At 45.6% G+C, this 52007-nt stretch carries 38 protein-coding genes; 17 read left to right on the forward strand and 21 right to left on the reverse strand.

Translation table 11 applies throughout. The features are described 5' to 3' along the window. Window positions 1-116: 116 nt before the first annotated feature. The 4 genes from gltX to proB form a co-directional block, all read right to left on the reverse strand. Window positions 117-1607 (reverse strand): glutamate--tRNA ligase, encoded by a 1491-nt coding sequence (gene gltX, locus W04_RS15095; protein ID WP_022946499.1) that lies wholly within the window; start codon window positions 1605-1607, stop codon window positions 117-119. A 116-nt stretch (window positions 1608-1723) separates the two neighbouring features. Continuing rightward, on the reverse strand, window positions 1724-2083 hold the full coding sequence (locus W04_RS15100) for a glutaredoxin (RefSeq protein ID WP_053911442.1): 360 nt from the start codon (window positions 2081-2083) through the stop codon (window positions 1724-1726). Window positions 2084-2137: 54 nt separating this feature from the next. After that, window positions 2138-3127, reverse strand: a complete 990-nt coding sequence (locus tag W04_RS15105; protein WP_053911444.1) for a GGDEF domain-containing protein — start codon at window positions 3125-3127, stop codon at window positions 2138-2140. An 84-nt stretch (window positions 3128-3211) separates the two neighbouring features. Next, window positions 3212-4318: a glutamate 5-kinase gene (gene proB, locus W04_RS15110; RefSeq protein WP_053911446.1), complete on the reverse strand. Its 1107-nt coding sequence runs from the start codon at window positions 4316-4318 to the stop codon at window positions 3212-3214. 122 nt (window positions 4319-4440) lie between these two features. Here proB and W04_RS15115 point away from each other — a divergent pair, with 122 nt between their 5' ends. Next, on the forward strand, window positions 4441-5385 hold the full coding sequence (locus tag W04_RS15115) for a DMT family transporter (RefSeq protein WP_045979711.1): 945 nt from the start codon (window positions 4441-4443) through the stop codon (window positions 5383-5385). On the opposite strand, the gene W04_RS18745 is transcribed toward W04_RS15115, so the two are convergent. The 6 genes from W04_RS18745 to W04_RS15140 all read right to left on the reverse strand — a co-directional run bounded on the left by W04_RS18745 (window position 5289) and on the right by W04_RS15140 (window position 13025). Further along, window positions 5289-5882 (reverse strand): class GN sortase, encoded by a 594-nt coding sequence (locus tag W04_RS18745; protein ID WP_082079328.1) that lies wholly within the window; start codon window positions 5880-5882, stop codon window positions 5289-5291. The genes W04_RS15115 and W04_RS18745 overlap by 97 nt on opposite strands. Further along, the gene (locus W04_RS15120) at window positions 5875-7950 is read right to left on the reverse strand and encodes a marine proteobacterial sortase target protein (protein WP_053911448.1); all 2076 of its coding nucleotides are present in this window, start codon (window positions 7948-7950) and stop codon (window positions 5875-5877) included. Before W04_RS15120 ends, W04_RS18745 begins: the two co-directional genes overlap by 8 nt. 28 nt (window positions 7951-7978) lie before the next feature. Then, complete coding sequence (gene pdsO / locus W04_RS15125; protein ID WP_022946505.1) at window positions 7979-8695, reverse strand: sortase-associated OmpA-like protein PdsO; 717 nt, start codon at window positions 8693-8695, stop codon at window positions 7979-7981. 175 nt (window positions 8696-8870) lie between these two features. After that, window positions 8871-9728: a glutamate racemase gene (murI, locus tag W04_RS15130; RefSeq protein WP_157576469.1), complete on the reverse strand. Its 858-nt coding sequence runs from the start codon at window positions 9726-9728 to the stop codon at window positions 8871-8873. Window positions 9729-9762: 34 nt separating this feature from the next. Next, window positions 9763-9936, reverse strand: a complete 174-nt coding sequence (locus W04_RS15135; protein WP_157576472.1) for a hypothetical protein — start codon at window positions 9934-9936, stop codon at window positions 9763-9765. A gap of 212 nt (window positions 9937-10148) precedes the next feature. Continuing rightward, window positions 10149-13025: a M14 family metallopeptidase gene (locus tag W04_RS15140; RefSeq protein WP_053911451.1), complete on the reverse strand. Its 2877-nt coding sequence runs from the start codon at window positions 13023-13025 to the stop codon at window positions 10149-10151. 257 nt (window positions 13026-13282) lie between these two features. Here W04_RS15140 and W04_RS15145 point away from each other — a divergent pair, with 257 nt between their 5' ends. From W04_RS15145 to W04_RS15175, 7 genes are all read left to right on the forward strand, one after another. After that, a complete protein-coding gene (locus tag W04_RS15145) occupies window positions 13283-14836 on the forward strand; it encodes a BCCT family transporter (RefSeq protein WP_053911453.1) in 1554 nt (517 codons plus the stop codon). Window positions 14837-15059: 223 nt separating this feature from the next. Next, on the forward strand, window positions 15060-15212 hold the full coding sequence (locus tag W04_RS18990) for a hypothetical protein (protein WP_053911455.1): 153 nt from the start codon (window positions 15060-15062) through the stop codon (window positions 15210-15212). A gap of 32 nt (window positions 15213-15244) precedes the next feature. Continuing rightward, the gene (locus tag W04_RS15155) at window positions 15245-17713 is read left to right on the forward strand and encodes a type I restriction-modification system subunit M (RefSeq protein ID WP_053911457.1); all 2469 of its coding nucleotides are present in this window, start codon (window positions 15245-15247) and stop codon (window positions 17711-17713) included. After that, window positions 17710-19104 (forward strand): restriction endonuclease subunit S, encoded by a 1395-nt coding sequence (locus W04_RS15160; protein ID WP_053911459.1) that lies wholly within the window; start codon window positions 17710-17712, stop codon window positions 19102-19104. Before W04_RS15155 ends, W04_RS15160 begins: the two co-directional genes overlap by 4 nt. Continuing rightward, complete coding sequence (locus W04_RS15165; RefSeq protein WP_053911461.1) at window positions 19104-20570, forward strand: ATP-binding protein; 1467 nt, start codon at window positions 19104-19106, stop codon at window positions 20568-20570. The genes W04_RS15160 and W04_RS15165 overlap by 1 nt, the downstream gene beginning before the upstream one ends. A gap of 133 nt (window positions 20571-20703) precedes the next feature. Next, on the forward strand, window positions 20704-23853 hold the full coding sequence (locus W04_RS15170; RefSeq protein ID WP_053911463.1) for a type I restriction endonuclease subunit R: 3150 nt from the start codon (window positions 20704-20706) through the stop codon (window positions 23851-23853). Next, window positions 23853-24599: a M48 family metallopeptidase gene (locus W04_RS15175; RefSeq protein ID WP_053911465.1), complete on the forward strand. Its 747-nt coding sequence runs from the start codon at window positions 23853-23855 to the stop codon at window positions 24597-24599. The genes W04_RS15170 and W04_RS15175 overlap by 1 nt, the downstream gene beginning before the upstream one ends. Window positions 24600-24959: 360 nt before the next feature. Here W04_RS15175 and W04_RS15180 read toward each other — a convergent pair whose 3' ends face one another. Next, window positions 24960-26144, reverse strand: a complete 1185-nt coding sequence (locus W04_RS15180; protein ID WP_053911467.1) for an NAD(P)/FAD-dependent oxidoreductase — start codon at window positions 26142-26144, stop codon at window positions 24960-24962. Between the two features lie 206 nt (window positions 26145-26350). Between W04_RS15180 and W04_RS15185 the strand changes: the two genes are divergently transcribed. Beyond that, the gene (locus tag W04_RS15185) at window positions 26351-28492 is read left to right on the forward strand and encodes a S8 family peptidase (protein ID WP_053911468.1); all 2142 of its coding nucleotides are present in this window, start codon (window positions 26351-26353) and stop codon (window positions 28490-28492) included. 63 nt (window positions 28493-28555) lie between these two features. Here the strand turns inward: W04_RS15185 and W04_RS15190 are convergent, their stop codons facing one another. The 5 genes from W04_RS15190 to prlC form a co-directional block, all read right to left on the reverse strand. After that, entirely contained in the window at window positions 28556-29029 is a 474-nt protein-coding gene (locus tag W04_RS15190) for a peroxiredoxin (RefSeq protein WP_053911470.1), read from the reverse strand. A 25-nt stretch (window positions 29030-29054) separates the two neighbouring features. Then, window positions 29055-30998 (reverse strand): methyl-accepting chemotaxis protein, encoded by a 1944-nt coding sequence (locus tag W04_RS15195; RefSeq protein ID WP_053911472.1) that lies wholly within the window; start codon window positions 30996-30998, stop codon window positions 29055-29057. A 100-nt stretch (window positions 30999-31098) separates the two neighbouring features. Beyond that, window positions 31099-31857 (reverse strand): class I SAM-dependent methyltransferase, encoded by a 759-nt coding sequence (locus W04_RS15200; protein ID WP_053911475.1) that lies wholly within the window; start codon window positions 31855-31857, stop codon window positions 31099-31101. Between the two features lie 72 nt (window positions 31858-31929). Further along, window positions 31930-32976 carry a PleD family two-component system response regulator gene (locus W04_RS15205; protein WP_053911476.1) on the reverse strand — a complete coding sequence of 349 codons (1047 nt, stop codon included), beginning with the start codon at window positions 32974-32976 and terminating at the stop codon, window positions 31930-31932. Between the two features lie 127 nt (window positions 32977-33103). Then, on the reverse strand, window positions 33104-35143 hold the full coding sequence (gene prlC, locus W04_RS15210; protein WP_053911478.1) for an oligopeptidase A: 2040 nt from the start codon (window positions 35141-35143) through the stop codon (window positions 33104-33106). A gap of 138 nt (window positions 35144-35281) precedes the next feature. Here prlC and gorA point away from each other — a divergent pair, with 138 nt between their 5' ends. The 5 genes from gorA to W04_RS15235 all read left to right on the forward strand — a co-directional run bounded on the left by gorA (window position 35282) and on the right by W04_RS15235 (window position 42173). After that, a complete protein-coding gene (gorA, locus tag W04_RS15215; protein WP_053911479.1) occupies window positions 35282-36637 on the forward strand; it encodes a glutathione-disulfide reductase in 1356 nt (451 codons plus the stop codon). Window positions 36638-36730: 93 nt separating this feature from the next. Next, complete coding sequence (locus W04_RS15220; protein ID WP_053911480.1) at window positions 36731-37957, forward strand: site-specific integrase; 1227 nt, start codon at window positions 36731-36733, stop codon at window positions 37955-37957. Next, on the forward strand, window positions 37954-39657 hold the full coding sequence (locus W04_RS15225; RefSeq protein ID WP_053911481.1) for a hypothetical protein: 1704 nt from the start codon (window positions 37954-37956) through the stop codon (window positions 39655-39657). Before W04_RS15220 ends, W04_RS15225 begins: the two co-directional genes overlap by 4 nt. Before the next feature lie 9 nt (window positions 39658-39666). After that, on the forward strand, window positions 39667-41754 hold the full coding sequence (locus W04_RS15230; protein WP_082342259.1) for a hypothetical protein: 2088 nt from the start codon (window positions 39667-39669) through the stop codon (window positions 41752-41754). Further along, window positions 41751-42173, forward strand: coding sequence for a hypothetical protein (locus W04_RS15235; RefSeq protein ID WP_053911482.1), 423 nt, complete (start codon window positions 41751-41753; stop codon window positions 42171-42173). Before W04_RS15230 ends, W04_RS15235 begins: the two co-directional genes overlap by 4 nt. Window positions 42174-42429: 256 nt before the next feature. Here the strand turns inward: W04_RS15235 and W04_RS15240 are convergent, their stop codons facing one another. From W04_RS15240 to W04_RS15260, 5 genes are all read right to left on the reverse strand, one after another. Next, the gene (locus tag W04_RS15240) at window positions 42430-43029 is read right to left on the reverse strand and encodes an isoprenylcysteine carboxylmethyltransferase family protein (RefSeq protein WP_053911483.1); all 600 of its coding nucleotides are present in this window, start codon (window positions 43027-43029) and stop codon (window positions 42430-42432) included. A gap of 125 nt (window positions 43030-43154) precedes the next feature. Further along, window positions 43155-46265 (reverse strand): efflux RND transporter permease subunit, encoded by a 3111-nt coding sequence (locus W04_RS15245; protein WP_053911484.1) that lies wholly within the window; start codon window positions 46263-46265, stop codon window positions 43155-43157. Between the two features lie 60 nt (window positions 46266-46325). Continuing rightward, complete coding sequence (locus W04_RS15250; protein ID WP_053911485.1) at window positions 46326-47261, reverse strand: efflux RND transporter periplasmic adaptor subunit; 936 nt, start codon at window positions 47259-47261, stop codon at window positions 46326-46328. Between the two features lie 14 nt (window positions 47262-47275). Beyond that, window positions 47276-48595: a TolC family protein gene (locus tag W04_RS15255; RefSeq protein ID WP_053911486.1), complete on the reverse strand. Its 1320-nt coding sequence runs from the start codon at window positions 48593-48595 to the stop codon at window positions 47276-47278. Between the two features lie 454 nt (window positions 48596-49049). Beyond that, window positions 49050-49667 carry a cation transporter gene (locus W04_RS15260; RefSeq protein WP_053911487.1) on the reverse strand — a complete coding sequence of 206 codons (618 nt, stop codon included), beginning with the start codon at window positions 49665-49667 and terminating at the stop codon, window positions 49050-49052. Between the two features lie 79 nt (window positions 49668-49746). On the opposite strand from W04_RS15260, the gene cadR reads away from it, so the two are divergent. The 3 genes from cadR (at window position 49747) to W04_RS15275 (ending at window position 51957) form a co-directional block, all read left to right on the forward strand. Beyond that, window positions 49747-50136, forward strand: a complete 390-nt coding sequence (gene cadR / locus W04_RS15265; RefSeq protein ID WP_024606396.1) for a Cd(II)/Pb(II)-responsive transcriptional regulator — start codon at window positions 49747-49749, stop codon at window positions 50134-50136. Between the two features lie 128 nt (window positions 50137-50264). Continuing rightward, the gene (locus tag W04_RS15270) at window positions 50265-51029 is read left to right on the forward strand and encodes a helix-turn-helix transcriptional regulator (RefSeq protein ID WP_053911488.1); all 765 of its coding nucleotides are present in this window, start codon (window positions 50265-50267) and stop codon (window positions 51027-51029) included. Window positions 51030-51105: 76 nt separating this feature from the next. Beyond that, window positions 51106-51957, forward strand: a complete 852-nt coding sequence (locus tag W04_RS15275; protein WP_053911489.1) for a sterol desaturase family protein — start codon at window positions 51106-51108, stop codon at window positions 51955-51957. Window positions 51958-52007 lie beyond the last annotated feature (50 nt).

Consider the following 52007-nt stretch of genomic DNA (forward strand, 5'->3'; position numbering starts at 1 on the left):
AACTGCGGCAGTGTAACAAAATTTACGCATGGAGAGGTCGAATCTGTTGCAATTTATGGAAAAAAGGCACAAAAAAGCCGCAGCATAACAGGCTGCGGCTGTCTTCTCGCCAATGCTTAGTTAAAATCGCGGTAGGCTTTTTCTAGTTTCTTCGCTTGCTTCTTAGATACACCGATGTGCCCTAGCGCTACACGCAACCGTGCTCGCGACATATCAGAGCCAAGAATTTCCATCGCATCGATCACCGATGTAGATGACTTCTTGCCGGTAATAGCAACAAAAATAGGCTCTAAAAAGTCTTTGATCTTCAATTCATGGAAGGTCGCCACTTTTTTCGCAATGGCAAAGATCGCTGACTTTTCCCAGGTGCGCAGTGTTTCCAACTCCCAAATAAAGAACTGCAGTGCTTGGCGCACCACATCTTCTGGCGCTTTACCATCGGTTAATAGCGCAGGGTCATATTCAGGCATCCCGGCGACAAAATGCCCGGCCAAGTCGACTAAGTCAGAGAGTGTATCAATACGGGTTTTCGCCTCAGGTAATATGCGCTTTAGCGTATTAGCGTTATATTTCCAATCGACAAAACGCGTAATTAGTTGCTCATCGCTAAACTCCTCACGCAACCAAGTGCCATTCAGCCACTTTAGTTTTTCCACATCGAATACCGGACCACCGAGAGAAACACGCTTCATATCAAAGTGTTCAATCATCTCAGCGAGGGTAAACTTTTCTCGCTCATCAGGCATCGACCAACCCATACGACCCAAGTAATTTAGCACCGCCTCAGGAAGGAAGCCCATTTCCTTGTAGTAATTAATAGACGTTGGGTTTTTGCGCTTTGAAAGCTTTGATTTATCAGGGTTACGCAGCAAAGGTAAATGCCCTAATACCGGCGCTTGCCAACCAAAATCTTCATACAGTTTCAGTAATTTTGGCGCCGAGTTAATCCACTCTTCACCACGGAAAATATGGCTAATCTGCATGTGGTGGTCGTCCACCACGTTAGCTAAGAAGTAAGTAGGGAAACCATCTTGCTTCAATAACACCTGCATATCGACATTTTCCCATGGGATTTCAATCTCACCACGCAAATAGTCATTGAAAGTAAAGGTGCCTTGCTCCGGTATTTTCATGCGGATCACATAAGGCTTACCGGCATCCAGGTTGGCTTGAATTTCTTCTTCGCTCAAAAGTAACCCACGTCCATCGTATTTAGGACGCAAGCCTTCGGCCATTTGCTGCTCACGCATTTGCTCAAGCTCTTCGGCGCTGGCAAAACAATAAAAAGCTTTGCCCTGCTCCACGAGCTGGTGCGCATACTTTTTATAAAGCTCTGAGCGCTCTGACTGACGGTATGGGCCAAACTCACCACCGACATCCGGTCCATGATCCCATTGCAGACCTAGCCATTGTAGGCTGTCCATGATCGCCTGCTCTGACTCTGCAGTACTGCGCACTTGGTCAGTGTCTTCGATACGCAATACGAATTCACCGCCTTGCTGCTTGGCAAAACAGTAGTTAAACAGGGCAATATAGGCAGTGCCTAGGTGCGGGTCACCCGTAGGTGAAGGGGCAACACGGGTGCGAACACAGGTGTGGTCAGTCATGCTAGCTTCTCTTTCAATTAGCAACAAAAATTTGCTGCAAATGCTAGCACAAAGGGGCAAAACTTCGTAGTGGAAAACGCCGCAATTGCGGCGTTAACGATAAATAGACTGGTTGCTTAAGCAGCTAAATCGTCAAGGTAGGCAACAATGTCGGATGATTCATACAACCAGCGCACCTGCTGGTCTTGCTCAATACGTAAACATGGCACTTTTACTTTGCCCCCTTGCTCAGCAAGCTCTTGGCGGTATGTGTCATTGTTTTTAGCGTCCCGCGTTTGTATTTTTAGGCCGTTACGCTTAATCGCGCGGCGTACTTTTACACAAAACGGGCAGGCGTGAAACTGATACAACGCCATATTCGCGGTTTGCGCATCTAACTGCTGCTGCGCTTCAGCAGGACGTTTTTTACTGCGCGGAGTAAAGATAAAATTAAAGAACAAAATAATACGGCCTAGCAACCAACGTACAAACTTCATAAGCACTCTCAAACAGAAAAATTCGGCGCAGAGTTTAGCACGCTCTGAAAGTGGTTAAAATAGCTCCAACATATCGTCGTCTAGATCATCGTCGCCTGCACCCTTGGTGTTATCAGGAATATTTAAGCTATGGAAATCGACCACTTGGTTGCGGCCATTATTTTTCGCATTGTAAAGGGCTAAATCGGCTTTATGCACCAGCTCAGGGACCATTGAGATATCATCAAAAGCACAAAAACCAGTGCTAATAGTCAATCTTTTTACCTGCGGGAAGGTAAAATCCGCCACAGTTACGCGCAGTCGCTCTAACATTTGCATCGCTTGGTTTTTATTATCGCACAGCAATAGTACGGCGAACTCTTCGCCTCCATAGCGAAACACATAATCCTCACTGCGAAAGCTCTGTTTTAAAATTCGCGCTACGAGAATAATAACCTCATCACCAATCACATGGCCGTAGGTATCATTAACGCGTTTAAAGTGGTCGATATCGAACATGGCAAGATACCATTGGCGCTCAAGTTCATTGTCACGATGATCAGCAAAGCCGTCGCCATTGATGATGTCCATCACCTGTGAGTCAAAAGTTTGCCGGTTAAGCAGTTCAGTGAGTGGGTCTAATCGCGAGCGATACAGTAAATACAGCTGGTTGGCGTAAATATTAAGAATATTAGTGATCACGAAGGGTGAATCATGCGTCAGCGCGAAGTCACTGCTGCTTTGCACAAAACCTATCACTGCACCAAGATGGTAGATAGGAAAGTACACATGCTGTCCTTGGCTACCACTAATGCGCATGCGCTCAGCATCAATTTTTGCCACTAACTGCTGCGCTTGTTCATCATTGAGTATTGCTGCTGAGCACCCTGAATAGCTGCATCGTATGCGGCCCTGCGAAGTAAATTGTTTATTCATGTACAGAGCAAAATTGTTATCGGCAAACACCTGACTGAGTATATCAATAAGCGCTGCATCCAACGCACGTTCACTTTGTTGCTGCGTTAGACGAATGATCCATTGATGACCACAGGAGTTACTTTGCATAGGCGCTTGTTTTGCTGCTTGATTCTCCTAAGTGTAGACGAACAAAAAGGGTTATGTGCCCAGTGCAAAATGACTGTGTGCAGGCTAAACACTGTCAGTGAAATTGATAAAGTCATCACGATGCACCAGCATAGCGCCATTACTGTAGCCCAAGGTTTCGACGATAGTTTGCTCTTTATGAGCCAGCAATTGGGCCACAGCCACACTGTCATATCTCGCCACGCCTTTGCCTAAGTTAAGCCCTTGCTCGTCACACAAAGTGATGACATCACCACGACTAAACGGCCCCCTTAATTGCGTTATACCAACCAGAAGTACACTGGCTCCACCTTTTGCAATCGCTGCTGCCGCACCGCTATCGAGTACCACCTTGGCTTTGCTCACCGGCCCTGCTAGCAACCACAGCTTGCGACTGCGCCGAGGTGCTTTTAAGCTCAATACCCGGGTGCCTGTTTGCTGCTGCAAACAATTTATGATGACATTCTGGCCATGTCCTGCACTGATCACCACATCCACGCCACCGTGACGAGCGATACTCGCAGCCTCCAGTTTAGTAGCCATCCCCCCTGTGCCCACAGTGCTGCCTGAACCTCCTGCTAACGCCTTTATCTGATCATCAATATGGCGGATTTCCGCAATCAGCTCGGCATCGGGGTGGCTGCGCGGATCGGCGGTGAATAGTCCAGGCTGATCAGTTAGCAATAACAAGGTATCAGCGCGAGCTAATATGGCTACCTTAGCGGAGAGGTTGTCATTGTCACCCACTTTTATTTGTGTGGTTGCGACGGCATCGTTCTCATTGATGATGGGCACCGCTCCCTCTTGCAATATAGCTAGCAACGCATCACGAGCATTGAGGTAGCGCTCGCGATTTTCTAAATCTGCTTGTGTCAGTAACATTTGCCCCACGGCAATTGAATAGAGCGCAAATATGCTTTGCCAGGTATGTAGCAGCTGGCTTTGCCCTATCGCAGCTAACATCTGCTTTTGTGCCAAGGTCTCAGTACCAGGCTGGCGGCCCAATAACTCTCGCCCCGCTGCAATCGCCCCACTGGTGACGATAATTATACGATGGCCTTGTTGCTTCAATTGCGCGCACTGGCGCACTAAATCAACCATGTGCGCTTTATCTAGGCCTCGGCCATGATTGGTCAGCACGCTGGTGCCCAACTTAACGACAATAGTTTGCACTTAATTACTTCACTTTGTGGAAATGATGACTAATTATTACCCTAGGACTAGGCGCACAAACAAGTTAAATTAATTCAAGTGTGCTAGCATCGCCGCAATTTTGCTTAACCCCACGTTTGTTTATGCCTGCAAGCTTATGTTTAATTATTGCCACCTTCTTATGGGGCAGTTCTTTTATCTCGCTAAAGTATGCCATTGGCGTGTACGACCCAGCTGTGGTTATTTTCTTGCGTATGCTCACCACGCTAGCCGTAAGCCTATGCCTGTGGCGTTTTATTACGCGTTTTGATTATCGCCAGGGTGACTGGAAGTACCTAGTGTCGATGAGTTTAGCCGAGCCTTGCCTGTACTTTCTATTCGAAGGCCACGCAATGGAGCACACTTCGGCATCACAAGCAGGGGTGATTGTGTCGTGTTTACCGCTGATTGTCGCTGTACTGGCGTTCTTTATGCTCAAGGAGCGTATCAGTCGCGCCATTATTGTCGGCTTTACGCTGTGTATCGGTGGCAGTATTTTGCTCACTATGCTCTCTCCTGCCTCTGAGCATGCGCCCAACCCCATTGTTGGCAACACCCTGGAGCTACTGGCGATGCTCTGCGCCGCTTATTACACTGTGAGCGTAAAACACCTCGCGGCGCGCTACTCACCGCTGAGCTTGATTGCCTTGCAAGGGTTAGCAGGCTCGCTGTTCTTTGCGCCATTTTTGCTTTTTGTAGAAGTGCCGCAGAACCATGATCCCATTGCCTTTGCTCATATCCTCTATTTAGGCACCTTTGTAACCCTTGGCGGCTATGGCATGTATAACTATGCCATCAGTAAAGTATCGGTACTCACTGCCGCCGCCTACTCAAACTTGATCCCTATTTTTACCCTGTTGCTCTCTGCCATTGTGCTCAGCGAGGTACTGACCCTAGGACAATGGTTAAGCATTGCCGTGGTGTTCGCTGGGGTGATGATAAGCCAACGACATCAGGCGATTGTCGTTGACTTGGAAGAGGAAGAAATCAATGAGGCAGAAACTAACAAGCGCAAATCCGTGCCTGAAGCAGGCGAATTAAAAGGGTAACACGTCACCAGATGCAAACCGGGAGCACTGGCCGCTGCGGTCTGCTCCTGATGCACCACTTGTTTTTGCTCAATGCGATAACTTAATTGACGACCATCGGCAAGCGACAACACCAGAGTGTCGCCCACCTGCACATGGCGTAAAAAAGCAAAGTGGGTATCATTATGCGCAGCAATCACGCTGCTACCATCACTGCCCAATGGGCTCGAGGCCAAAGCATGAGCGGGGCCGAACGCCAAATTTCGGCCGCTGGCTCCGGCCAGCACATAGCGCTCAAGCGCTAAGTCCGGCACACTGAGCTTTGCCACCACATGGGTATCAGCGTAATACCAAGGCGCGACTGCGGCGCCTTGGCGTATCAAGCTTTGCTGCCAAGCTCGCTCAATAAGGTGCTGAGCCAACCATGCTTTGGCTTGTACATAGCCCCCTTGAGTAAAGAGCAACAACCCCAGTGCAAACACCCCATATAGGGCGTAACGCCCCCTCCGTTTACCCATGCTGACCTCGCACTTTAAGCCAAGCGGATGCAATCACCATCAGCATCATGCCCACTAGTACATGCCACAATGATTGACCATCTGTTTGCGCAAAGCGCATAAGACGCTGCCCCTGGGCCATAGGGTTAGGTACTTGCTCATCATGCATTGCCGGGCTTTTAGCTGGCGTTTCATCAACCGCGATAAAGGCGGTGAATGGGCTTAACAGCTGATGCTTTAGCGCTAATTCCAAGACTTGCTCACGCACCGTTTGCTGTTCATTGTAAAGTAACAGTGAAGCTATTTGTTGACGCGCCCAGACTCTCGCAATGGCTTCGCTACGCTCATAATTACGCGCACTCTCATGCATTGGCATACTCAGACGTAATGGACCATGTTGCGACGTGGCGTTAATGTGGATATCTTGCTGCTGACTGTCGAGCTTAATTGCAACCATTAACGGCTCGCCAAAATAAAGATCCGGTAACGGTTTGGGCCAGTAGTCTAATTCACCACTGCGCGCCCCAGCGAGGTGCAAGTCTCTCAGTGCAGGGTTGGCAAGGCGTGCTATCAACGCTTGCATTTGCGCTTGCACCTCAGAGCCATCACTAATAAAGGTGTAGCTACCACGACCCACTTGCGCGGCGCGGCGCATAAAGTAGCTATTGGGCGCGCTGCCGATGCCCACCGTAAATAAACGGCTATCGCCTAATCGAGCTTTGATCAAATCAAACAGCGCTTGCTCATTACTCACACTCCCATCGGTCAAAAACACCACCTGACGAACAAACCCCGGGTGTTGCTTGGCGTCTAGCGCGTGATGCAACGCACCGGCTATTTCGGTGCCGCCATCGGCGTCAAGGTTATAAACAAATCGCTCTGCCTCATTGCGGTTAAACTCATTAGCCGCCACGGCACTGGGTCGGAATAAACGCGCCGTAGAGTCAAAGTCGATGATATTGAAGCTGTCATTTTCATTCATGTTGTCCAGCGCATAAAACAGCGCCTGCTTTGCCGCCTGCATGGAGCTGCCATGCATTGAGCCAGAACTGTCAATCACGAAAATGAGCTCTCGCGCTAAACGCTGCTGGGCGCTGAATTCATCACTTGGTGGGAGCAGCATTAGTAGCCCATAATCACCACTTTGCGCTGTCTGCCTAAAGAAAGCGGCACGTGCTTTATCGCTTTGCTCCACTTTGGCGCGCAGTACAAAATCGCGGTTCATACTTTCATCACTCACTAAAAGCTGGTAACGACCAAAGCTAGGGTTGCGAATATCCGCCTTATAATGAGGGGTGCGAATGCTGTGTAGTGCGAGGCCAAAATCGATATCTACTTGCAGCTGCAATTTCGGCTGTGTATTGGTCAGTCGCTGCTGAGCGGTGGCTTGTTGAACAAAACGCGGGCTCATCCAGCCTGACATTAACCCTGCTGTCTTACTTGCAGTCGCCCCTGCAGTCTTTTCTAGTTCAGGGCTGCTAGCCGGTGCGACCTCATCAGCACCATCAAGACGATACTGCCTTGGGTGATAACGAGGTGTGAAGGTCATCGGCAAACGCACGCTGAGCTGAGCATCGCGCAAAGACACCATTTCTTGATATTGCAAGGTAATGCGCACCTGCTCACCGGGGCCAAGATTAGCCAGTCGCGAGGTAAACATATTGGCACGTTGCTGATTAACTAGAGCCGCACGCTTACCGGCACGTTTAGCCGCTTGATACTGACGCTGTGCCGCTTGTTTCTCAGCAATTTTACCGACAATTTTGCGCTCTCCCACAGTCATAACCATGGCGTGTACCGCACTTTCACTGGGCAACGGAAACACATACTGAGCATTGACAGCAAACGGGTGACGATTGATAAAGGTTTGCGTTACCTCAACATGGTTAATTAAGCCAGTAATACGCATTTTTGCTTGGGTATTCAGTAACACTCCGGGCGCTACATTGGCGCCATGGGCATCACTTAAGCGCAGCTGCGCTTTGTTGTTTGCATGACTATCATTACTGGCTAAAGTCGGCGAACATAGAAGTAGAGAAAAAAGGCCCACAGCGAGAGCTGTGAGCACTTTGCTAGGACTACTCAACATAATCGGGTCCTCGTGATGATTGGCAAACTTAGTTTTTAGCCATTTGGCTTTGCGTCGCACCACGGGCCGTTAATGTTACGCGACGATCGAAGAAGTTAGTTTCATATTCATTGCCGTTATCGACCAGTTTTTGCTCACCATAGCCTTGAGCATAGAGTTGTTCGCCACTCACGCCTTGGTCAACAAGGTAAGCCTGCACTGCATCAGCACGACGCTGCGATAAACTCAGGTTTGCGCTTTCATCGCCCTGGACATCGGCATAACCGTTCAAGTTCAGACTCAATTCTGGCTTACGCTTAAGGATTAAAGCGAGCTGGTCGAGCTGCTCGGCGAAATGTGGCTCGATACGCGACGAACCCGAACGAAACTGCACCGTCATTGCCAGTAAGTTATCAATGCGCGCTTGTTCTAAGCGATTTTGTTCATTTTCTAATGCGTCGATTTGCGCCGTCAGTGAACGGTTTCGGTCTAAGGTGCTACGCAATTGTTGGTCAGTGTCTTTATATTGGCTGAGCATCACTTGTTGTGATTCAACGGTGTTCTCTGCAGCTTCTTTCTCGCCGATGATGCCGCCGATAAATGCGCCTGCGAAAGCGCCAATCGGGCCACCGACTACGGCACCAATGGTTGCGCCCGTGCCAAGTCCCCATGCTGTTTCTGAGGCCATTTCTTTTTTCTCTTTAGCCATCGCGGGTGCAGCCATTAGGGTCGAAATAAGTGCAGTTGCAAGTAGTTGTTTTTTCATCGTCTTCATCCTTCAATACTTAATTTGGTTGGTGTATTGCAAGCAACAAAGTGGTTGGTGACTGTGCTGTCTTGCTTAGGAGTTATTAAAACAAGACACAGTGGCAACAAAGGGGAGCAAAAAAGGAAAAATGAAGGGCAATTATGGCAATAAAATGGCAAGCCTGAGCGCCAGCTTAAAATGGCAGTGCAACCACCTCTGTAGAGACGTTTTGCGGCCATAAACACCGCAGCTGATGATGAAAATAGCCGGGGCAAGCGGAAGTTGCGAAGCGTGTTTTCCCCACTTCAGAGGCCGGATTGATTGCTTGGCTAGGTAAGCACCGTTGCAGTTGCAGAGCCACCGCTTGCTCGGTGGTCAGCACATCGATGTGTGGGCCATATAGCTTTCGCAAGACAGGAGCAATAAAGGCATAGTGTGTGCAACCCATCACCAAAACATCGGCTCCTTGGTCAATCAAGGGCTGCGCGTAGCTGTGCAGCAGTTGCTCCACCTTTTTGCCACTCAGTTGCAGTTGCTCTATGGAACCTGCCAGCTCAGGGCAAGGTTGGAAAACAATACGCCCCGAGGCCGCGCCTTGGCGTTGACACAATTGAATGAATCGTGGCGAAGCCACGGTATTGGGCGTTGCCAACACCCCAACCACCTTGGTTTTGCTCAATGATAATGCCGGTTTCACGCCGGGCTCAACACCCACAATAGGCAGCGTGAATTGTGCTCTCAAGGTATCAATGGCTGCCATCGTCGCAGTATTGCAAGCCAAAACAATCGCACTGGCCCCATGCTCGCATAAGTAAGAAGTAATACGCGAGCACCTTGATATCACTTGCTCGGGGCTTTTGTCGCCATAGGGCATAAAGCCACTGTCCGCAACATAGTGAATATCATACTGGGGCAGCAATTGTCGCACTTGTTGGGCAATGGCAAGACCACCCACGCCAGAGTCGAAAATACCGATAGAAGAGTGGAACAAAATAGCGCGCTCAGGGTTACTAAGGCGGCCAAGTGTAGAGCCTTTATGACACAAAGCCAAGCAACAAAAACCGGCTTAATCAGGTATTTAAAGGTTACAGTTGCTTGTCTATAAAGTACTCTTCGACATCATCTTTAATATCGAGGTAATCGTCATTTTCGAGGTCGAGCACGGCTAAGGCCGACGCCTCAAAGTACTGCCAATCCTGAGACGGTGAAAACCGCTGCTGTAAATGCACGAAGTTTTCCGCCATTTTCAACGTTGCCATAGTCATACGCAAAGTTTCATCTTGGCAGCTACTAAAAAAGTGGTGATCATGGTGGCGTAAAATAAGCAGGCAGGTGTCTTTTGGTAAGTTTCAGGCACTGGCCAAGTAATAAGAATATACAATAATGGTTACCCAGCACTCACCATCTGGTCCTAGTTGCAGGGCACAAAAAAGCCGAACATAGAACTCGGCTTCGTTAAAAACATCCCAGTTTAAAGTTGAATTACCGCGTCAGTGCCTAGCCCAGGGCCGTAGACAATGGCATTGAGCAGTAACCGTGCGGTGCCTTTAGTGGCGCCACGGAAGTTAGGCATATTGGCAAACATGATCACTTGGCCATTGCCCTTTTTCTCACGCGTAAGATAGGCAGCATTACTCATTCGCTGCGCCGCTTCAGGCCACAACAAGCCACTCATACGCACGTACAGGTCTTGCCCTTGCGGTATGGTCGCCCAGCCAATCATGCGCTGCTCGGCCTTACTATTTTCTTGCAGCACACCGTAGCGTACTACCGCATCAACACCTTGCTTGGCCATAAACAAAGGCACATCACCAGCCAATACCGGCAGCTGCTGATTAACCCCATAGCTGAGCCAATGTTTTTGATCTGTGCGCCCAGCGACTATCGCCCCTGAAGGCATAAATGCAGCACTCCAATCATGCCAGCGCTCAAGCTGCTCCTTGTTCAAAGGCTTCACATCGTCGCTTTTATCCCAAGGAAAACTTAATTGTGCAGAAACCTTGTGAGCATTAATCAAATCAGCATTGGCGATACGCTGTTGCTTGGCTTGCCACTCGCGCATCAGCGCCAGGTCATACTCATCGGCCTTATCAAAACTCTGCTTCAACAGCGCCACTTTCGAGAAGTCTTCTGCTGTGGCTAATTGCGCAGCCGAGTTGCCATTAACGATTAAGGTGCCGCCCTGCGCGACCCATTTGTCCAACGCGCTAATGTGGCTTTTCGATAACTCACCATACCAACGACTAGGGACAATGATGACATTGTAGCCACGAAGATCGCTGTAAGAGAGCATCTCTTGGCTTAAATGGCTATGACGAATACCAAGCTCGGTATCAAGCATATGCCACATCGAGCCAATATCACCCGGAGCAATGCCATTTTGGCTAATAAAGGCTATTTTGGGTGCTTTCAATAACTTAAAGTTTTCGCCGCCAATATCGGGTAAGTCTCCTTTACCCAAACCTTGGTCTATAGCGATGGCAGATACGCCGACGTCCTTTGCCACCTTATCCAATAAGGCGCTCAGCTCGCCGCTCTCTAGGGTGTTATCATAATTATTGACCACCACTGAGCCTCGGTTGAAGTGGGTGTCATTAAACACGCCTGGCTTAGCCAATACGCGCACTTTTACGCCCTGCTCAAGTAAGCGCGCGGCAAACGCCACAGAAGCATCGCTGGCACCATCAACAACATAAGCAATGGCATTATCACGAGGTTGCACACCGGCTTCGCTGGGGCGCTGATAGGTGGTGAGACCATCATCAAGGTGCTCAGGTACTTCCAATGCCGGCAGACCAAACATCATCGATACATTCCACGCGGTGGTGTCATACATAATTGAGCTGCCATCACGCAGGGTCTTTTGTCGCTCCTCCAATAGCACCGCATCATTTAACTCTGCGTCAAACTCCATGATGGTTGCCAGTAACGGCGCATCATACTGGCGATTGGGGATGACAATAGCGCCCTTAGGGATGGTCGCATCACGCACCTGCCCGAGGTGGTTTTTGGCCTTGCGTACCTTCAGCTCTTCAGTGGTTGCATAATAATCGATGCCTTGCAAATCAAGGATATCCAACAGCTTGTGCAAGCGTGCGGTGTTATCGGTCGGAAGAATAACAAAGCTGCGCTCACCATATTTTCCGTCGGGGTCAATATGCGCTAAGCGATTACTGACAAAATCACGATACATGGCTTTGCTGTGCTGTTGCAGGGTCTTAAGGTTAGCCAAAGAGCTAATATATTGATGGTCAACAGACTCTTTGTAACTGCGCACATTGCCATTTTTTAAGCGCACGCCATCTTCTGCGGTACGTGCTTGCTCATAAAGAATATGTACCGACCCTTTGTATTCGGCATAGTTAGAATAACCCGGGTAGAGGTTTTCAAACCACTCGCCGGTGTAATAAGGCCAGTTTTTATCGTCAAAAGCGCTGGCGTGGTCGCCGGCGAATACCTTGCTCCATTTACGCGTACTGGTGGGAATATTCACGTTCAGCGGCTCACGCGGCGGGCCCATTAAAAAGGTGTCTAAGGCACCCATTTCATGGCCATCGATCATCAGTTGCGGAAACCATTCATTGATGGCTTGTATACGGCCCTTTGATTCTGGATTTACGGCAAAGTAAAAGTCGCGATTGAGGTCGAAGTAATAATGGTTAGTCCGCCCAAATGGCCATGAACCGCTGTGCAGCAGTGATTGCGTGTCAAAGTTAGGCGCGGCACTGCGGCTTTCTTGCAGGCGTTTAGTAAATCGGGCGCGACCATCGGGGTTCATTAATGGGTCGACCAGTATCACCAAATCGTCTAGGAGCGATTCTATCTCTGAGTCTTGTGAGGCAAGTAATTGGTAAATAAGTGCTAAAGATGCATCGGCACCGGAAGATTCATTGCCATGGATACTGTAGGCCATCCATGCCGTTCCTGGGGTCGAATCAATGAGCTTATCTATTTGTGATGATGAAAGCGCGTCCGGTTCGCTAAGTTTACTAATATTCGCTTTAATTTCATCAATATTAGCCAGATTCTTTGCTGAGCTAATCATTAAATAATGCAACGGACGCCCTTCATAACTGCGGGCGTACTCAACGACTTTTGCTTTATCACTTTGCTCAGCCCACTTATTTACCAGCTCAGTAATTTGCGCTGGGGTGGCGGTGCGCTGACCCACGTCAAAGCCAAGCACTTCGTTGGCTGGGGTGATATTTGCCGCATATTGCCCTTGGTGTAACGCGGGATAGTCGCCACCGGGCACCAACGTGGGTTGCATTAGCACAGTGGCATGGGCACTGACCGCAAACACTGCACAGCCCCATGCAACACTTGCTAATATCCTGTTTAGCTTCATAAATTTACCTTTTTATTATGGTTTTACGTCGCTTTCACTATAGCAGCTGCAATCTAAGCCGAGCATTATTTGAGCTAAATAGCATTATGCTGCGATAACCATAACGCGAGATAGCGCAACAGCAATTGCAGCAAACATTGGCATGATGTTTCTGTGCCACGTTATAATAAGGACTATAACACCATTGGTTTTTGTTACCCACCTAAGCGTGACAAAGGGCAATGAACCTTTGCTAAACGCGTAATTGGGGAAGCACAATCAATTTAACCAGCACTAAACTCAACCGCCTCGGTGTCGACACACCCCTGTTTTTACTCAGCGCCGGATTCATCATCTGCTTTTGCCTTTTTGCCCTGTTCGACCTCAAGACCCTATCGCAGTGGGTTGATGCCAGCTTTGCTTGGTCGGCTAAGTATTTTGGCTTGTACTGGCAGTTGTTGTTATTAGCCACCTTTATCATTGCCATCGCCACTGCCCTGTTGCCCGCAGCCAAACAGCGTATTGGCAACTTAGCGGCCCCGGAATTTTCGTTATTCCAATGGGGAGCCATGATTATGTGTACCCTGCTCGCGGGCGGTGGTGTATTTTGGGCTGCTGGAGAGCCCATGGCTCACTTCTTATCCATGCCGCCCCAATTTAACCACGTCGCGGCAGCAACCCCAGAGGCGGTGCCCTACGCTTTGGCCCAGTCATACTTGCATTGGGGCTTTCTTGCTTGGGCCATACTCGGCAGTTTAACCACCATTATGTTAATGCATTATCACTATGATAAAGGCTTGCCTTTAGCACCACGTACTTTGCTCTACCCGGTATTTAAAGAAAAAGCCCTGAGTGGGCCCATTGCCGTTATCGCCGATGCCGTGTGCATTGTGGCTGTGGTGGCCGGTACCGTGGGGCCAATCGGCTTTTTAGGCTTACAGGTAAGCTATGGCTTGAATGCGTTATTTGCCATTCCCGATACCACACTCACCCAAGTAAGCGTGATTGGCGTGCTCACTTTTATTTTCGTGATGTCGGCAGTCTCAGGGGTTACCAAAGGCATTCAGATACTCAGTCGTTTGAACATGTTACTTGCGCTGGTGTTACTGGCATTTATATTGGTTGCGGGAGCCACCTCGTTTATTTTTACCAGCTTTTTTAGCGGCCTTATCACCCATTTAAGCCACTTTTTTGATATGGCCTTATACCGGGGCGAGGCAGGATTATTTAATGATGCTGGCTGGCTTGGTTGGTGGACAGTGTTCTTTTGGGGCTGGTTTTTAGGATACGGCCCGATGATGGCCATTTTTATCGCCCGCATTAGTCGTGGCCGCTCTATTCGCGCCATTATTATCATGCTGTGTATCGTGGCTCCGCTTATTACCATGTTCTGGTTTACCATCGTCGGTGGCACCGGGTTAAGCCTCGAACTAGAACAAGCCGATACTATTTCCAAAGCGTTTGCTGGTTTTAACCTTCCCGCAGCATTAATTGCCATCACTCAGGCCTTGCCGCTAGGCGGGTTAGTGTCTTTACTGTTTTTAATTCTAACCCTGACCTTTGTCGCCACCACGGGGGATTCGATGACCTATGTATTATCGGTTTCGACCTCACGTTCTGAGCACCCCGCCGTGCCCATTCGGGTATTTTGGGGGATAGCCATGGGCTTGATGGGCAGTATTTTAATCATCATAGGCTCTGGCGGTATCGACAAACTGCAAGCGTTTATAGTGGTCACCGCCGTGCCAGTCTCTATTATCTTACTGCCCTCGCTATGGGATGCGCCGCGCATTGTATTTGCTCGGGCAAAAAATCCGCCACTCCATACGTGAGCTGCTCGCAAAAGCTTCAGTTTAGCGACAGAATTACAACTAATCTCGTTAACTTAGCTCAGGTTACTTACCGAGATTAGTTGAAGTTGCTAAGTTATTTAATTTATATAAATTATCACCCAAAAGAATAATCGTGTTATGAACGAGCAAGTTACCTTCGACCACAAAACAAGCATTAGATGATGCGCCACGCAATCAGTACACCACTGAGTTGCATCTGCAAATGATCAAATACGCAGATAGCTTAAAAAGCATCACTGCTAAAGAGTTTTGTGAAGGCGTTGGCCTAGAGCCCGGCTTTGATAATGAATTTTCTAAAATGCGTAACCTCACTCACCGTTTAAAAGCCGCAGGCTTAAACACTGACTTGCTCTAACCGCTCAGGCACAAGGAATTAAAGGAACACACATGGCAATTAAAAAGACAGAGCTTTATTCATCACTATGGGCAAGCTGTGACGAACTACGTGGCGGGATGGATGCCAGCCAATATAAAGATTACGTGCTAACAATGCTATTCATGAAGTACGTCAGCGATAAATACAAAGGCGACCCATACGGCATGATAGTTGTGCCAGAAGGCGCAAGCTACGACGATATGATAGCCGCCAAAAACGACAAAGAAATTGGCGATAGAATCAATAAAATCATCGCAGCTCTAGCCGAAGAAAACGACCTTAAAGGCATAATAGACGTTGCCGACTTCAACGATGAAGACAAGCTCGGTAAAGGCAAAGACATGGTAGATCGCCTAACCAAGCTAATCGGCATTTTCCAAGGCTTAGACTTATCAGCAAATCGTGCTGGCGGTGATGACTTATTAGGTGACGCATACGAATATCTAATGCGCCACTTTGCTACTGAATCAGGTAAATCTAAAGGCCAGTTCTATACACCATCGGAAGTGTCTCAAATCCTCGCCAAAGTGGTCGGCATTAAAGAAGACACACCGCAGGATGCGACTGTGTATGACCCTACTTGCGGCTCAGGTTCATTGTTATTAAAAGCCAGCGATCAAGCGGAGCGTGGTTTAACCCTATACGGACAAGAGATGGATAACGCCACAAGCGCACTTGCCCGTATGAACATGATCTTACATAACAACACCACCGCTAAGATCTGGAAAGGTAATACACTTTCAGATCCGCAATGGAAAGATGCTCCTAACCAATTAAAAACCTTTGATTTTGCGGTTGCCAACCCGCCATTTTCGAATAAGAACTGGACAAGTGGCTTAACGCCAGAAAACGATTTATATAACCGTTTTACTTGGGGCATTCCGCCAGAAAAAAACGGTGACTACACCTTCTTACTACACATTATCAAAAGCTTAAAAAGCACAGGTAAAGGCGCAGTGATCTTACCGCACGGTGTATTATTTCGTGGTCATGCTGAAGCCACCATTCGTGAAAATCTCATCAAACAAGGTTACATCAAAGGCATTATTGGTTTACCTGCTAACTTGTTTTACGGTACGGGTATTCCTGCCTGTATTATCGTGATAGATAAAGAACACGCGCAACAGGCGGTTACTAATTTTAATGAAGGCGATACTGAGTTACCAACCGTATCAGGTCGCCCAATTTTTATGATTGATGCCAGCAAAGGCTTTATTAAAGATGGCAATAAAAACCGCCTGCGCAGCCAAGACATTCATAAAATTGTTGATGTGTTTAACAAAGGTTTAGAACTTGAGCGTTACAGCCGCTTAGTTCAAATTGATGAAATTGCCGCTAACGACTACAACCTAAACATCCCGCGTTATATCGACTCATCAGAGCCAGAAGATTTACACGATTTAAGCGCTCACCTGCAAGGTGGCATTCCAAACCGTGACATTGATGCGCTTGAGCATTACTGGCAGGTGTTCCCTAGCATCCGTGCCACCCTTTTTAAGCCAGAACGCGATGGTTACAGCCACGCACTGGTTGAAGCAAGCCTAGTTAAAAGCACCATTTTGGCTCACCAAGAATTTAAAGATTTTGCCGCTCGTAGCCTATTACCATTTAAACAATGGATACCAGAAGCAAAACTTAAAGAGATTAAAGTAGGCGATAACCCGAAAAACTTTATCTTTAACATTTCAGAAAATTTATTAAACAGCTATGCCAATAGTGACTTATTAAGCAAATACGATATTTACCAAATCCTAATGGATTACTGGGCCGAAACCATGCAGGACGATGTGTATGTATTGGTACAGGACGATTGGCAAGCAGGTAATACCCTTCGTGAACTTATTGCTAAAAAAGGTGAAAAGCTTAAAGAAACACCAGATTTAATCATCAATAAGAAAAAATACAAAGCCGAGATTATCCCACCTAGCTTAATCGTTGCCCGGTACTTTGCTGACGAACAAGCGCAAGTTGATGCCCTGCAAGCCAAGCAAGATGAAGCCACTCAAGCACTGGAAAGCTACCTTGAAGAACATGGCGGTGAGGATGGCTTATTGGTTGAAGCCATCAACGATAAAGACAAAATAACCAAAGCCAGTGTTGCTGCCAGAACTAAGCTAGCAACAGATGCTGATGAACTTAAAGCGCTGAAACAAACAACCAAACTGTTTAATGCTGAAGCGGCTGCGAAAAAAGCAGTGAAAGAAGCGATCGATGCCCTCGATTTATCGGTATTCAACCAATATCCAAAACTTGATGTTAGTGAAATAAAAACGCTGATTGTCGATGACAAATGGCTAGCCACTTTACAAGCCAATATCGTTGCTGAAATTGAACGTGTTACCCAACAAATGGCAAACCGTGTTAAACAACTGGAAGAGCGTTACAGCACGCCATTGCCAACTCTTACTAAATCAGTTGATGACCTTAGCGATAAAGTGGCAGGTCACTTAAAAGCGATGGACTTGGAGTGGTCACTATGAGTGCAATAAATTCTGTACCTGATGGGTTTAAACAATCCGATGTTGGAATAATCCCTAAAACATGGGATGTAAAACAATTTGGTGAATGCTTTAACATCATTGCTGGCTTAGGGTTTGCTAAATCTGAATATACTCAGAGTGGCTTAAACTTGTTAAGAATTGATAATGTTTCTTACGGAAAGGTTATATGGGATTCTATTGCTTATTTACCTGATAATTATGTAAATAAGTATCCTCACTTAATTCTTGAAGCTGGTGATCTTTTATTAGCGTTAAATAGACCAATTACTAATGGGAAACTAAAATTAGCAAAATCAACTCCGCACGATCTTCCTAGTATTTTGTATCAACGTGTAGGCAAAATTTCGACATCAGATAAAAACATAGATCTTAACTTTGCATTTTATTTGCTAACTAAATTTATAAAATTATTTGTAGAAGAAAGTGCTGTTGGAACAGATCAACCATTTATAAGCACAACAAAACTAAAAAAATGTGATTTACCAATTCCACCAAAGAATGAACAAACCACCATTGCCAATGCCTTATCCGATGTTGATGCGCTATTAACGGAATTGGAAAAGCTGATCGCGAAAAAACAAGCGATTAAAACCGCCACTATGCAGCAACTGCTGACAGGCAAGACCCGTTTACCCCAGTTCTCCACTTACACCGAAGGCGAAAAGCAAGGCCAGCCAAAAGGCACAAAACCCAGTGAACTAGGTGAAATCCCTGAGGATTGGAAGGTCCAAACTGTTGATGAGCAATTGAAACTCCTTACAGATTTTGAAGCAAACGGGAGCTTCGAATCTGTAGCTCAAAATGTTTCGATTAAAGACAATGACGGTTACGCTTGGTATGTTCGAGCAACAGATCTCGAAAACTCTTCTAGTTTAAGCAAAGTAAAATATGTTGATGCTAAGTCATACTCATTTCTCAAGAAAACATCGCTATATGGAGATGAGCTTCTAATTACAAAAAGAGGCGAAATTGGGAAAGTTTACTTTTTTGAAATGAAAACTGAGCACGCTACACTTGCTCCAAATATGTATTTACTTAAGCTTAATGAGAACGTATGCGGTAAATTCCTATATTATTTCTTTAAATCAGACATTGGACAAAAGCTATTAAAGAAGAATAACGCAAGTACCTCACTTGGCGCTTTATATAAAGATGACGTAAAGAGTATGCTTATCGCCTTGCCATCTGAGCTAGAAGAACAAACCGCTATATCTACCATCCTTTCGGATATGGATAACGAAATCCAAACCCTTGAACAGCGCTTGGCGAAAACCCGCCAAATCAAACAAGGTATGATGCAAGAGCTACTTACAGGCCGCACAAGGTTACCATTTAAAAAGCTTGAGACTGAACAGGATGGAGGTAGCTGATGCCGACAGAACAAAGCCTTGCCCAGCTACGCGCTCTGTTAAAAGAGTTGTGCCATCTGCCCGATGAAACCGAGTGGGTGGAGTTCAAACACAATGTCGATGTGGTAAAAATTGGCGAATATATCTCAGCGCTCGCCAACTCTGCGGCCCTGCTGGGTAAGCAAAGCGCTTATCTGGTTTATGGCGTTGACGATAAAACCCACGAGGTGATTGGCACAAGTTTTAAGCCCTCAAGCCAAAAATACAAAGGGCAGGAACTGGAAAGCTGGTTGCTGCAAAAAACAGCGCCCAAGATTCATTTTCAATTTTATGAATTTACCCACTCAAATGATCAGTGCGTAGTCATTTTAGAAATTCAGGCTGCCGCACACACGCCTGTGCAGTTCGATGGGACAGAGTTTATCCGCGTCGGTTCTTACAAGAAAAAGCTCCGGGACTTCCCCGAAAAGGAGCGAGCGCTGTGGCGTGTATTCGACCATACGCCCTTTGAACAGCAGCTGGCGGCCGAAAACTGCAGCAGCGAAAAGGTGCTGAAACTCATCGACTATCCCGCCTATTTTGATTTGGTGGGATTGCCCCTGCCGGAGGGGCGTCAGGGCATTTTAAGTGCGCTCGAAGCCGATCAACTGATCACCGCCACGCAGTCGGGCAACTGGCATATTACTAACCTGGGCGCGATACTGTTCGCCAAAAAACTGCAGGATTTTCAGCATCTGGCCCGCAAAGCGGTTCGCCTTGTGCAATACAAGGACAACAGTCGGGTCGAAACCGTGCGCGAGATAATTGGCAACAAGGGCTATGCCGTAGGTTTTGAGGGGCTGATTGATTACCTGAAAACCTTGTTGCCTTCAAATGAAGAAATAGGTAAGGCCTTTCGCAAGGAGGTGCCCATGTATCCAGAGCTTGCCATACGTGAGTTGATTGCTAATGCCATTATTCACCAGGACTTTGCGTTAACTGGCACTGGGCCTATGGTTGAGTTGTTTGAGTCTCGCATGGAAATCACCAACCCGGGCGTTCCGTTGGTAGATACAGATCGCTTTTTAGACTCCCCGCCTCGCAGTAGAAACGAAGCCTTGGCTTCTTTTATGCGGCGCATCAATATTTGTGAAGAGCGGGGAACGGGAATTGACAAGGTTATTTTTCAAACCGAGCTTTATCAGCTGCCCGCTCCTCTTTTTGAAGTAACGGATCAACACACTCGCTCGGTATTGTTCGGTCACAAAGAATTTGCCGATATGGATAAGGAAGATCGTATTCGTGCCTGCTACCAACACTGCTGCTTAAAGCATGTTAATCGCGAGCACATGAATAATAAGTCGCTGCGCGAACGCTTTGCTATCGAAGAAAAGAACAGCGCTATGGTCAGCAGAATTATTAAAGACACAATAAAAGCCAAACTGATTAAACCTTATGATCCGGATGCTGGAACCAAGGCAATGAGGTATGTCCCTCATTGGTACTAATTTGCTTGACCGTTGCTTGACTGAGTCAAAAAAAACATGAGTGCGACATGGGTGATATATTGGTAACACATTGTAAAAACGGTATATTTTATCTTTGCTGTTTGCTTGATTCGTAATGAAATAAGGATATTAAATGAGTAATGTCGGTCAATTAGAACGAAAAACCCAAAACCGAGTGGTTAAGTTTTTTAAAGAACAACTTGATTACGACTACTTAGGTAATTGGGAATACCGAGAAGGTAACAGCAATATTGAAAAAGACTTGCTGACTAAATGGCTTAAAGGTCGCGGAATTTCTGATGCTCTGATTACCCGTACATTACGCCAACTCGATACTGCCGCAGCCCTTGGCGAAGGTAAAAAGCTCTTTGATGCGAACAAAGATGTTTATCGCCTACTCCGTTATGGCGTAAAAGAAAAAGAAGGTGCTGGTGAACAAAACCAAACCGTGTGGCTGATTGACTGGAAAAACCCAGAAGCTAACGACTTTGCCATTGCTGAAGAAGTCACTGTAAAAGGTGAATTGAAAAAACGCCCTGATATTGTGATTTACGTTAATGGCATTGCACTTGGTGTAATTGAATTAAAACGCTCTTCAGTATCAGTTAGCGAAGGCATTCGCCAAAACTTAGACAATCAAAAGAAAGCCTTTATTCGTAACTTCTTCACCACTATGCAGCTCGTAATGGCGGGTAACGATACTCAAGGTGTCCGCTACGGCACCATTGAAACGTCTGAAAAATACTACCTTGAATGGAAAGAATGCGCAGGTAAAGAAAACCCCAACCCACTACCAGCAGGGGATATAAAAACAGAAAACTTACTCGACACTCATATCGCACAATTGTGCGATAAAAAGCGGTTCCTGCAACTCATTCATGACTTTATTGTGTTTGACGCTGGGGTAAAGAAAACATGCCGACACAACCAATACTTCGGCATCCAAGCAGCACAGAAACACGTTAAAACACACGATGATGGCATTATCTGGCACACACAAGGCTCAGGTAAAAGCTTAACGATGGTTTGGCTTGCTAAGTGGATACGTGAGAATGTAACAGATTCGCGAGTGCTTATTGTTACTGACCGAACCGAATTAGACGAACAAATCGAAAAAGTATTCTCAGGTGTTGATGAAGAGATCTATCGCACAAAAAGCGGACGGGATTTGGTTGCCACGCTTAATCAACCTAACCCTTGGTTATTTTGCTCACTAGTACATAAGTTTGGTCGAAATGGTGAAGCAGCCACCGAAGAAGACGAGACGCAAGCAACAAAAGACTACCTTGAAGCGTTAACCAAAAACTTACCCAGTGACTTTGCGGCAAAAGGTAACTTGTTTGTGTTTGTTGATGAGTGTCATCGAACTCAATCGGGCAAGTTGCACGAAGCGATGAAAGCTATCTTACCTGAAGCCATGTTTATTGGTTTTACGGGTACACCACTGATGAAAAAGGACAAGAAGAAATCCTTAGAAGTCTTTGGCCCTTATATTCACACTTACAAATTTGATGAAGCCGTAAGTGACGGTGTGGTCTTAGATCTTCGATATGAAGCAAGAGATATTGATCAACACTTAACATCTGAGAAAGGCGTTGATACTTGGTTTAATGCTAATACCGAAGGCTTATCTAACCTTGCCAAGATGCAGCTCAAACAAAAATGGGGCACCATGCAAAAAGTGCTCTCTAGTAAGTCTCGACTAGAACGTATTGTGATGGATATATGGCTTGATATGAAAAGAAAGCCTGCACTGATGTCTGGTAGAGGCAACGCCATGTTGGTGTGTGCCAGTGTCCATCAAGCCTGCATGGTTTATGAGATGTTTTCTAAAACAGATCTTGCTGGTAAATGTGCAGTAGTAACCAGTTATCAGCCTGCGGCTAGCACAATAAAAGGCGAAGAATCTGGTGAAGGGTTAACCGAAAAGCTGTTTAAGTATGACACTTATCGCAAGATGTTAGCTGATTACTTTGAGCAAAGTGAAGATGAAGCCGCTAAGCGTGTTGAAGAGTTCGAAAAAGCGGTTAAAAAGCGCTTTATTGAAGAACCGGGGCAAATGCGCCTGCTGATTGTTGTAGATAAGCTGCTCACTGGCTTTGATGCGCCTTCTGCCACTTACCTTTATATCGACAAAAAGATGGCTGATCACAACCTATTTCAGGCCATATGCCGAGTTAACCGATTAGATGGTGAAGATAAAGACTACGGTTACATTATCGACTATAAAGACTTGTTCCGATCACTTGATAAAGCTATTAAAGATTACACAGCAGAAGCGTTTGATGGCTACGATGCTGACGATGTTAAAGGACTTTTAAAAGACCGCTTACAAGAATCTCGTGCTGATTTAGATAATGCGCTGGAAGCAGTAAGAGCGTTATGTGAGCCAGTAAAAGCACCAAGAGACATCAAAGACTTCCAACATTATTTTTGTGGTGAGTCTGGTGTTGAACCTAAAGATGAAAATGAGCGCACAGAAAAAGAAGCACTGCGTTTAACTCTATATCAATCGGTAGCTAAGCTCATCCGCGCTTACACTAACCTTGCCAATGAAATGGAGCAAGCTGGTTACACTTTTGAAGAAGCTGAAAATATTAAAAAGGAAGTCGCGTACTTTGAGAAAGTACGAGATGAGGTAAAGCTTTCCAGTGGCGATCTACTCGAAATGAAGCGGTTTGAGCCTGCGATGCGTCAGTTACTTGATATGTATATTCGAGCTGATGACAGTGAACAGCTTATGGATTTTGAAGAGTTGGGGTTGATTGATCTAGTTGTAAACAATAAGGGCAAAGGCTTAGAAGGTTTACCAGAAGGCTTACGGGACAACGAAGACGCAATGGCAGAAGCTATTGAGAATAACGTAAGAAAAACTATTGTGGATGAAAATCCTGTAAACCCTAAATACTTTGACAGCATGGCAACGTTGCTCGATGAAATTATTAAGCAACGCAGAGAGGAAGCGATTAGTTATCAAGAATATCTTGAACAAATTAAAGCTCTCGCTAAGAAAGTGGTAAGCCCAAGAGAAAACACGACTCAAAACTACCCTGCTTCTGTAGATACGCCAGCCAAACAGGCAATTTACGACAACTTCGGTAACGATGAGGTACTTACAACCAAAATTGATACTGCTGTTCGCTACACTAAAAAAGCCGATTGGCTTGGTGATCGATTTAAAGAACGTGAGATAGCTAACGCAGTGCGAGAAGAAGCGGTAGGTTACGATGTGAACATTGTAGATGTGATGGAGTTGATTAAAGCTCAGAAGGAATACCATTAGTGCGCCATACAAAAAATAATGCTCAAAGCATTGAAGTGGTTCGTATTGGCGATATTGATGTAGAACTAAATCGCAGAGCCATTAAAAACATTCACTTAAGCGTACTGCCGCCAAACGGCAAAGTGCGTTTGTCTATCCCCAAGGATACGAGTGACCAAAAAGTCAGGCTGGCTATCGTTAACAAACTTGCATGGATTAAGAAGCAGCAAGCTGACTTTGCAGGGCAAGAACGCCAATCAATTCGTGAAATGGTGAATGGAGAATGCCATTACCTTTGGGGGAAGAAATACCGTTTAAAGCTTGTTGAGGCAAAAGGTAGATATAGTGTTTCTGCAAAGGGAAATGGCAATTTAGTGTTAGCGGTTGCAGAAAATACGTCAACCGACAATAAACTAAAACTGCTAAACCGTTTCTATCGTGATGAAATGCAACGCGCACTTGAAAAACTCTTGCCCAAATGGGAAAACAAGCTTGGAGTAAACGCAAATTCATTTAACATCAAAAAAATGAAAACCAAATGGGGAAGCTGCAATATTCAAGCTAAGCGCATATGGCTTAACCTCGAACTTGCTAAGAAGCCACCAGAATGTATGGAGTTCATCCTTGCACACGAATTAGTTCATTTACTAGAGCGCCACCATAATGACAGATTCCGCTCTCTCATGGACAAACATATGCCTAACTGGCGTGAACGCAGGGATTTACTTAATAGCTTGCCTCTGGCTTATGAAGACTGGAGTTACTAGGGTCTGTTGATCTTTGCTGTTCTATTTTTGTTCTCTTTGAGCGTGCTTTTATCGCGGCGCTCGATGTGTGGCCTAGTAATCTAAGCGAATATTGAGCAACAATGAGAAAAGTGCGCTCAAAAGAACCGTTCGGCAGCACTTGATTGGCTTTTCTACTGTGTTATCGGCTGGCTCACATAGAATAACTATGCCACGCAGCCTCTGCCTTGTATAAAACCCAATCAAACTGCTGCAAAAACGAACTTGAAAGGTCAACAGACCCTAATAAGAGCCTCAATGAGACAAACTAACCTATAATCTCATTTCTATTAAATTGTCTCTTTACTATTAGACTATCCTCTTTTGAATAGCAGAATACAATCAACACGCCTGGCCGCAGGCCCAGCCGCAGCTCCACGCATATTGGAAATTATAGCCGCCGAGCCAGCCGGTGACGTCGGTCACTTCGCCGATAAAGTAAAGCCCTGGGCTTTGCTTTGCTTCGAAGGTTTTCGAGCTGAGCTCATCGGTGTCCACTCCGCCTAGGGTCACTTCGGCGGTGCGATAACCTTCGGTGCCATTGGGCTTAATCTGCCAGCGGTGAAGGTAGTTGCCTAACTCATTTATCTGGCTGTGGCTTAACTGGTTTACATTACAATCAGCAATGGCATTCGTCTCGTGTAACATCTCCACAAATCGCTTCGGTAAGATGGTGGCCAAGGCATTTTTTAGCGACTTCTGCGGGTTATCTTGACGCTGCTGAGCTAACCATTGCTCAACACACAGATCGGGTAAGAGGTTAATAGTCACCGCTTGGCCGGCACGCCAAAACGAGCTTATTTGTAAAATAGCGGGGCCCGACAAACCGCGATGGGTAAAGAGTATATTTTCTCGAAACTGCGTGTTGCCCTCACTGCTGACTTCACACTCTACACTAATCCCAGAGAGGCCATCAAAGCGGTCTTTATCGTGCTGGTGCAACGTAAAAGGCACTAAGGCCGCCATAGTCGGTAACACCTTTAAGCCGAATTGCTCAGCAATTTTATAGCCTATTGGCGTTGCGCCTAGTTTCGGCATGGTTAGGCCGCCAGATGCCACGACCAGAGATTCACACGCATAGGTTTGCGTACTGGTGGTGACCACATAGCCCTGCTGCGCTTTTTCAACACTGATGACTTCACTGCGCAGCTGCACATGGACGCCCGCCCACTGACATTCAGTCATAAGGATATCGACAATATCTTGCGCACTGTTATCGCAAAATAACTGCCCCAAGGTTTTATGGTGATATGCCAGGCCATGGCGTTCGACTAGATCGACAAAATCATGCTGAGTGTAGCGACTGAGACAGGATTTAACGAAGTGGGGATTATTGCATAAATAGTTATGAGCACTGGCATGCTCGTTGGTAAAGTTGCAACGCCCGCCGCCGCTGATAAGAATCTTACGTCCGGGCTTTTTACCCATGTCGACGACCACCACATTGCGTCCACGATACCCTGCTTGTGCAGCGCACATAAGCCCCGCAGCGCCAGCGCCTATAACCAGTACATCGACTTGTTGCATCACTTAAACTCATACCAACATAAAGCTGCATTATAACAGCTGAATACAACTCAGCGACAGCAACTTTACCCACTTATACGGCTTGATATAACTTTTTGTACCAGTTTTATTTCAAAATATTATTTTAACAATGTTCACAGTATCTTTACGATTGTTCCCTCATTTGATCCAGATCAAATGTAAAAATTCAACAAAAGGGATACCTTATGACAACCACAAAAACCCCTCGCTCATTGAGCGTCAAGAAAACCGTTTTAGCCTTGGCAATTCCAATGGCGCTAAGCACCACTTCAGCCTTAGCAAATGATCTTCAAGAAGTTTCCGTACCAGCCCAAGCAACCATGGCGCAAACACAAGCCAAACTGCAAGGCCAATCGTCCCTAGGTACTCAATTCATCATAAAATACAAAAATGTACCTGAATTCGGTGTTAACAGCCCTGCTACAGCGGCAAATGCCAATCTTCGTGCGCAAAAGTTTGTAAACAACTTTAAGAATAAAGGCTTAGCTCGCGCTCAATACGTGCGTGAAATGGCCATGCAAGACCACCACGTTATTCGTACAGACAAAAAGTTAAGCGCCCAAGAAGCTCAGCAGTTTATGCAAAGCATGGCGTCGAGCGGTGAAATCGAATACATTGAAATTGACCAAATGCTACAACCGTTTGCTACGCCGAGCGATCCGCGCTACAGCGATCAGTGGCATTACTTCGAGCAAACAGCTGGCATTAACTTGCCTAGTGCATGGGATAGCGCAACAGGCGCGGGGGTCACTGTGGCCGTGCTTGATACTGGTTATCGCCCGCATGCCGATTTAGCTGCTAACCTTCTTGCTGGTTATGACATGATCTCCGACACCTTTGTTGCTAACGATGGCGGCGGTCGTGACAATGATGCACGCGATCCAGGTGATGCAATCACCGCCAACGAGTGTGGCTACACTCATGGCGCGCAAGGTTCTAGTTGGCACGGTACACACGTTGCAGGAACAGTTGCAGCCGTTGCCAATAATGGTGAAGGTGTAACGGGTGTTGCTTATGACGCCAACATCGTTCCGGTTCGTGTTCTTGGTAAATGTGGTGGTTTAACGTCTGATATTGCTGATGCAATCGTATGGGCTTCCGGCGGCAGTGTATCGGGTGTGCCTGCAAACGCGAACCCCGCTGATGTTATCAACATGAGCTTAGGTGGTTCAGGCTCTTGTAGCTCAACTACGCAAAATGCGATTAACCAAGCACGCGCAAACGGCACGGCTATTGTAGTGGCTGCAGGTAACGATAACGACAACTCTGCCAACTACAACCCAGGTAACTGTAACGGCGTTATCAACGTCGCTGCGGTAGGTCGTGACGGTGGTCGTGCATACTATTCAAACTACGGCAGCAACATCGACGTAGCAGCCCCTGGTGGTGCACAAAGCTTTGCCAACGACCCTGAAGGGATTCTTTCAACCCTAAACAGCGGTTCAACTTCACCGGGTAGCGACAACTACGCCTACTCTCAAGGTACTTCAATGGCTGCGCCGCATGTTGCTGGTGTTGCTGCCTTGATCAAAGAAGCAAAACCTGCTGCTACGCCAGACGAAATTGAAAATATTCTTAAAGCAACCACCAAGTCTTTTGGTGCAACGTGTAATAACTGCGGTACAGGTATCATCGATGCAGCAGCAGCGGTTGCCGAAGCAGGTGGCACCACGACACCACCACCAAGTGGCGATAATGAGCTTACTCCTGGCCAAGCAGAAACAGGCCTAAGTGGTGCGCAAGGTTCTGAAACCACCTTCACAATGACCGTGCCTTCAGGTGCGTCGAACGTGACCTTCACCACCAGCGGTGGCAGCGGTGACCTCGACATGTATGTGAAAGCAGGTAGCGCCCCAACAACTTCAAGCTATGACTGTCGTCCATACGAAAGTGGTAACAACGAAGTATGTAGCATTGATAACCCAGCAGCAGGCACTTACTACGTGATGCTACGTGGTTATAGCAGCTACAACAATGCCAGCCTACTAGGTGAGCTAACTACCTCAGGTGGCAGCACTGGCGAAGGTGGCGGCGGCAGCGTTACAGATATCTCTGCAAGCTCTGGCCAATGGAAACATTACACCCTAGAAGTCCCTGCAGGTATGAGCACGCTAGACATTGATATGTCGGGTGGCACAGGTGATGGTGACCTTTTCGTGCGCTTTGGCTCACAACCAACAAGCAGCAGCTACGATTGCCGTCCTTATAAATCAGGAAACAATGAAAGCTGTAGTTTCAGTAACCCACAAGCAGGTACTTGGCACATTAGCATTAATGCGTACCAGACCTTCTCTGGCGTTACGCTAAACGCACAGTACAACCCGTAAACAAACACTACGAAAACACCAAGGGCCGCAATTGCGGCCCTTTTTTATGCAATCTCACGTGTTTTACAGATTCGCCAGAACCTGCTCTGCACTTGAAACGCCAAATTGTTTATCTTGCTCAACAAATAACTGCGTCACCACCCCATCGTCAACCACCATGGCATAACGTTTCGAGCGTATGCCACCAAAACCAGCGGTGTCTTTGTCCAAGCCAATGGCCTTGGTGAAACTGGCATCACCATCAGCTAGCATGGTGATCCCCTGCGCACCTTGGTGCTCACCCCAGGCTTTCATGACAAAGGCATCATTCACCGATAAACAAATGATGTTGTCTACACCTTTGCTGCTAAACTGCGCTTGATGAGCAATAAAGCCAGGAAGGTGCTTTGCCGAGCAAGTGGGGGTAAACGCGCCCGGCACAGCAAACAGTACAACCTTTTTGCCAGCAAAAAGCTGCTCTGTGCTGGGGTGGGTCATTCCTTGCTCATCAAGGAGGGAAAAAGTGGCAGAAGGGAGCGCTTGGCCTTGGGCTATCATTATTTATTTCCTCTTTTAAACGGGGTTAAGCCGATTGATTATCAAGCCCTAGGCTAGCACGAATACTTTGCATTTGTTGCTGCAAGCTCAGATGGATATCTTTAACCCGGGTATCCGAGGCGCTAATTTGCGTTTGCATATCGTGCATGGAGCGCTCGAATTCAATCAGCATATCACGCTGGCGATGCGCATAGTCGGTTGCTTGCGCCGCCACTTGGTTAGCATGCTCTGCGCTTTGAGAGATATCTTCGGCGTTACGCTTAAGCTCTTCGGCGTTGTCTGTTTGTGCTTGCGCTTGCGTTGCCAACTCGCCAATGTGTTGTGACACGCGCTGCGAATTAGCACTTAAGCTATTGAGTTGGGCGTGAATATCGCCCAAAGAAGCTTGTGTTTGCTGCGCCAGTTTACGCACCTCATCGGCCACGACAGCAAACCCTCGGCCATGCTCACCAGCACGAGCTGACTCGATAGCAGCATTAAGCGCTAGCAAATTGGTTTGCTCGGCAATGGTATTGATCACATCCAACACCTTAGAGACATCCTCAACACCAGCGAGTAACTGATTAAGACTTTGCATGCCTTGCTCAATACGTTGCTCGGTGGTCGACGAAGCCGCTAGCATAGCATCGGCGAACCCTAAGCTTTGCGCCATGGTGGTCAGCGTATGCTGGGCGTTATCAGCCACTTGGCTGTTCACCTCATTGACATCATCACCAATACGTTGCACTTCACCGAGTAAAGTTTGACTGTGCGACGCATGTGCAGAGGTTTGCTCAGCGCCACTGCGAATATGCTGCAAGTTATCGCTCATGTCGCTCATAAACTCATTGATCACGCGCAGCATCTCTTGGCGCTCACGCACTTCATTGCGTTGGCGCTCAATAAGCTGGTTAAAGTAATCCGCAATTTCGCCTACTTCCGTTTCGCTATTTTTGCTTACTATGGGGTTAAGTTCGTTGCTTTCTATGAGTGTGGCGAAGCCGTCGCGCAATTGGCGCAGTGGGTTCAGCACTTGCGAGCGCTGCAACCAATATACCGCTGCAGCCAAAATAAATAACAAACCAATGGCAATGCCAAATACCACTAAAAGGCGTTGCTTCAGAACATTCTGAGCCGCGCGCAGCTGCTGTTCAGCATCAATAACCACATCAACGACACTGCTTACTTCTGTACGCAATTGCATTATGCCCTGCTGGTGAATTTGGCCTTGTTCAATGGTACTTTGCAAATCGCGCGGATAACGTTTTGGCCAGCTGCGGATCTCCGCTTTGATATCGCCGGCGAGGTCTTCAGGCTCAGCACCAAAGAACAGCTCGTCTTCATCTACTTCACTCATCACCCCGAGGTTTTCGGTATTTTCAATCTCAGCCGCTAACGCATTCAGCTGCTTTACTGCTTGTTCAACCGCTACCTGCTTGTCGGCGCTATAACCTTGGTACAACGCTTGAGTTGCGAGGCTTAAATCAAGGACGCCTTGGTAATAATCCCCCGCCAACTCAATGTACCTTGAGGCACTGCTGCGCTTGTCTTGCGGTGCTTGTTGGGCATAATTAATTAACGAGGTTGCCGAGCCGGCCATTTGCCGAAGTGCGTTATCTAATAACGCGGTTTCATTGCCAGAAAGCTTACCCAGAGCGCGATAATCGCCGTCAATGCCATCGAGCAGTACTTGCAAACGGGTATTGAGCTGGCGCTGCAATTGCGCCGACAACGAGGGCAAGTATTGATTTTGAATAGTTTCGATGCGCTGTTTGGCGTCTACCAGATTTTGCGCATCTCCAGTACTTAAGTAGTCTTCGATGTCACCTGATAAGCCGATGATAATGTCATTTTTAAGAGCGCCATAGTGGGTGTTTTGTTGCTCCAAAGAGACTAAGGTTTTAGATGCCCACCAAAGTACAGCAACAAGCACCAAACTGGCTGTTGAGAGCAACAGTGCTACCAAACGAGTAAAAGTAGAAACACGCATAAAAAACCCCACCAATGCTAGTGGGGATAGCGTATTACTTATTTATGACAGTTGTATTAAAAAACACATATAGGGGCATTGAAGGCGCCACCGACTTGGTTTATTTCATGGCTGCATTCACATACACATCAAAGCGGTTTTTCTTGGTTTTTATTTGTGTGCTAGGCGTTTTACCTTCTAAAAACGGGGCGTAGTCAGGGCGCTTTACCACAACCCGTTTTGTTGCTAATGAAAGAGCCGGTGCTAATAACGCATCCGCGTCTTGATCATCCCCCACTAAGGTTTGAAATACGCGCATCTCCTTTTTTACCAACGCCGACTTTTCTCGGTGCGGGAACATAGGATCAAGGTACACGACATCAACAGGCTGCTCACTACTGACAATGGGTAGTAACTGCTGCGACGCGCCATGCTCTAAGCGCATACGCTCACGCATCCAAGGGCCAATTTCGCTATCCATGTAAGCCCGCTCTAGGCCATCGGCAAGTAATGCAGCAACCACAGGGTGGCGTTCAAATAGAGTCACCGTGCATCCAAGCGATGCCAGCACAAAAGCGTCTCTTCCTAGCCCTGCGGTGGCATCAAGAACATGGGGAATTGCGCCTTTGTTTAGCCCCACCGCTTTGGCAATCGCTTGGCCTTTGCCGCCACCGAATTTACGACGATGCGCAGCGCCGCCGCTGACGAAATCAACACGAATAGGCGCGAGTTTTGGCTCATCCCGTTTCACCAAAGATAAGCCCTGTTCATCGTACTGAAGATAAAAAGTGTCGTTGTCGTTATACTCTGCTAGTTGAAAACGTGTTGCTAGGGTATCAACATAGCCTTGCGCCTGCGGAATTCGGCAATAGATTTGCACAGCTCGCTCCAAGAAATCACCAAGGCACCCATAATAACAAAAGTTCGTTATTCGCAGGGACTAAATTCCCGCCTAAAACAGCTCAACATCCGTTTGACTGCTGCACTGTTGTTCTGAAGGGGGTTGGGCGAACTGCTCAATATAATGAATTAGCTCATTGCGAATACTTTGTAACTGCGCGCCTTGAGTGGCAACCAGGCGCAATAACTCTTGTTCACCATGAGCTTCAAGCTTGTTCATTAACTGGCTTTCAAACGCCATAAACGCTTCACCAAATAATGCTGCGCAGCGCAGCGCTTGGTCACTGTTTTGCATATCCTGTAATTTAGCGTTCGTAGCCTCTAATAAGTGTGGGAATAAATCTTTATAGCGTCCATACAATGCACTGTCATCAATGGGCATATTCTTTATTAATAATGACACTTTGGGGTAATTGATAATGGTGTTGTCGTCAAAATCAACGAAGCGTTCGCCGTGGCGCTGTTGCAACAGTAGCTCCTGCTCTAGCGGACACTCTGTGCCATGGTTAGCAAAGAACTGATGCTCATCCTCGTGCCAAAACGCCACCACGACGTCGAGCCGCATTGGCTCAAAAAAGGCCAAAAAGTTGCGCGATAAGCTCGCTAAGTCATGAGTAGCGAACGACTGGCTAACAAAGCGCATAACACGTCCCATATCTCCCGAGTCGGTCATAGCCATTTCAGCGGTACTTTGGGCGCGATTTACCTCGTGTTCTAACTCCTTAGAGCGCTGTTTGTATTGGTACAAGACATCAATACGCGCTGCCAGCTCGTCACTGGCAAAAGGTTTAATGATGTAGTCATCAGCACCGGCATTATAACCGCGAATGCGTTCTTCTAAATCTGCACGACCGGATAAAAATAGTATGGGAATGCCTCGGGTAAGCTCATTATTTTTAAGTTCTTTACATACCGCATAACCATCCATTTTGGGCATTTCAACATCAAGCAAAATGATATCAGGCTGGTGCTTTTGCGCTTGACGTATGCCTTGTTCGCCGTTTTTTGCGTGGATCACCTGAGCAACCCCAGATAACGCTTCTTCCACTAGATGGTGAATCACTTTGTCATCATCGATGGTCAGCACTATTTTCGCCATTGGCCACTCGCATACTTAGAAAAGTTACTATTAGCATAGTATGAGTGACTGATTTTGCGAGAGAAAGTGAGAGTTTTATAGGGAAGGAAAAGCAAACAGCGCCCGCAGGCGCTGTCAGTTGTATGGCTTAAGCCGCGATGCCACTGTGCCTAAGCAATGCGTCAACGGTTGGCGCACGGCCACGAAAACGCTCAAATAGCACCGCTGGCTCTTCAGAGCCGCCTTTTTCCAAAATATTGGTTAAAAAGGCATGGCCGGTATCGCTATTAAAAATGCCCTCTTCTTCAAATTTAGAAAATGCATCGGCCGAGAGCACTTCTGCCCACTTATAAGAATAGTAACCCGCGCTGTAACCGCCGGCAAAAATATGCGCAAAACCATGCTGGAAACGGTTGAAACTCGGCGGCTGAATAACTGCCACCTGCTGGCGCACTTTATCGAGTATGATTTGAATTTCACTGCCCGCAGTGGGGTTGTAATCGGCATGAATATGAAAATCAAATAACGAAAACTCGAGCTGGCGAACCATCTGCATAGCGGATTGGTAGTTCTTTGCCGCGAGCAGTTTTGATAGCAGCTCTTGCGGCAAGGGCTCGCCACTTTCATAGTGGCCAGAGATAAAAGCAAGTGCTTCTTTCTCATAGCACCAGTTCTCTAAGAATTGGCTTGGTAATTCCACCGCATCCCAAGCCACGCCGTTTATACCGGCAACGGCAGCGGCATCAACTTGAGTCAGCATATGGTGCAAACCATGACCAAATTCATGGAACAAGGTGACCACTTCATCGTGGGTAAACAGTGCCGGCTTATCCCCTATTGGGCGATTAAAGTTACACACTAAATAAGCGACTGGGGTTTGCAACTGCCCGCCTAAGCGTACTTTTCGGCCCATGCAGTCGTCCATCCAAGCGCCACCGCGCTTGTGCTCACGGGCATACAAATCAAGGTAAAAACGCCCACGCAGCGTGTTATTGCCATCATAAATGGCGAAGAAACGCACATCGTCATGATATGTATCGATATCTTGCTGCTCTTCAACACGCACACCAAACAGTTGCTCAACTGTTTTAAATAAACCACTGAGGACTTTATCTTCAGGGAAGTACGGGCGTAATTGTTCGTCGCTGATGGCGTACTTTTCTTGCTTTAGCTTTTCACTGTAGTAGGCATAGTCCCACGCTTCGAGCTGATCAATATCGTGCTTTTCTTTGGCATAGGCACACAGTTCCTCTAGCTCTTTTTGCGCTTGTGGTCTCGACTTTTCCGCCAAGTCATTTAAGAAGCCAAACACTTGCTCAGTGGAGTCTGCCATTTTAGTGGCCAACGACATTTGCGCATAGTTTTCAAACCCCAACAATTGCGCCAATTCATGACGCAGTGCCAATTCCTCATCCATGATAGCGCTGTTGTCGTACTCACCGGCATTAGGCCCCTGATCGGACGCCCGAGTAACGAACGCGGTGTAGGCTTCTTGGCGAAGTTCACGGTTATCGGCGTGGGTCATAATTGGCAGGTAAGAAGGAATATCTAATGTAAACAACCACCCTTCTAACTCTTTGCTCTGCGCTGTTTGCGCCGCCAAAGCCTTTGCTGATTCGGGTAAGCCTGCGAGTTGCTGCTCATCGGTAATATGCTTTTGCCATGCCAGTGTCGCATCCATGACATTATTTCCAAACTTAGCGGCAAGCTCACTTAAGCGGCTGGATATTTCGCCATAACGCTTTTTATCACTGGCATTCAACGCGATGCCAGAGAGCTTAAAATCTCGTAAGGCATTATCAATAACTTTTTGTTGCGGCTTTGATAGCTGCGCGTATTCATCGCTTTGCGCTAAAGCAGTGTAAGCATCAAACAACCCTTGATGCTGACCCACATAGGTGCTGTATTCACTTAATTTAGGTAATACTTGGTCATACACCTCACGCAGAGCTTGAGAGTTTACCACCGAGTGCATATGCGACACGGGCGAGAACAGTCGGCTTAGCTTGTCGTCCGCTTCCTCCAGCGGCATCACTAACCCTTGCCAAGTAAAGTCTTTGCCAGCAAGCACTTGCTCAATGGTTTCCTTGCACTGCTCAATACCGTGCTCCACGGCTGGCACCACATGCTCGGGTTTGATCTTTGAAAATGGCGGTAAGCCCTCGAGGCCAATCAACGGGTTGGTCATAGTAATCTCTCATTATTCGTTTAATACCTACATTCTTGGGGCGATGATGGAAAATGCAAGTGCAGATCCACCGCCTTATTTCTGCTAAGGTATGGCAATATAGTGATGACAACATCAGTTCATAGGAATAAAGAAATTATGGCTCAACATTTTGATTATATTTGTATTGGCGGTGGTAGTGGCGGCATTGGCTCGGCAAATAGAGCGGCCATGCGTGGTGCGAACGTCGCGTTAATTGAGGCGACTCACTTAGGTGGCACTTGTGTGAATGTAGGGTGCGTGCCTAAAAAAGCGATGTGGCATGGTGCCCAAGTTGCAGAAGCAATTAAGCTATACGCCCCAGATTATGGTTTTGATGTTGAACTAAAGAGTTTCAGTTGGAGTAAGCTAGTAGAAAGCCGAGAGGCCTATATTGGCCGTATTCACCAAGGCTACAACAAGTACTTAGCCAGCAACGGTGTAACTGTGATTAATGGTTTTGCCAAGTTTATTGATAGCAATACCGTAGAGGTGAATGGCGAGCACTACAGTGCCGATCATATCCTTATTGCCGTAGGCGGACGCCCTATTATTCCAAATATTCCTGGTGCCGAGTATGGTATTGATTCGAACGGCTTTTTTAAACTCACCGAGCAGCCTAAACGCGTTGCGGTTGTGGGTGCTGGTTACATTGCCGTAGAAATTGCCGGTGTACTGCATGCCCTCGGCACAGAAACGCACCTATTTGTGCGCCGTCATGCGCCGCTGCGCAATTTCGACAACATGCTGGTAGAGACGTTAGTGGAGGTCATGAAAAAAGAAGGGCCAACCCTACATACCGAATGCTCGCCTAAAGAGGTGGTGAAAGAAAGTGATGGCAGCCTCACCATCCACTTTGAAAATGGCCACAGCCAAAATGTCGATGAAGTAATTTGGGCTATTGGCCGTACGCCTACCACCGATGCTATTAACGTTGCTGCTGCGGGTGTAGAGGTGAACGAAAGTGGTTATGTGAAGGTCGATGAGTACCAAAATACCACCGCCAAAAACGTTTATGCCGTTGGCGACATTATCGAAAATGGCATTGAACTCACACCGGTTGCAGTTAAAGCGGGCCGCTTACTCTCTGAGCGCCTTTTCAACCCAGAAATGCCTAATGCGAAAATGGATTATGGCCTAGTTCCGACCGTGGTATTTAGCCACCCGCCTATCGGTACTATTGGTCTCACCGAGCAAGAGGCCATCAACCAATATGGCGAAGAAAATATCAAAGTGTACAGCTCTACATTTGCAGCAATGTACACCGCCGTCACCCAACACCGCCAACCATGCGCAATGAAATTAGTATGCGCTGGCAATGACGAAAAAGTGGTCGGCTTACATGGCATTGGCTTCACCGTTGATGAGATGATCCAAGGTTTTGCGGTAGCAATGAAAATGGGCGCGACCAAAGCCGACTTTGATGCCGTGGTTGCCATTCACCCCACCGGCTCAGAAGAGTTTGTTACTATGTAAATTTTTCTCTGGAAAAGTGAAACTTTACATTTGCTAACTCTGGAAAACCATCTAAGCTGACCAATTAACGTACAGTTATTGGTTAGCTTTTTTATGCTCACAATTGTTCAATCTGATGATTTTGAAACTGAGATCCAAACACCGTTTTGCGAGACAAAATCAAGCATTCAGCTAAAAGGCTTTCCAACCTTTTATGAAAATGGTGAATACGTCACGCCAATAAACCTTTGGATGAATCACCTCATTAACGTAAAACGCGCAAAAAACATCAATTCAAATGTGCGTGCCATAAGCCGATATTGGCGGTTTTTAAAAAGCCATAAACTCTCTTGGAAAGACTTTCCAAACATTAAATCAAATAAGCCAACATACCTCTTTAGAAACCAAGACCTATTGGTAGCAGTGAAAGCCGGTGAGCTAAATAGTTCGACCGCAGCGGTTTACATAAACCACATTATAAAGTTTTACGAGTGGGCATATTACGAAAGGCTAATTGAGTTTTCGAAAGAAAATAAACCTTTTGAGGTTGAATTTGTTAGCATCAAAACTACTGGAATGTTGGCACATATCAATCGTAATTACGTGGTAAGGAGCTCTGATTTGCGGATCAGAGTACCAAGGCGAACACCAGAACAAAGCTTAAATCCACTTACCGAAGATGAAGTAAAGCTATATTCTCGAGCACTCAAAGAACAATCTATTGAATTTCAAATCCATCAACTATTGCAACTCATGTGCGGCCTGCGTATTGAAGAGGCCTGCACTTTCCCTGCAAGCCTAGTTAAAAGGTGTAACCCAGATACATATCATGTTCAAGTCAGCATAGGGCCAAACAATGGCGTGCTGACTAAATTTGGTTCTGTCAGAACCATCGAAGTGCCAACTGTACTAATGAACAAAATGTACCGTTACCTGATTAGTGAAAGACGCCATAAAAGAGAGTGCAAAGCTGAGAAAGCAATTACTGAATTACTGATTACCAACCGAGGCAAACCATATACTCCCAACGCGATACAGCGTCATTTCAACTTAGCTCGCGGTCATATTAGAAATAAACTCAACGCACATTTTCAACACAGAACTCATGATTTACGCGCAACCTACGGTACCTTTCGCCTAGCGTCACTCTTGGATGAAAACATTGGGTTATCACCCTTTGATGCAATGTCATTAATCATGGGCTGGATGGGGCATAAAGACGAAAAAACAACGTGGCGGTACCTAAACTTTATAAACCGAAGCAAAGCATCTATACGCGCTATTTGCTTTTTAGACCAGATAATGGACTCGGTTATTAATGAGTATGAGGATCCCTCGTGATTAACAAATCAAAGTTAAATCTTGACCTCAAGCTTAAATTGAACATCTATGGTAATCAATTTGTGTACCCTGATTTTCAACGATTTAGGTATAAAGGAGTTCCTAAAGTTGTTGAATTGCGAAAAAGCACTTTGCATAATCGTGATGAGCTAGTTATTGAGTGGTATCGCGCATTCAAGGGCAATACTGAGTATACAGACACAACTCTGCATTCTCTGTACAGAACCTTCACGAAATACGTAAAAATCTGTGACAGTATTCCTGTAAGCCCTGACTCAAAAGAGGGTATCAGCGCATTTGAAGCGTCCTTAGTCCACAATGTCAGAATTGGCTCTAAAAGTTCAAATTCAGCAAAAGGTGAGTTAAGTAGCCTACGAACTATAATGAGAATGCTTGATCGCCCTGTTGACCAGTGGTTTTCGAAATTCAAACTATTTCGTAGCCAAATAAATCCGACACAAGCTTATTCAGAGATTGAACTTAAAACACTTATCAAGATACTACAAAGTCTTTACTTTCAGCTTTCAAAGCAAATACAAGCATCACCTAAGAAATACATCAGAGCCGGAAGGCGTGATCAGTACGCGAGCTTTTCTTTCAAAGATATAGAAGTCCCTGTAAGTGGTGCGATTACAAAGTGTTACTGTGCTGCCTATTTCTTGCTCGCTTACTATACATGGGCTAATGCCAGTACAGTAAGGGATATGGATATACCGAAAGCTTCTCAAAAGAAAGGGCAGCAAGGAAAATGGTTTGTGCAAACAGCGCTAAAAAAGAGAGCAAATAAGTTTGTTACAATCGAGCTAGGCGACAACCTCAGTACCGACATTCCAAAGCACGCGCTCAACTTTATTAATGACCTTATCACCCTAACACACACACTGTTTCCTAATACCAATAGACTACTTCACCAATGTATTGACGGAATAAATAAGCCTCTCTGTCCAACACATATTCGCTCTAACATGAATTGGCTAATTAATACCTTTGATTTAACTGACGACAATGGCCAAGAACTTAGGCCTGAAGCTAAGCGCTTTAGAGCCACAGGTTCGGCAAATTACTTGGCGCTTACAGGGAATTCACTCGAAACATCAATGTTGCTTAATAACACGCCTGATGTAGTACGAAAACACTATAGCAGAGGTAACGAGTCTGAAAATAATGCTCAATTACAAGCCACGGCTAATACATTAGAAAATGCCATCAAGTGTGGCGATATAGAGAAGGCTCGCGAACAAACTCTTGAGCAAATGAACCTTGAAGTACTCCCTTACGACGAGTTTGTAAATCGCTATGCTAAGTCTGGGAATGGTCAAAAAACACCTTTAGGCACAGGATGTAAAGACCCTTTCGACAGCCATGGGGAGCGTTTTCGGCGAAAAGCCTCTATCGACAGTGTGGATATGAGCCACCTCGCCTGTGCTGACTTATTGAATTGTTTTTCCTGCCCAAACCAAGTGCTGGTCGAAGAAGTTGATGATATCTGGTGTTTGTTGAGCTTTTACGAAGCGTTAGAGGATGCAAAAGAAGATCACCTCAACATGTCACACTTTAAAAATAACTTTGAACGAGTGCTCAACAGAATAAAACAAGTGCTTTTTAGTATCGACTTGAAAGTGAGAAGACAAGCTGAAAGGAAGTTACATGATGTTGGACGTCACCCATTTTGGCCCGATACACTTAATTTAGTTTTGTAAGAGGTGATTATGAGGCCACTACTAGCTACTCCAGAAGAAATCATAAAAGAGAACACAGTTCTGGTAGAGCGTGCTATCCAGTATTACGAAAGTAAAGATTGGGATAATCTCAACAAGATCCCCGTAATGATAGATCAAGATGGTCATGTCTTAAGTCATTTCGGTGACCAGACCTGGGACGTCACACATTATGTCGATGTTAAAATCGTTTCAAAAAAGCGGGCATCTTTTACCCATTTAACAACCACTCCTTTGTTACAGGAGCAAAAGTTACTCGCATTCCTTGGTTTATTTGCTGTTGGCACTTTAAGGCAAGGTGCCATGATAAAAACAACGACATTCCTAGAAAGGAACCTTAACTTGACCCAAGTATACAAATACTTAGAGTCTATCAAGGCAGAATCGCTTTGCATTCTTAACCATCCCATACAGTTTGCAAGGTTTTGCGAATACTTAAAGTCACTAAAAATGAGTTGTTCATATACTGCAAAACTTATTTTCGCACTAAATTGGGTAGAAGCAGTTAAAAACGAAATACCAATAAAGCTTTTACTCCCCAGAACAACATCTATTGCAGAACTTGGCCGCCAATTAGGCTGCCCAACCAAGTTAGAAAGCGAGCAATTTTACGCTATACCATCACGCTTGATGCAGCTTATATACTCAAAAGCGATTGAATATATTGATAACTATTACCCAATCAGGCAAACGCTATTAGATATCCATACTGAAGAACAAGAAAATTACGAGATTGGTAAGAGTATTGTTGATAAAAAAATTAAAAATGGTCAATGGAAATGGCTAGACTCTAATTCCTCAAACTATAGAGTTGAGGTATGTAACGCAAAACCACAGAAGTCAATGAATGTAATCTTAAGTTACATCTCAGACACTAATACTAAAAAATTACTACCAAACAATATCAAAAAGTTCTATTGGCTTTACTCTCATATCTTGACGTGCTGCTTCATAGTTTGTGGAGCTTTTTCAGGCATGAGAAGAAGCGAGCTTTACAGTTTACATCCTGACAGCTTCAAAACGTTAAAACTAAAAGAGCAAACCTTTTATTCATTACAAGCTTATCACAGTAAAATGACTCCTGCGGTGCCTGAAAAAGCAGAATGGTTAACTTCTCCAATCGTAGGAAAAGCAATAGAACTGGCATCATACCTCACTCAAAATATGAGAATACAGCTCATGCTTTCTGATGACAGAGTTGAAAATCAAAGAGCTTCAAGTATTTGGTTAGTTCAGCAAAATAAAAGCAAGAAGCCAAACATACTTACAGGCCCCCCTTTTGCTCATCATCATAAACAACTAGTAGAAGAAGCTGGTGCGATCGTAAATGAGCAAGACTATGAAGAGTTTAAACTGCTAAACCCAAACCTAAATATACATGCTTACAAGCAAAAAATAGTTTTAGGTAAACCTTGGGCTTTTACAACCCACCAACTCAGGCGGACTTTTGCAGTGTTTGGCAAACGATACAACCTACTTTCTGACGTCGCTATAAAGCAGCAGTATAAGCACCTGTATTTACCAATGGCCCAGTGGTATACAGAAGGTGGCGTAGCCGCAAAAATAAAGCATGTAAAAGTGGACTCAGAACTCAACAATCTACTAAGAGAAGTAGATAGAGAAGTCACAACACAATTGTTGTTTCAGTGGTATAACTCAGATGACAAACTATTTGGTAAGAAAGGTCTAGACGTTGTAAAAGACAGACAAAATACCGCTGTTAAATATTCATCATGGGATGCTTTGTATGCGCAAGTCTCAGCTGGCCGAGTATCTATAGCTGGCACACTCCATTCATACTGTATGGCAGGCTATGAATGCCGAATGGAAAAGGTTGTATCACCAACCAACTGCTTTAACTGCGAGAACGTTGTTATTGACGAGGAGAAAGCACAAGCTTGGCAAAAACGACATCTGTGGATTGTTGAGACTATAACTGAAATGGAGGAGCATACCAAACTAACTCAATCACAGTTAAGCCATTTTATTACGCAATTGCGTGCAGCTGAAAAGGTTATGGACTACTTTGAGATAAGCTACACTCCATACAAACCTGAAATTGAGATCAGACAGATTTGAGTAAGTCAGAAAATACGAGATTAGAGCTTCTAAATGCAATTGACAGAATACTTTCTGGCAATACGATACGTATTGATTCCAAAAGAGGATTAAGTGCTATAGCTGTCGAAGAAGAGGCTAATCTAGGTAATGGTTCCGCATACTATTACTCAGACGTCATTGAAAAAATAAAACAACTCAAATCAAGGGCTATTACAAAAAAGCAAGCACAGCAAAACTCTGATGTAACTAAGCTGCGTGAGAAGCTTGCCAATGAAAAACGGTTAAAAGAAAAATACCGAGCAGAAATAGCCAGCTTAAAAGAGCAAATGGCACAAATGGCTTCGACCCACAATGCTCTGGCGCTTTCAAATCACCAGCACTTAAAAAAGATTAGTGATCTTGAAAGTGAGTTGTTTTTGCTTAAAGGGAGTAACTAGCTGTAGTGGCTCGCGAACATAATCCCTCTGACTTGATTACATCGTACATTTTGGACTCACATTAAGTGAGAATATGACCGGTGCCTGACTCACTTTAATTGACAATGAACTCACGCTAATCGAGAACGGGCTTGCAAACATAATCAGTCGGCTCACTTTATTTAAGAATAACGACAGTTCATAAAAATGGACGTTAAAAGATACCGTTCGTTAGTTTATGCATATAAAGCAGCCTGCGCCATTACTTATTTAAGCGTCAAAACTTAAAGCGTGAAAGCTTAGGTATGTATCGGTTAATGTCAGACTTATATTTTAGAAAATCATCGCCATGCACTTTCTTCAAATAAGGCTCTTCAATTTGTCGAACAATCACTTCAATGCAAATCCAACATACAAAAACACATGCCCAAAGCAGCAAATGTGGGAACGTTATACACACCCCTGCCCAAAATAGAAAAATACCAAAGTAAATGGGGTTGCGAGACTTTGCGTAAATCCCGTGGGTAATAAGTGCAGTCGTTTCTTGCTGGTCAACGCCAATACGCCATGAATCTCCCATTTGAATTTGAGACAACAAAGTTACAGCAATTCCGCAGGCGCCAATCAAGGAGCCGAGAAGCTGAAATGGAATTGAAGGAACAAATAGTAGGGGCGCACGTCCTAAGTAACCAAAAAGAACTAGACCAAATGCAAAGCAAAACGTAACCACGAATATAGCCCCTGGTACAATTTCTATTAATGGTGCGTTTATAGATGCTGCTCTTATACCAAAATCACCATTTCTCTTATATTGAACAAAGCTTCTACCGAGGACGGCTAGCGCCAAAAAACTACTAATTAAAATAAGCGAAACCATATCTATCCTTATCGTACATGACGTTAAGAATATGATTGTAAAGTCTATACTTAATAAAGAGTCAATAGGTACCTAAAAATCGTTCAGGTAAAACTTGGGCATTTACGAATAAATGCCCAAGAACACTACTGATCCCCTTTACTATGCACGAGTCGATAGAGTACAGGCAGCACTACCAGTGTTAGCAAGGTTGACGATATTATCCCGCCGATGACCACCGTGGCCAAAGGCCGTTGCACCTCTGCACCTATGCCCGTATTGAGCGCCATGGGCACAAATCCAAGGCTTGCCACTAGTGCTGTCATTAATACCGGACGCAAACGAATAAGTGCCCCTTCAACAATGCTATTCACTAATTCTCCGGTTTCTAGCAAACGTTGCTTGATGAAGGACAGCATTACCAATCCGTTTAATACGGCAATCCCAGACAACGCGATAAATCCTACCGACGCGGATATGGATAAAGGCATATCCCTTAACCAAAGAGACATTACACCGCCTGTTAATGCCAAAGGGATACCTGTGAAGATAATCAACGCATCGCGTATAGAACCAAACGCAATTACCAGCATTGTCAAAATCACAAACAACGTAACCGGTACCACAATCGTCAATCGTTGACTCGCACTTTCGAGCTGCTCAAAGGTTCCACCATAGTCGAGCCAATAACCAGCAGGTAAATCTACTTCATCATTAATTCTCGCCTGAGCTTCTTCAACAAAAGTGCCAATATCTCTGTCACGCACATTTGCTGTGACAACAATACTACGTTTGCCATTCTCCCGGCTTATTTGGCTAGGTACTTCTTTAAATGCAAGTGTGGCTAATTCGCTTATTGGTACATGCTCACCAGAGGGCGTGACTATGGGAATGGTCTCAAGCTGAGTGAGTTCATTTCGAATGTCGTCGGCATATCGCACGACAATTTCAAAGCGTCTGTCGCCTTCAAAAATCATTCCAGCGGTTTTTCCACCTGTCGCAGCATTGAGCCATAACTGCAAGTCGGCTATATCCAAACCAAAGCGTGCCAATTGATTAGGCTTTGGTGTGACGGTGAAGATTGGAATGCCTTCTACCTGCTCAAGCCTCGCGTCATCAGCCCCTTCAATCGTTGAAATAACGGACAAAATGTCAGAAGCAGATGCAAAGAGGGTATCTAAGTCATCCCCAAATAGTTTTATGCCCAAATCTGCCCTTACCCCACTGATCAATTCATTAAACCGCATTTGAATAGGTTGGGTAAATTCATAATTATTGCCGGGCAAGGTAAACAAGTCCTCTTCAAACGTTTCGACTAGCTCGGCTTTAGTCATTGATGGATCGGGCCATTGTTCCCTAGGCTTCAAAATAACAAACGTATCAGTAATGTTGGGCGGCATAGGATCGGTAGCGACCTCACCCGTACCCGTACGACCGAATACCGTCTGAACTTGCTCATACTGCATAAGTTTCGCTTCAAGAGTTTTTTGCATTTCAACTGCTTGTTCTACCCCAGTCCCAGGGATGCGTATCGCTTGTACTAAAATATCACCTTCATTGAGCTGGGGAATAAACTCGGAGCCTAATTTACTGCCCATCCATAAACTGCCGACAACCAAAGCACTCGCACCTACTACTACTAGCCATCTAAAACGCAGCGCGCCCATTAAAATAGAACGATACACTGCCTTTGCACCTTTAATAATTGGGCTTTCTTTTTCGCTAATTTTACCTCTCATGAAAATTGCTATCGCCGCAGGCACTACGGTAAAACAAAATACCATTGCGGCAAGCAAAGCCATTATCACGGTCGCTGCCATGGGGTGGAACATTTTACCTTCGACGCCAGTGAGCGTGAACAAGGGGATATAAACAATGGTAATGATCAATACACCAAACAAACTGGGGCGTATGACTTCATTAGTGGCTTCATATACAACATTCAGCCTTTCTTTGAGCGGTAGAGTAGCGCCGTTTTGTTTCTGGGATTCGGATAATCGTCTGATACAGTTTTCAACAATGATAACTGCGCCATCGACAATCAAGCCAAAATCCAGTGCGCCTAAACTCATCAAGTTAGCAGACACATCTGTTTTGACCATGCCCGATATCGTGGCAAGCATTGCCAAGGGTATTACAGCGGCGGTAATAAGTGCAGCTCGCACATTCCCAAGCAAAACGAATAGCACAACGATGACAAGTAAAGCGCCCTCGACGAGGTTTTTCTGCACTGTGTCGATGGTTTTGTCAACGAGGCTTGTCCTATCGTAAACCGCTTCAAGGATTACGCCCTCGGGTAAGCTTGTTTTAATGGTTTCGAGCTTACTGTCCACAGCTTTGGCGACCGTACGAGAGTTTTCTCCCACTAACATCATTGTCGTGCCAATCACTGTTTCTTGGCCATTTAACGTGCCGGCTCCAGAGCGCAGCTCTTTACCGAGGTTGATTTGGGCGATGTCTTGAATTTTTACCGGTACGCCATCAATGATCTTAACAACCACTTGGCCGATATCGTCGATGCCCTTAAGTTGGGCTTCCGATCTGATCAGTACTTGTTGCCCATTTTGTTCTACAAAACCAGCGCCTTGATTCGCATTGTTGCGTTCTAGCGCACTGAGAAGGTCACCTGTACTTATCCCAAAGTTTATCATTGCGACTGGATTAGGATTCACATGATATTGCTTTTCAAATCCGCCTATCGCATAAACCTCGGTCACCCCCTCAACAAGCGACAATTGGGGCTTAATTACCCAATCATGGATCTCCCTTAATGCCATAGCATCATAGGGTTGACCGTTGTCCTGTCGCGCCTGAGGCTCTGCACTTAACGAGTACATGTAAATTTCACCCAAGCCTGTGGAGATAGGGCCCATTTCAGGGGTTAACCCTGTTGGCAATTGCGCCGCGATGGCGGTGAGACGCTCGTTGACGAGATTTCGTGCGAAATATAAATCAGTGCCCTCTTTAAACACGACTGTGACTTGCGACAAACCATAGCGTGATATCGAGCGGGTATACGATAAATTAGGCAAACCGGCCAGCGAGGTTTCAACTATAAACGTTATGCGTTGTTCAGTCTCCAAAGGCGAGTAACCTGGGGTTGCGGTATTTATCTGCACTTGCACGTTGGTGATATCAGGCACAGCATCAATCGGCAATTGTTTGTAACTGTACATACCAAAAAAGGCGACAAACAAGGCGAACAACATCATGACACCACGTCGCTCAATGGATAGACGGAGTATTGGTGCTATCATGTTCTCACCTCACCGTTTTTATGGACTTGGCTTTGCTTTTGACAATAAATGCGCAGGTAATTAGTCATCATCGCCCGCCTCCATTTTTAATAAATCAGCTTTTAGTAAATAGCTATTTTCTACAACGACTTGCTGGCCTATTTGAACGCCCTTCACAATCTCTACTAAACGGTTGTCCGTGTTCCCAAGCTTTACTTGGCGGGGGTAAAATCGCTCCCCTTCTTTGACAAAAACAATGGTTTGCCCATCTAACTCTTGTATTGAACTTTTGGGGAGAGCCAGATTGACTTCTTGGAACCCAATCTGAATATAACCCTCTACCATAGCGCCTAAAGGCCAATAACCACTGCCATTATCAACGTTCACAAACGCGATAGAATAAGGTTTGTCATCAGGTGAGGACGTAATGTGGCTTATACTTGATTGTTGCTGCAATTCCTCAAGCCTTAAAGTGACTTCCATATCAGCGGCAATACGAGTACGTTGTTTGGGGAAAATAGCCAATTGAGCAATTGCGCGAGAGTAATTAGCAACAGAAAGCAGTACTTGACCGTTGGTGAGCTCACCATCATTGGCGTGTCTAGCTATGATTTTTCCAGACATCGGTGAGGTGATTGAGTATTGATTTAAACTCTCGTTTGACTCAATGATTGCCAGTGTGTCACCTTTTTCTACTTTATCTCCAATATTCACCATGATACGTTTTACAACACCGTCGAAGCGGGCACGAATATGACTCAGTGACGCAGGATCATGAACTATCCGCCCAAAGGTTCTGGTTGTGAGCGATAATGTTCCTGATGCGGCCGATGCAGTCACGATATCCTGTTCAAGCATCCGTTCTTGAGATAACACTACGTACTCGGGTCTTTCTTCGGCTTCCTCATCGTCATCATCAGCCAGGGCGACAGAAGCAAACAGTAAAGTAGCTAGCATGACTAACATGCCAAGCAAGTCACGTGCGCTAGTAACTAATGTAAATTGTGATTTATTCATTATTTTTTCTCTATTCATTGTGATGATTGAGCAGACGTCGAGGGAGAGTCAGAAAACACGGGAATTCCCGTAAGTGCCTCTAGATCTGCGCTTCGAAGGTGGACTAAGCCTGCGGCTTTTATCAGTGTTCGTTGCATATCTATGAGTTGCTGTTGCGTTGTCACCCACTCTATGTAGTTGTAGCGACCACTTTCATAGCCACCCCGCGCCAATTTCAATGCAGATTCCAATGTTGGGACGACATTGTCTTGAAGGGTAGTAACAGTGAGCAAGGCTTGGTCTTTTGCGCTAATGACTTGATTTAATTGGCGAGTGAGTTCACGAATTTTCGCTTGTTTTTGATAGTCTATACTGTCAAGCAATGCGCGCTGTTGTTCGTATTCACCTAGATTCCGCTGCTTGGTATTTAACGGCACCGAAATACTGGCGACTAACGCTGTGTCATCAATTCCCTGCATTCTTCGGATACCGGCTTCCCACGCAATGTCGAACTGCTGACTGGCCTGAACCACTCTCAATCTGGCCTCTTGTACCCGATAGTTATCAGCATAAAGCAGAACGTGTGGATTGCTTTGAAGCTGTGAAAGCATATGTTCAAGTGATAGTGAATTTGGAAACGATAACAGTGTCCCTTCAACTTCCGCAAACGCAGCGTTAGTGTCACCCCACATGATGGCCAGGTCGCGTTTATACTCATTGAGTTTTTGTTCACTTATCAATAACGACAAACGCGCCTGCGACAACGCTGACTCTGCACGTTTTTTCTCAAGTGGTGAAGAAGCCCCCGCTTCAACCCGTGTAGAGACTGTCTGAAGCATTGTGCGAGCCAGCATTTCAGCTCGTTGCTCAGTCTTGTGCAACGCTTGTTGGACAATGACATTGATATATCGTCGAGTTGTTTCACCCAAGATGTCCAGCGTACGAATGCGCCGTTGTGTAAGCAGTTGTGCTTTTTTTGAACTCACCACATTCATTCGGCCGCTGACTTTATCTCCAAGCTCGATGACCGACGATAAGGTCAGTGTCAATTCGGCATCTTTGATACCAGACACTTCGCCTGTTCCCAACACATTTTCAACTTCAACCCCAACAGACATTTCAGGTCGTAAGCTGGCCATTTTTGATTCACCATCCAAAGCCGAAGATTTAAATTCGAACACAACTAAATCTGGGTTGTTTGATAATGTGCGTTTGAGCGCATTTTCAAGCGTGATTGAAGACTTTTGCGCATTGGCAGATTGAACAGATATGCTCATGGTTACCAGTGCAGCAGATATCAATTTCAGATACGCTGAGCTAGCTTTTTTTATGCCCAATGGGCGTGAAGAACTCATAAAAGAACCTTTTGTTCATAAGATAACGACATACATGGAAAGCACCCATGCAAACATATAGGAGGGAATGGATTAATGTTGAGGTGGGCGCAAAAGGCCTTCGACTAGGCCGTCAGTGACGTTGCGGGAATAACTGTATTGATTGGTATATAACGGTTTAGATACGTCATTTATTGGGTGTTGTGCCAGAAACTTAATCTGTCCACATTGACACAGCACACAATGGAAACACTTAGACTCTTCACTCGACGTATTATCACCAGCATTTACATTTTTTTCGGGAACATCATAAGTGCCTATCGACTTTGATTGTTCAGGGACTGACGATACCTCCGCAGGGTAGTCATCGCATTGAGCGGCGAACGAAAAGCCCGATTGACACATGAGCAAAGTAATAAGTAGCCATGCCAACCTACGCAGTTTTGATGTGCAATTAAAAATTGGCATTTTCTTATCAACTTTGCGCATTAAGCGCTCGCTGTCTTTCATTTCCAGCATCTTCGAGGATCATTTTTGCCCCGCGCAACACAACGCACGAAACTATCACACCGATAACCAGATCAGGCCATCGAGAATCGAGCCAAAACACCAAAACGCCAGCAGAGATAACACCTAAGTTGGCAATCACATCGTTGGCTGAAAATATCCAGCTTGCCCGCATATGCACTTCTTCATTTCTTTGTTTGCGTATGATCACAAGACAAATGACATTAGCAACCAGTGCAACTGCCCCCATAGCCATCATTTGTCCCGATACAGGTTCGCTACCGTAAATTGACCGTCTTACAATATCAATGATAATCAACACACCCAGTGCCATCTGAAAAAAGCCGCTAATTCTAGCCGCATTGGCTTTGTGCAATAGCGATTTACCAATAGCATAAAGGGCAACACCATAGACAACTGCGTCGGCGAGCATATCAAGTGAATCGGCTATTAATGCGGTTGAATCAGCAAGCAACCCGATCCCCATTTCTATAACAAACATTGTCGCGTTTATTCCCAAAAGCCAATACAAAACCTGTCGTTGAGACTGGTCTTTTATTTCAACTTCGCACCCACATCCGCTCATTAGAAACACACTCTTTACTGATGAATAATATGAGTATAAAGTCTATACTTGGTATAGAGTCAACGGTTAGGAGAAAAAAATGAAAATTGGTGATGTCGCAAAGACGACAGGTTGTAGTATTCAGACCATTCGTTTTTATGAAAAGAAGGGGCTCTTGCCTGAGCTTAAGCGCTCAAGTGGAAATTATCGTGTCTACGACAAGGGGACTATTGAACAACTCCTGTTTATCAAACAGTGTCGTTCATTAGATATGTCTATCATGGAAGTAAAAACGCTAATGGACAGTCGTTCGAGGCCAGATCAGAGCTGTTCAAATATCAATACGTTAATAGCTAAGCATTTATCAGACGTCATTATTCGCATTGAAGAGCTAAACGTATTAAAGTCATCACTCGAAAATATGGCGTCATCGTGTGACCAAGACAAAACCATTAGGGACTGTGGTATTTTAAATTATTTACACACTTAAAATTGTAAGAAGAACACAATTTCACTGTGCGCGCTCACCTTAACTTGTATCTATCGGCTAACATTCGTCATTTGTGTAGATTTATAAGGCAAAAATCAATAGCCTGAACTTTTGATACTGAGTCAGCCATGCATATTCATTTGTGGCCCTACAAAGCGATTTACATCGGAATCAGTCCTGATAATGATGTTCATGCACATCATGCTGTCCAAATTTGCATTGGTTTAGACAAAGACATCTCGGTTCAAGATTACAAGGCACAAAGTATTCACACCGGACAATGTATTGTGATTTTCGAAGATGTCCCTCACAAGGTTTTGGCACAGGACAATCAGATTGTAGTCATCTATTTAGAGCCTGAAGATAGGCAAAACCAACAATTTCTCAAAGCCTTACGTCAAGCCAGGAGTGATGGAATTAATACTCTGCCGCTTACTAGCAAAGAATTGGGATCCATTTCTCAGCACCTATTTACTGACGTCGATATCGACAAAGTGTGGAAAACAGTAAATAAAGCGGTAGGGCTAGTCTATAGTCCTGCGCTTTCATCGCGCCCTGAGGATAAACGGGTACGAGCGGTCATCGACATTATTGCTTCGCAGAGAGGTTGTGCAATCGATATGGCGTTTTTATCATCGAAGGTTTTCTTGTCCCCAAGTCGTCTAACACATCTTTTTAAGCAAGAAGTGGGTATACCTATTAGTCGTTTTATTGTCTGGTGGCGTGTGCGCGCCGCAATAGAACAACTGAGTAAGTCAGCAACATTGACTGAGGCTGCCCATGCTTCGGGTTTTTCTGACTTACCTCATATGAGTAAAACGTTTAAACAGCTGTTTGGATTTGCACCTTCCTCGTTATTCAAACCGCACACCATTAAAATTCACAGTAATTAGCCGTTTGATACAAGCCGAATTAAGTTTGACTAGGGAATAATATACGCATCAATAAAAACGCGAATGTGTAAATACTATGAGAACGTTGGTCCAATGGATGTTCAGCCCATTATTTTTTTTAAGCTTTATCTTTGCTGCATCCAGTATCTCCCAAAACACAGGATCTGCAGCTTGGCTTATACCCCTGCTTTTATTCGCCATCGTCGTATCTTTTGCAGCTGAGAAATGGTTACCATATGAAAAAGCATGGAATACACCGCAGGGAGATTTCGGGCGAGATATAGTGCATGCCATTGTCAATGAAGGCTCTTTGGCTCTCACGGTCGCGTTTATCCCAATAATGACCGCGATAGTGCCCCACTTCAGTATTTGGCCACACCATTGGCCACTACTAGTACAACTTGGCTTTGCCATCATCGTCGCTGACTTTGGGATAACGATGGCACATTATTTTAGTCATAAATACAAAGTGCTTTGGCGCTTACACGCGGTTCATCATAGCGTTGAACGAATGTACGGGTTCAATGGATTGTTAAAGCATCCCCTTCACCAAGCGATTGAACTAAGTGCAGGTACACTCCCATTACTTTTGATAGGTATGCCCTTAGAAATAGGCGCATTGTTAGGGTTTAGTGCTGCCATACAGTTGCTGTTGCAACACTCTAACGTTGATATGCGGCTTGGCCCGCTAAAATATGTTTGGGCTGTTGCTCCAGGTCACCGACATCATCACGTAAAAGACGGTACCAAAGGTGACGTTAATTTTGGGTTGTTTACACATTTATGGGATCACCTCCTTGGTACATTCGTCACCAATTCTAATGAACGACCCTCACCACGTAATGGGGAGCTAGGAATTGGTAGTCAACCAAATTACCCCAAGAATTACATCGCACAGCTTATTCAGCCTTTTATGAGAAAGGTATAAACACTTCACGGAAGTTGAAAATGTTCTTTAGAAACGAGCGAGATAACAGT

The sequence above is a fragment of the Pseudoalteromonas sp. SW0106-04 genome (assembly GCF_001293805.1).
Taxonomy (GTDB): domain Bacteria; phylum Pseudomonadota; class Gammaproteobacteria; order Enterobacterales; family Alteromonadaceae; genus Pseudoalteromonas; species Pseudoalteromonas ruthenica.

What these genes read in the sequence shown, in the direction of transcription:
- gltX (WP_022946499.1), bottom strand. Translation starts at nt 1,607, where the DNA reads ATGACTGACCACACCTGTGTTCGCACCCGTGTTGCCCCTTCACCTACG.
- W04_RS15100 (WP_053911442.1), bottom strand. Translation starts at nt 2,083, where the DNA reads ATGAAGTTTGTACGTTGGTTGCTAGGCCGTATTATTTTGTTCTTTAAT.
- W04_RS15105 (WP_053911444.1), bottom strand. Translation starts at nt 3,127, where the DNA reads ATGCAAAGTAACTCCTGTGGTCATCAATGGATCATTCGTCTAACGCAG.
- W04_RS15115 (WP_045979711.1), top strand. Translation starts at nt 4,441, where the DNA reads ATGCCTGCAAGCTTATGTTTAATTATTGCCACCTTCTTATGGGGCAGT.
- W04_RS18745 (WP_082079328.1), bottom strand. Translation starts at nt 5,882, where the DNA reads ATGGGTAAACGGAGGGGGCGTTACGCCCTATATGGGGTGTTTGCACTG.
- W04_RS15120 (WP_053911448.1), bottom strand. Translation starts at nt 7,950, where the DNA reads ATGTTGAGTAGTCCTAGCAAAGTGCTCACAGCTCTCGCTGTGGGCCTT.
- pdsO (WP_022946505.1), bottom strand. Translation starts at nt 8,695, where the DNA reads ATGAAAAAACAACTACTTGCAACTGCACTTATTTCGACCCTAATGGCT.
- W04_RS15135 (WP_157576472.1), bottom strand. Translation starts at nt 9,936, where the DNA reads ATGGCAACGTTGAAAATGGCGGAAAACTTCGTGCATTTACAGCAGCGG.
- W04_RS15140 (WP_053911451.1), bottom strand. Translation starts at nt 13,025, where the DNA reads ATGAAGCTAAACAGGATATTAGCAAGTGTTGCATGGGGCTGTGCAGTG.
- W04_RS18990 (WP_053911455.1), top strand. Translation starts at nt 15,060, where the DNA reads ATGATCAAATACGCAGATAGCTTAAAAAGCATCACTGCTAAAGAGTTT.
- W04_RS15155 (WP_053911457.1), top strand. Translation starts at nt 15,245, where the DNA reads ATGGCAATTAAAAAGACAGAGCTTTATTCATCACTATGGGCAAGCTGT.
- W04_RS15160 (WP_053911459.1), top strand. Translation starts at nt 17,710, where the DNA reads ATGAGTGCAATAAATTCTGTACCTGATGGGTTTAAACAATCCGATGTT.
- W04_RS15165 (WP_053911461.1), top strand. Translation starts at nt 19,104, where the DNA reads ATGCCGACAGAACAAAGCCTTGCCCAGCTACGCGCTCTGTTAAAAGAG.
- W04_RS15170 (WP_053911463.1), top strand. Translation starts at nt 20,704, where the DNA reads ATGAGTAATGTCGGTCAATTAGAACGAAAAACCCAAAACCGAGTGGTT.
- W04_RS15180 (WP_053911467.1), bottom strand. Translation starts at nt 26,144, where the DNA reads ATGCAACAAGTCGATGTACTGGTTATAGGCGCTGGCGCTGCGGGGCTT.
- W04_RS15185 (WP_053911468.1), top strand. Translation starts at nt 26,351, where the DNA reads ATGACAACCACAAAAACCCCTCGCTCATTGAGCGTCAAGAAAACCGTT.
- W04_RS15190 (WP_053911470.1), bottom strand. Translation starts at nt 29,029, where the DNA reads ATGATAGCCCAAGGCCAAGCGCTCCCTTCTGCCACTTTTTCCCTCCTT.
- W04_RS15195 (WP_053911472.1), bottom strand. Translation starts at nt 30,998, where the DNA reads ATGCGTGTTTCTACTTTTACTCGTTTGGTAGCACTGTTGCTCTCAACA.
- W04_RS15205 (WP_053911476.1), bottom strand. Translation starts at nt 32,976, where the DNA reads ATGGCGAAAATAGTGCTGACCATCGATGATGACAAAGTGATTCACCAT.
- prlC (WP_053911478.1), bottom strand. Translation starts at nt 35,143, where the DNA reads ATGACCAACCCGTTGATTGGCCTCGAGGGCTTACCGCCATTTTCAAAG.
- gorA (WP_053911479.1), top strand. Translation starts at nt 35,282, where the DNA reads ATGGCTCAACATTTTGATTATATTTGTATTGGCGGTGGTAGTGGCGGC.
- W04_RS15220 (WP_053911480.1), top strand. Translation starts at nt 36,731, where the DNA reads ATGCTCACAATTGTTCAATCTGATGATTTTGAAACTGAGATCCAAACA.
- W04_RS15230 (WP_082342259.1), top strand. Translation starts at nt 39,667, where the DNA reads ATGAGGCCACTACTAGCTACTCCAGAAGAAATCATAAAAGAGAACACA.
- W04_RS15240 (WP_053911483.1), bottom strand. Translation starts at nt 43,029, where the DNA reads ATGGTTTCGCTTATTTTAATTAGTAGTTTTTTGGCGCTAGCCGTCCTC.
- W04_RS15245 (WP_053911484.1), bottom strand. Translation starts at nt 46,265, where the DNA reads ATGATAGCACCAATACTCCGTCTATCCATTGAGCGACGTGGTGTCATG.
- W04_RS15250 (WP_053911485.1), bottom strand. Translation starts at nt 47,261, where the DNA reads ATGAATAAATCACAATTTACATTAGTTACTAGCGCACGTGACTTGCTT.
- W04_RS15255 (WP_053911486.1), bottom strand. Translation starts at nt 48,595, where the DNA reads ATGAGTTCTTCACGCCCATTGGGCATAAAAAAAGCTAGCTCAGCGTAT.
- W04_RS15260 (WP_053911487.1), bottom strand. Translation starts at nt 49,667, where the DNA reads ATGAGCGGATGTGGGTGCGAAGTTGAAATAAAAGACCAGTCTCAACGA.
- cadR (WP_024606396.1), top strand. Translation starts at nt 49,747, where the DNA reads ATGAAAATTGGTGATGTCGCAAAGACGACAGGTTGTAGTATTCAGACC.
- W04_RS15270 (WP_053911488.1), top strand. Translation starts at nt 50,265, where the DNA reads ATGCATATTCATTTGTGGCCCTACAAAGCGATTTACATCGGAATCAGT.
- W04_RS15275 (WP_053911489.1), top strand. Translation starts at nt 51,106, where the DNA reads ATGAGAACGTTGGTCCAATGGATGTTCAGCCCATTATTTTTTTTAAGC.